The organism is Bradyrhizobium sp. GW821-FHT12B03, assembly GCF_058807535.1.
Window position 1 is genome coordinate 1 of record NZ_JBXAQU010000028.1, and the last position, 55,655, is coordinate 55,655.

The window sequence follows — 55,655 nt, forward strand, 5'->3', positions numbered from 1 at the left end:
TGGAACCCCTTACCCTCGACCCGAGTCAATCCGTCGCACCAGATATGTGCATGCCCTAGGGCGAAGGCCGGGACCCAACCACACGATTTTGTGGTTGGGACGAGCTGCCACTCCGAGTCTTCGCCAAACTCAATTTTGTGGCTATGGGTCCCGGCCTTCGCCGGGACGACGGCGGAGATTGGCGCCTTCCCCTCACGGCTACCGTTGGTGGGGCCACCCTTGACGCCGTCCCCGCGCCATGGTGAGTATCCGCCCATGAGCATCGCCGTCCGCCCAGCCCGTCTTTGGTGGCGCACCTCCTAAGAGGTGGCCGGTGCGATTTCTTTTCCATAAATCGTCGAAGGTCGCCAACGCAGTGCGGCGGCCTGATCGTTTGTCCTGTGTGGCGTTCCCTCGGCAAGTTTCGTAAGAGGACGACATGAACAGGACAGTCTTTGCCCTCCCGGCCAGAAGCGATTATGTGACCCGCGCGGGTCTCGCGATCACGCGCGTGGCGGAGCAGTTTACCGGCGGCGCCAACCGGCTCGACGATCTCGTCAGCCTGCTCGACCGTCGCCGCGGCGTGGTGCTGTCCTCGGGCACGACCGTGCCCGGCCGCTACGAGAGTTTCGACCTCGGTTTCTCCGATCCGCCGCTCAAGCTCGAGACCGTTGGCGTCAATTTCAAGCTGGAAGCGTTGAACGAACGCGGCCTGGTGCTGATCGCATTCCTCGCTGACGTTCTGCGTGAGCCCTGCGTGGTCATCTCCGAGAAGACGCCATCGCGCCTTGCCGGCCACATCCTTCGCGGCGATGCGCCGATCGAGGAAGACCAGCGCACGCGGCGTGCCAGCGTGATGTCGCTGGTGCGCGACCTCGTCGCCGCCTTCTCGGCCAATGACGACGGGCTGCTCGGCCTGTTCGGCGCCTTCGCCTACGATCTCGTGTTCCAGATCGAGGACCTCGTGCAGAAGCGTCCGCGCGAGGCCGACCAGCGCGACATCGTGCTCTACGTTCCCGATCGCCTGCTGGCCTATGACCGCGCCACCGGCCGCGGCGTGGTGCTCTCCTATGACTTCACGTGGAAGGGCAAATCGACGGAAGGCCTGCCGCGCGAGACCGCCGACAGCCCGTACCTGAAGACGCCGCGCCAGGGCTTTGCCGATCACGCGCCCGGCGAATATCAGGCCACCGTCGAGACCGCGCGCGCGGCCTTCGCCCGCGGCGATCTGTTCGAGGCGGTGCCCGGCCAGCTGTTCGCCGAGCCCTGCGACCGCTCGCCGGCCGAAGTCTTCCAGCGGCTCTGCGTCATCAACCCGTCACCTTACGGCGCGCTGATGAATCTCGGCGAGGGCGAGTTTCTCGTCTCCGCCTCGCCCGAGATGTTCGTGCGCTCGGACGGGCGCCGCGTCGAGACCTGCCCGATCTCGGGCACGATCGCGCGTGGATCCGATGCGATCGGCGATGCCGAGCAGATCCGCCAGCTCCTGAACTCGGAGAAGGACGAGTTCGAGCTCAACATGTGCACCGACGTCGATCGCAACGACAAGGCGCGCGTCTGCGTCCCCGGCACCATCAAGGTGCTGGCGCGCCGGCAGATCGAGACCTATTCGAAGCTCTTCCATACCGTCGACCATGTCGAGGGCATGCTGCGCCCCGGCTTCGACGCGCTCGACGCCTTCCTCACCCACGCCTGGGCTGTCACCGTCACCGGCGCGCCAAAGCTCTGGGCGATGCAGTTCGTCGAGGATCACGAGCGTTCGCCGCGGCGCTGGTATGCCGGGGCGATCGGCGCGGTGAATTTCGACGGCAGCATCAACACCGGCCTCACCATCCGTACGATCCGCATGAAGGACGGCCTCGCCGAAGTGCGCGTCGGCGCCACCTGCCTGTTCGATTCCGATCCGGCCGCCGAAGACCGCGAGTGCCAGGTCAAGGCCGCCGCATTGTTCCAGGCGCTGCGCGGCGATCCGCCAAAACCGTTGTCGACCTTCGCGCCCGATGCGACCGGCTCGGGCAAGCGGGTGCTGCTGATCGACCATGACGACAGCTTCGTGCACATGCTGGCGGACTATTTCCGCCAGGTCGGGGCCGACGTCACCGTGGTCCGCTATGTGCATGCGCTCGACATGCTCAAGCAGAAGAGGTGGGATTTGCTGGTGCTGTCGCCCGGCCCGGGCCGGCCTGAGGATTTCGGGATCAAGAAGACGATCGCCGCGGCGCTGGAGAACGAGCTGCCGGTGTTCGGTGTCTGTCTCGGCGTGCAGGCGATCGGCGAATATTTTGGCGGCGAGCTCGGCCAGCTCACCCATCCCGCCCACGGCCGGCCTTCGCGGGTGCAGGTGCGCGGCGGGCGGCTGATGCGCAATCTGCCAAACGAGATCGTCATCGGCCGCTATCATTCGCTTTTTGTCGAGCGCGACAGCATGCCCGAGGTTTTGTCCGTCACCGCCAGCACCGAGGACGGCGTTGCCATGGCGATGGAGCACAAGACGCTGCCGGTTGCCGGCGTGCAATTCCATCCGGAATCGCTGATGTCGCTCGGCGGCGAGGTGGGTTTACGAATTGTCGAGAACGCATTCCGGCTGAATGCGGGCGTCGATTGAGAGGCACCAATGACATTTGACCACGACTTGAAGGCGAGCGTTCGCACCATCCCCGACTATCCCAAGCCGGGGATCATGTTCCGCGACATCACGACCTTGCTCGCGGATGCACGCGCGTTCCGCCGCGCGGTGGACGAACTCGTCAATCCCTGGGCGGGCAACAAGATCGACAAGGTCGCGGGCATGGAGGCGCGCGGCTTCATCATCGGCGGGGCGGTGGCGCACCAGCTCTCGGCCGGCTTCGTGCCGATCCGCAAGAAAGGCAAGCTGCCGCACACCACCGTGCGCATCGCTTACTCTCTTGAATACGGCATCGACGAGATGGAGATGCATGTCGACGCCATCCAGCCCGGCGAGCGCGTCATCCTGGTCGATGACCTCATCGCCACCGGCGGCACCGCGGAGGGCGCGGTGAAGCTGCTGCGCCAGATCGGCGCCAACGTGGTCGCGGCCTGCTTCATCATCGACCTGCCCGAGCTCGGCGGCGCCGCCAAGCTGCGCGCCATGGACGTGCCGGTGCGCACGCTGATGACGTTCGAGGGGCACTGAGGGTCAGATCGCCTCGGCCCTCAGCTCCGCCAGCCAATGCAGCATGCGCTCCTTCAGGAGCGCGTTCCTGACATAGCTGCTCTCCTCGTCCTCCAGACGCTCGCATTCGCCAAACGTCAGACCCGCCTCGCCATGCGAGTTCCACGCAGCCTGGAGGCTGCGGCAGGTGTGGCTGCCCTGGCGCAGCGAGAACCAGATGCGGTTCTGGATTGTCTCCAGGTTCGGCGCCTGGCCGACCCAAGCCTCGCCCGATGCCGCGCAGCGAACGACGAAGATGCCTGCGACGGTCTTCCGTTCCTTGTAGGCGGCGATGGCTGCTTTCCGGTCGATGCTCACGGGATAGAACCTTGTTGAGGGGCGCGCCCTCAATAAGTGCGGTCCGGCTCACAGTCAATATTATCCGGGTAAAATATTTGCCTTATGACCGTTGCAGGATCAGGCTGAGCTCAAGCTCCCGGAACGCCAGGTAATTCCGCCGGGTCCACTGGTGCAGCTCGGTCGAGGCGTCCTTCTCCTGGCGGAGGTAGCCGGTGAAGGAGAAGTTCAGCCGGTCGATATAGGTCTTCAGGAAGCCCGGCAGTGCCGGCAGGCGGAACACCCGTCCGGTGCTCATTGCGGCCGGCAATTCGCCGCGCACGATGTGCTCATTGTCCACGGTAATCAGGCTCATCCGCGGGATCTGCTCGCGCAGCATCTCGTGGGCGCGGGCCGAGACGCGGTCGGTGTCGGCGACGAACAGGATTTGTGGCGCGACATGGCGGCGGGCCGCCTCCTTCAGGAGGCCAATCTCGTCGGCCATCTTGAAGAACTCGTCGAAGGCGTGGAAGCCGAGGTCGATCACCTTGGCAAGTCCGTCATCGACGATGACGCGGTCCATCAGCTGCATCTTGCCGTAGGTGTCGATCACATCAGCGGTTTCCGTGACCTTCGGCAGATAGTCCAGCAGTGACGGCTCCTTCAGATTGACGTCGAAGGCCGCCACGTTGCCGTTCTTGAGCAGCAGGAACTCGCTCAATAGCCGCGCCAGCAGCGTCTTGCCGACCTGCGGGCGGGGCGAGCAGATGATGTAGAGGGGTGTCGCGGGCATCACGAACTATTATCTGAGCGAACTCACCGCCCAATCCAGCCGTATCAGCCCGGGCTCCGCAACTATTTTTCGCTGCTGCGGGCGCCGGGCTTCGAACCGACGATGTCGGTCAGGCGGATGCGGTCGAACTCGCTCCAGACATTGGCCAGCCAGTGCCGGACATAGCCGCGCAGCACGAAGGAGTAGTTGGCGGCCTCGTCGTTCATGCCCTTGTTGGCGACGAATTTCAGGAACGGGACGGAGGACACCTCGACCTGCTCATAGGCCATTTCGTTGAGCTTGGGGATGGTCAGCTCGGTCGCGTCCTTGATGCGGTGGAAGTAGGAATTGTAGGTCGCCTGGTCCCACTGGAAGAACTGGGTGTCGTTGATGAAGTTCTTCACCAGGAAATATTTCGCGCCGGTCATGAAATTCGCGGTCTCGGCGATTTCGTCCAGCGAGGCGATCGAGGGGCCCAGGATGTGGAACACCGCGAAGGTGATCTGCCCGGCCTTGGCGGCGTCGAGGAAACCGATGTCGCGCAGCGAGGCCAGCGCCGGCGAGAGCAGGCCGGCGCGGACGTCGATCACGGTGACCGACGGGCTGGTTGCATTGAGCGTATCGAAGATCTTCATCTGATCGGCCGTCGTCGTCATGTCGACGATTTCGGTGATGTCGGGATGGAAGCGCTTCAGCGTTCCGCGCGGAGATTCCGTGTCGAAGGCGCGGGTCGGCACGTTGTTGGCGGAAAAATAATCGAGCAAGGTGCGCGACACCGTGGTCTTGCCGACCCCGCCCTTGTCCGCGCCCACCACAACCACTGCCGGCTTTGCCATTGCTGTCCCCTAACGCGCGCCCCCGATCGCGAGGTCGCAATCGGCCGGGCCCCAAATCGATGTCCCGAGTCTGCTGTTGGGCGCGAACATGGCAGAAACAAGGGAGAATTCAATTCCGCAGGACCTGGTTGCGGCAATTCCCGAGGTTTTTCCAGATTGCCGTGAAACTGGCCGCGGGACGCGCTTAATGGCGGCCCCAGGGACCGATGGGATTACCCATGGGATTGCCGGCCGGGGTTCCGGAGGGGCTGGGCGCGGGCACGGGCGGCGGATTGGACGGGCTGCCTGCATCGCTCCATGGTCCCTGCGACAGCGGCGGCGGGGCGTCCTGCGGGTCGGCCGGCGCATCGGGCTGATCCGTTTCGTCCGTCGGGTCCGGCAGTGGACCTGGATCATGGCCGCCGGCGAATTTGACCAGCGCATCGACCCGGGACTGCACCGACGGGTGGGTCGCGAACAGATCGGCAAAGCCCTCGCGCGGATTGTCGACGCAGAGCTCCATCACCGCCGAAGTCGCGCCCGGCAGCTCGCCGCGGTTCTCGATCTTGCGCAGCGCCGAGATCATGGCATCGGGGTCTTTCGTCAGCTCGACCGAGCCGGCGTCGGCGAGATATTCGCGCGAGCGCGACAGCGCCAGCTTCACCACCTGCGACAACAGCCAGGCCACCACGATCAGCACGACCGCGATGATGATGACGATCACCGCGCCGCCGCCGGAGTTCTTGCTGTCGCTCGACGAGGAGGACGAGCGCGACGAGGACGAGGAGCCTGACGACCACGAGCCGCCGGAATTCCAGCTCAGATTGGTGAACAGGCGGAAGAACAATTCGCCGAAGAAGCCGACCACGCCGGCGATGATGACGGCGACGACCATGAGCTGCACGTCGCCGTTCTTGATGTGGGTCAGCTCGTGGCCCAGCACCGCCTCGATCTCCTTGTCATTGAGCGTATCGAGGAGACCGGTGGTGACCGTGATCGAATATTGCCGCGGGTTGAGGCCGGTCGCGAACGCGTTCAGCGCCGGGCTCTCCATGATCTTCAACTTCGGCATGGTGATGCCGCGCGAGATGCAGAGGTTTTCGAGCAGATTATAGAGCCGCGGCTCATCCTGCCTGTTAACGTCGTGGCCGCCGGTCACCGCGTCGATCATCGACTGGTGGAAGAAATAGGCGATCACGACCCAGACCGCCGCCACGACCGTCGCAACGGGGGCTGCGACCTTCAGATCCTGGAAGGCGTGGCTCAGGTAGAAGGCGACGGTCCGGTTGCTGTCGATCAGAACTTCGGCAATCAGCGCGCCGGCATAGACCAGCACATAGACCAGCGCGAACAGGCCGGCGAGCAGCAGCATCGAACGGAACTTGTTCGAGGCGATGTGCGTGTAGAGACCATACGCGGCCATGACGCGATGCCCTGCCGGCCTATCGGCTCAATTCAGAACTTCACCTGCGGCGCCGCCTCGACCTCGGTCCGGCTCGCGCCGAGATCGAAGAAGTCCTTCTTGGTGAAGCCGAACATGCCGGCGAACAGCGCTGCGGGCATCTGCTGGATGCCGGTGTTGTATTCCTGGACCGCATTGTTGAAGAAGCGGCGGCTCGCCGCGATCTTGTTCTCGAGGTCGGAGAGCTCGGATGCGAGCTGCTGGAAATTGGCGTTGGCCTTGAGGTCGGGATAGGCCTCCGACAGCGCGATCAGCCGACCGAGCGCGCCGGACAGCTGATTCTCGGCAGCGGACATCTGCGCAGGTCCTTGTGCCGAAATCGCCGAATTGCGCGCCTTGATGACGTCGTCGAGCGTGCCGCGCTCGTGCGAGGCGTAGCCCTTCACCGTCTCGACCAGGTTCGGGACCAGGTCGTGGCGCTGCTTGAGCTGCACGTCGATGTCGGCAAAGGCCTGGCCGACGCGCTGGCCCAGCGCCACCAGGCGGTTGTAGGCGCTGAACGCCAGGAACACGAGGACGACGATGACGCCGAGAACGATCCAGCCGGTCGACATGGAGAACTCCTGAAGGGGGACGAAGGCGGGCGCAGCCTAGACCAAATTGGCGCAGGGCGAGAGCCCCGGCGCGGAAGGGAGGTAGGATTTGGTCGGGGCGGGTGCCATCCGAGTTCAAGGGAAAACGGGGGAACGAGGTTAACTTTCGGCCATGATCGCATCGCCCCAGCGCCAACGCCTTGCGTCGGCATACGCGGCCTTGTCCCGCCGCGGGACCTTGGTGATCGCGACGCCGTCCTCCGTGCAGAGCTTCGCCGTGATCTCGGCCTTGCCGAGATCCGGCGGCGCCAGCACGCGCGCGGCACGCGTGGCGGGCGGCGTGCGGGTCAGGACGACGTAGATGAAGCGCTCGTCCTCGAACGGGACGTCGGCACCCTTGATCTGGCGGTGGGCTTGCGAGCGCGGCAGGCGCTGAGAGAAATGGCACCAGTCGGGCGCTGCGAGCGGGCAGGGCTTTTCGTGCGGGCAGGGCGCGGCGACGTACGCGCCTGCTGCGATCAATTGCTGGCGCAGCGCGAGGATGCGCGCGTAGCCGGCGGGCGTGCCGGGCTCGATCACGACCAGCGCGTGGCTCGCTTTCGTCCACATCGCCTCGGCGAGTTTACGTTGATCGCCCTCGCTGAGCTCGCCGATGATGTAGCTGGCAACGATGAGATCGGCTTGCGAGGCTTCGGCGAGGTTGCCGCCGGCATCGCCCGGCAGGTAGCGGCACTCCGCAAGTCGCGAGCTGTCGCGGGCCAGTTCAAGCGCGAGCCGGCTGAGCGTCGCGTTGGCATCGAGCAGTGTAAAATCTTGCAGCGACGGAAACGCCTCGGCCGCGGCCCAGCTCGCGGTGCCCGGACCTGCGCCGACGTCGAGCAGCGTTTCCGGGGCGAAGTCCGGCGCGATCGCGGTCAGCGCATTCAGGCTCGCAGCCACCGCCGCGTAGGTCGCCGGCATCCGCGCCAGCGCGTAGGCGAGCGCATCGGCTTCGGATTTGATCGTGCCCGAGCCGCCGCCGGCGCGATAGGTGGTCGAGATCTTCTGCGAGCGCTGTGCGGCATCAGTGCGGGAAAAGCCCTGAAGCTTACCGTCGAGGGCGGCTTTCAGTTCGGCGGGGAGGGTGGGCGAGATCATCTTCGCCCACCTTCATTTCTGAACCAGAGACGTCACGCCACGTTCTGGTCGAGAATGTCCACCGCCTCGGACAGGCTCACCGAGACGAGCTGGGAGACGCCGCGCTCGGCCATGGTGACGCCGAACAGGCGGTTCATCCGCGCCATCGTGATCGGATTGTGCGTGATGATGATGAAGCGCGTGTCGGTCGAGCCGGTCATCTCGTGCAGCAGGTTGCAGTACCGTTCGACGTTGTGGTCGTCGAGCGGTGCGTCGACTTCGTCCAGCACGCAGATCGGCGAGGGGTTGGTGAGGAACACCGCGAAGATCAGTGCCATCGCGGTCAGTGCCTGCTCGCCGCCCGAGAGCAGCGACAGCGTCTGCGGCTTCTTGCCCGGCGGCTTGGCGATGATTTCCAGACCAGCCTCCAGCGGGTCGTCGCTCTCGATCAGATGCAGCGCCGCTTCGCCGCCGCCGAACAGCTCGACGAACAGGCGCTTGAAGTGATTGTTGACGACTTCGAACGAGGTCAGCAGCCGCTCGCGGGCTTCCTTGTTGAGGCTCTGGATGCCCTGGCGCAGCCGCTTGATGGCCTCGACCAGGTCGTCGCGCTCGGTGACGAGGCCGGTGTGCTGGGTCTCGACCTCGCGCAGTTCCTCCTCGGCGCGCAGGTTGACGGCGCCGAGGCGCTCGCGGTCGCGGCGCATCTTTTCGAGGTCTTCCTCGATGTCGTGCAGCGGCGGCAGTTCCGCGCCGGGCTCGATCTCGGCAAGGCCGGCGACGGCCTGCGGCTCGACTTCGAGCATGTCGCGGATCTCGCGCTCGATGTCCTCGAGCCGGCGCCGCGCGCCCTCCATGCGCTCCTCGGCGCGGGCGGTGGCCTCGCGGGAGCTGGAGAGCGCCTCCAGCGTCAGCTTGGCGACGCGATCGGTTTCGGCCATCGCGGTCTCCGCGGTGGCAAGCGCGTCGGCGGCCATGCGGCGATCGTTTTCCGCATACTCGATCTCGGTGATCAGCGCGCTGCGCTTCTCGGCGAAGACGGCAGGTGCGTTTTCGAGATCGCTGCGTTCGATCGAGACTTCCGTGATGCGGGTCTGGATGGTGTCGATATGGGAGGCCGCGCTCTCCTTGCGGTTCTGCCACTCGGTGCGCTCGGCGAGGATCGCCTGGACGCGGCGGTCGGCGAGCTCGGCCTCGCGCGCCAGCGCCTGCGCCTCGGCACGGACCTGCGCGGCCATGCGGCGATGGGCTTCGATGTCGCTGCGGACGGCGGCGAGACGGGTCTCGGTGTCCTCGCTCGATGGCAGTTCGGAGATCCCGGCCTCGGCGTATTCATACGCGGCTTCGGCCTCGGCGCGGTCGGCGGCGAGACGGCTGTGCGCTTCCGACAGCGTCGCCTTGCGCGCGGCGTGGCGGCTGATCTCGCGTTCGGCGGTGGCATGGCGCTCACGCGCGGTGTTGAGCTCGCGCTGCGCGGCGCGCCAGGCTTCCCGGCTGGCGCCTTCGGTGCTGGCAGCCATCTGCAGCTCGGACTCGGCATTCTCCAGCGCCTGACGCTTGATCTGCGCGTCGATGCGGGCCTGCTCCAGCTCGTTCTCGATATCGACCAGGCGGGCGCGTTCGGCGAGACGCCGTGCGGCGCCGGTCGGGGCGTGAGCGGCTGCGACAAAGCCGTCCCAGCGCCAGACGTCGCCCTCGGGCGAGACCAGCCGCTGGCCGGTCTTGAGCTGCGAGACCAGCTCGGCACCGCGCTCGCGCGGCACCACGCCGATCTGCGCGAGGCGGCGAGCCAGCTCGGCCGGAGCCTGCACGTGGCTCGCGAGCGGCACGACGCCTTCGGGCAGCTCGGGATCACCGTCGGTCTCGCCGACATTGGTCCAGCGCATCGGCGCCGACGGGTCGATCGGCGCATCGAGGTCGTCGCCGAGGGCTGCGCCGATCGCCTTTTCAAAACCCTTGTCGACGGTGATGCCGTCGATGATCGGCGGCCACAGATTCTTGGTCTCGCCGTTGACGATCTTGGAGATCGTGCGGGCTTCGGTCTCGAGCCGCTGCACGCGCTTGTCGGCTTCGTTCAGCGGCGAGCGCGAGGATTCCAGCGTCTGGCGCGCGGCGACGTGTGCGGCCTCGCTCGCCTGGGCCGCGGCCTCCGAGGCCGCCAGCGTCTGCTCAGCGTTCTCGACCGTCGCGGTCAGCTCGTCGAGATCGCCGAAGCCGCCGGTCTCCGCAGCGAGCTTCTGCTCTTCCGCGGCGACGTTCGAGATCTCCTGGTCGAGCCGGGCGAGCTTGTCGCGGTGGGTACGAACGTTGGCTTCGAGCTGGTTGCGCTTGGCGGTGAGGTCGGCGAGCGCGGTGGTGAGCTCGGCGAATTGCTGCTCGGTTTCGGTCAGCACCGCCTCGGCTTCCGCCACGCGCTCGTCGACGCCGGAGCGCTTCTCGACGCGCGACTTGATCTCTTCCTTCAGCTCGGCGTCTTCGGCGTCGAGCCGCTGGAGCGCGACGTCGGCGTCCATGGTCTGCTGCTGGGCGCGCGAGATATCGCCCTCGAACTGGGCGAGGCGGCGCTCGAGCTCGGCGACGCGCTCCTTGGCGCGCTCTTCCTCGCGGTCGAGCAGCTCGCGGGCATTGGTCAGGCGCTGGAGCCCGGCCGCGGCGCGCGCTTCGGCATCGCGCAGCGCCGGCATCTCGGCGGCGCGGATCGCCTGGATGCGGGCCGCTTCGGCCTGGTGCTGGGTGCGCTCGGCCATCTCGCGGACCGCGAGATCGTGGGTCTGGCCGGATTCGTTGACGTCGGCGTGGGCGCCGACCCAGCGAAGATGGAACAGCGTGGCTTCGGCCTTGCGGACCTTGGCCGCGACCTCGCGATAGCGCACGGCCTGGCGGGCCTGCTTCTTCAGGCCTTCCATTTGCCCGGCGAGCTGGCCGATCACGTCCTCGACGCGGGTAAGGTTGGTTTCGGCGGCCTTGAGCCGCAGCTCGGCCTCGTGGCGACGGGCATGAAGACCTGCAACACCGGCAGCGTCTTCCAGCACGCGGCGCCGCTGTTCGGGCTTGGCCTGAATGATCTCGCCGATCTTGCCCTGGTGGACGAGGGCCGGCGAGCGCGCGCCGGTGGCGGCGTCCGCGAACAGGATCTGCACGTCGCGGGCGCGCACGTCGCGGCCGTTGATGCGGTAGACCGAGCCGGCCTCGCGCTCGATGCGGCGGGAGATTTCCAGAAGCTGGCTGTCGTTCATCGCCGCCGGCGCGGTGCGATCGGCATTGTCGATCGTCATCGTCACTTCGGCGTGGTTGCGCGCCGGACGGTTGCCGGAGCCGGCGAAGATCACCGCGTCCATGTCGGCGGCGCGCAACGACTTGTATGAGGTCTCGCCCATCGCCCAGCGCAGCGCTTCGACGAGATTCGACTTGCCGCAGCCGTTGGGTCCGACCACGCCGGTCAGCCCGGGCTCGATGACGAAGTCCGTGGGCTCAACGAAGGACTTGAAGCCGTGTAGGCGCAGGCGGGTGATTTTCATAAGCACGCATCTCTGTTGGCAGGCACGAATCCCCCTGCCGGGACAATGCCATGGAAGGCAGTGTCACTCTCCGGGTGAGTCGCGCGAGGCGCCTCATGCGGCTGGACAATGGCCGCGGTGCGCCGCGAGGGCAACCGGCGAAAGCCGTTTTTCCCAAGGGATTTATGCCGGGAAAGATACGGCTTTCGAGATGCGAATCAGGATCTTGACGAGCGAATCAGCTCTTCAGGAGCGGATTGATCTTCTTGGCGAACTCCTCGAACGAGGTCTCGCCCTTGATCTTCTCGCCATTGATGAAGAAGGTCGGCGTGGAATCGACCTTGAGAATGTCGCTGGCGTATTTCTGGTCGGCGGCGATCTTGTCGAGCAGCGCCTGGTCCTTCAGGCAGGCCTCGACCTGCTGCTGGGTGAGGCCGGCCTGCTTGCCGATCCGCGTCAAGGTCTCGGTGGTGTTCTTCAACACCCAGTCGCTCTGCTGGCGGAACAGCATGTCGGTGACGGCGAAGTATTTCGGCGCGTCGTCCTTGGCGATGCAGCGCGACAGCATCGAGCCCGCGGCGGCTTTGATGTCGAGCGGGAACTCGCGGAAGATGTAACGCACCTTGCCGGTGTCGATGTATTCCGACTTGATCTTGGGGAACACCTGCTCGTTGAAGGCCGCGCAGTGCGGACAGGTCATCGAGGCATATTCGGTGATGGTGACGGCGGCGTCCTTCGGGCCGAGCGCCATGTCGGGCAGCGACACCGGCTTGGCGACGTCGCCGGCGGCCTGCGCCATAGCTTCGGGGATCATGGCCTCGGAGATGAACCGCAAGGGGGAGAACCCGGCGACCGCGGCAAGCCCGGTCAGCGACAGCATCGTGGTGAAGGCGCGGCGGGTGATGATCAAGGTCGGCTCCCGAATTGGCATGGTCTCGCCCGAGGTTCTTGTCGAAGTTCCCGTTTGGGCGGCCTGTCGCTAGCTTGAAACGTGGTTTGAGGCAATGGCGGGCCGCGGGAACGGGTCCAGATTGGCGGCCAAATGAGGCTCAATTTCGCTTGATGGCGGCCCCGAGCCGCGCCAGCGCCGTCTTCAACTCTTCATCCTGGATGTCGGCGAGGCTCTCCGCCTCCTTGGCCACCGATTTGGGGTCCGGCGGACCGGGCCGCTTCCGGGCCCGGGGTCGCGACAGGGGGGCCTGGCGGAAGGCCAGCTTGCCGACCGCACTCCAGCCGAAGAAGCGGTTGACCCGCTCCAGGATCACATCCGCGGAATGCTGGATTTCCAGCGCCATCGGCCCCTCGACCCGCAGTACCAGCGTCGCCGGCTCCTGCGGCTGGCCCTCCACCGGCCGCGGCCATTGCATCTTGAGCGGCTCGGCATGGGCCGCGATCTCCGGCCCGGCGATCTGCGCCCACCGCGTCACCAGCTCGCGCGCGGCAAAGCCCTGCTTGGCATAGGCCTCGGCAAAGACGTCGTTGAGCAGGATCCCGAGCGGCTTGGCGCTGATGGGGCCGGGCTTGAAGATGGGAGGAGGCTTGGACATGGGCAGTGTCCGTTATGCCGCCGCGCGAGGTCGGATGGCCTTCAGATCGCGGTCGATCTCGCGCCGCCGCTGCATCAGATCGTAGTCCATCTGGAGCCCCAGGAAAAAGCCCTCCGACAGACCAAAATAGCGGGCCAGCCGCAGATCGGTGTCGGCGGTGATGTCGCGTTTGCCCAGGACGATCTCGTTGATCCGCCGCGGCGGCACGCGCACGGCGCGCGCCAGTGCGTTCTGGCTGAGATCCATCGGCTTCAGGAACTCCTCCAGCAGGATTTCGCCGGGATGTGGATTGCGGAGGAGCCCGCTCCTAGCCGTGGTAGTCGACGATTTCGACATCTCTCGGTCCTCCGTCGTCAACAGATACGCCATTGATCGTTGATCCGGATCGAATGCTGGCCTTGGCGGTCGGCCTTGAGAGCTTCGAGCCGATTGCCCGGAGGTACCCTTAGATCAGTCAGCACCCGGGCTTGATTCAACAGACGCAGCTTTCGCAAGGCCACATTCTGAATGTCGGACGGCAATTTTCGACTTCGCCGCCCGGACCAGATCAACTCTGTCTCGGAGTTGGCGGAGCTCTGGATCATGCTTGTGTATAACGCAAGGCGTTATAGCGCGCAACGACCCGGTCGTGCTGGCCACAGGCGTAATCCTGCTCTAGTAAAGGCACATGCCCACCACGACCGCGCTCAAGAAGGAACGGAGCTCGGCGGCAAGCACCTCATCGGCTCGCCCGACACTGCTGCTCGCCTGGTACGACCGCCATCGCCGCCGCCTGCCATGGCGGGCGGCTCCCGGCGAGACGTCGGATCCCTATCGCGTCTGGCTGTCGGAGATCATGCTCCAGCAGACCACGGTGAAGGCGGTCGGGCCCTATTTCGAAAAATTCGTCGCGCGCTGGCCTGACGTCACGGCGCTGGGGCGGGCCTCGCAGGATGACGTGCTGCGGATGTGGGCTGGGCTCGGCTATTATTCGCGTGCGCGCAATCTCTACGCCTGCGCCGTCGCGGTGACGCGCGACCATGGTGGCACCTTTCCCGATACCGAAGAAGGCCTGCGCGCGCTGCCGGGCATCGGCCCCTACACGGCGGCGGCGATCGCCGCGATCGCGTTCGATCGCCGCACCATGCCGGTCGACGGCAATATCGAGCGGGTGGTGTCGCGCCTGTTCGCGGTCGAGGAGGAATTGCCGCAGGCCAAGCCGGTGATCCAGCAACTGGCGGCGACGCTGCTGGCCGATTCCCGTGCCGGTGACAGCGCGCAGGCGTTGATGGATCTGGGCGCCTCGATCTGCACCCCGAAGAAGCCGGCCTGCTCACTGTGCCCGCTGAACGAGGATTGCACCGCGCGTGCGCAAGGCACCCAGGAAACGTTTCCGCGCAAGGCGCCGAAGAAGAGCGGAACGTTGCGCCGCGGCGCTGCCTTCATCATCACACGCGGCAACGAACTTCTCGTGCGCAGCCGGCCTGAAAAGGGCCTGCTCGGCGGCATGACCGAGGTGCCGGGCTCGGACTGGCTCGCCGGACAAGAAGACGCGACCGCGAAACGGCAGGCGCCGGACTTGAAGGGGCTGTCGCGCTGGCAGCGCAAGGTGGGAGTCGTCACCCACGTTTTCACGCATTTTCCGCTGGAGCTGGTGGTCTATACGGCGAAGGCGGAGGCGCGCACACGCGCGCCCGCGGGCATGCGCTGGGTGCCGATCGCGACACTGGCCGGGGAAGCGCTGCCGAATGTCATGCGCAAGGTGATCGCGCACGGATTGGATCTCTAGGACCCGTCCTGCTGACACTATGCTGTCAGCAGCCCTGGGCTATTCACACGGGGCAACAGAGGCTGCCCAATGGTCAAGACCGCGCTCGACAATTTTCAAAGGCCGCCTTGCGCCGAACTGCTGGGCTGGCGCCTGCTCGATGCCCGTCCGGAGGAGGGCTGGATCAAGCTCGGCTTCGAGGGCAAGCCCGAGTTCTGCAATCCGGCGGGCTTCATCCAGGGCGGCATGCTGTCAGCCATGCTCGACGACACCATGGGCCCGGCCGTGCTGGTGATGAGCGAGGGCCGGCTCTACACCACCACCATCAGCATGACCGTGAATTTCCTCAGCCCCGCCAGGCCCGGCCCGATCATCGGCGAAGCCAGGGTGACGCAGCTCGGCAAGACGATTGCCTTCGTCGAGGCCAAGCTGATGACCGAGGACGGCACCGTGCTGGCAACGGCCACCGCGAGCGAGCGGTTGTTGGAGGCGGCGCGGGTGGTGGGGAAATAAGCCAGCCGCGGTTGCTTCTTCCCTTCTCCCCTTGTGGGAGAAGGTGGCGCGAAGCGCCGGATGAGGGGTTGTCTCAGCGAATTCAAATGCGAGTTGGACTCGCGGAGAGACACCCCTCACCCAAGTGAGCCCCGCATCTACAAGCGTCGCTGCCCTCTCCCACAAGGGGCGAGGGCGCATTCATGCGCATCTCGCTTTGGGCGACAGCTCACACCTTCGCCCGCGCATCCCCGCTCACGATCGGCGGCTTGGCATTCAGCGCCTCGACCTGGAACCCCGCGACGCGCTTGTAGTTGGCGGCGACGTCTTCCAGCTCTTTCTGCGACAGCACGTCGGTGACGACCTCATAGCCGTCGGGCGCGCGCTCCTCGACGAGCTGCATGACCTGCTCGGGGCCGTTCTTGCGGTTGAGCAGGACGAGGTCGGTGGTCGCGGGCCGGCGCTCGGCCTCGTAGGCGAGCAGCGCGGCCGTAGTCGGGCCGTGTGCCAGGATCTCGCGTGTGATGGTGCGGGCGTCGAGGATCGCCTGCGAGGCGCCGTTCGAGCCGATCGGGTACATCGGGTGCGCGGCGTCGCCCATCAGCGTGACCTTGCCGAAGGTCCATTGTGACACCGGATCACGGTCGACCAGCGGATATTCATAGGCATGCGGGCAGTTCCGGATCAGGCCGGGCACGTCGAGCCAGTCGAACTGCCAGCTCTCGAACCAGGGCAGAAATTCGTCGAGCCGCGCGGTGCGGTTATAGTCCTCGCGCCGCCACTGATAGGTCGGCGGCATGTGGCGCTCGGCGACCCAGTTGATCAGATGGTTGCCCGCCGCGTCGGGCGCCTTGCTGATCGGATAGCAGACGAATTTCAGGATCTCGTGGCCGGCCATGATCATGGTGCGTCCGGTGAGGAACGCCTTCGATGGCGTGACGCCCCGCCAGAGGATGCGGCCGTTCCAGATCGGCGGGCCTTCGTTCGGATAGAGCTTTTCTCGCGCCGCGGAATGAATGCCGTCGGCGGCGATCAGGATTGCGCCTTCATAGGTGCCGGCGGCCTTGCCGGTCGCCTTGTCGATGAAGTCGGCGCGCACGCCGTTCGCCGTCTCGGTCCAGCCGGTCAGATGATGGCTGGTCAGGATGTTGTCGCGGCCGAGCCGTTCGATCGCGGTATCGAGCAGGAGCTGCTGGAGGGTGCCGCGATGGATCGAGAATTGCGGCCATTTGTAGCCGGCCTCCAGCCCGCGCGGCTCGCTCCAGATCGGCTTGCCGTGCTTGGAGAAATAGGCGAGCTCGCGCGTGCGCACGCCGCTGGCATCGAGCTTGTCCATCAACCCGAGCTCGATCAGCTCGCGCACCGCATGCGGCAGCACGTTGATGCCGACGCCGAGCGGCTTCAGTTCCGCGACGCTTTCGAACACTTTTACGGGAACGCCGATTGCGTGCAGGCTGAGCGCAAGCGTCAGCCCGCCGATGCCGCCACCGGCGATGAGTACCGTCATGACAAACCCCTCCGACTACGGGCGTCTTGGCACAGCCGGGCGGATGTGGGCAACTGCGAAGAGAATGTCGTGCTATAGACCTTAGGGACGACAGCCGTTAGTTTCCAATTTTCCCATGAGGTCCGACATGCTCAAGCTCTACTACGCCACCGGCACCTGCGCGCTCGCCACCTACATCACCCTGGAAGAGGCCGGCGCCGACTACACGGCCGAGCGGCTGAGCTTCAAGGACAACCAGCAGACCAGCCCGGACTATCTCGCCATCAACCCGAAGGGCCGCGTGCCGGCGCTGGTGACCGATCGTGGCGTCCTCACCGAGACGCCGGCGATGCTGGCCTACATCGCCCAAACCTTCCCCAAGGCGAAGCTCGCGCCGCTCGACGATCCCTTCGATTTCGCCCAGGTGCAGTCGTTCAATTCCTATCTCTGCTCGACCGTGCACATCAACCATGCGCACAAGATGCGCGGCGCGCGCTGGGCGACGCAGGAGAGCTCGTTCGCCGACATGAAGGCGATGGTCCCGAAGACCATGGGCGCCTGCTTCTCCCTGATCGAACAGAAGATGTTCAGGGGACCCTGGGTGATGGGCGATCAGTTCACGATCTGCGATCCTTATCTTTACACCCTGTCGACCTGGCTCGAAGGCGACAGCGTCGACATCAACGCCACGCCGAAGATCGCCGATCATTTCAAGCGGATGTCCGATCGCCCCGCCGTGCGCAAGGTGATGGACGCGCAGAAGGCGTGAGAGCGTAGCCACATATTCCCCTGTCGTCCCGGGCAAGCGTCAGCGCAGACCCGGGACCCATACCCACAGGAAGAAGTTGTGGCGCAAGCTGACAACCACGAGTCTTCGCCAAACCAGGCCCTGTGGGTATGGGTCCCGGATCAGCGCTGCGCTTGTCCGGGACGACACCGAGTTTGGTGAAGCCGCCTCCTACGAAGCTTTCTTCTCCAATTCCCGCCCCGTCTCCAGCATCAGCCGCCTGAGCCAGATCGAGCCCGGGTCCATCTGCGCGCGGGTCGGATGGAACATGAACTGCTCGTCGATCCCGGGGTCGAGCGGCGGGGTCACCGTGACGAGGCCGAGCTGTTTCGCCAGCGCCGCGATCAGCCGGCGCGGCACGAAGGCGACGAGGTCGGTGCGGGCGGCCACGTGCAGCGCCTCGAGATAACCTGACACGACGAGGGCAATGTGCCGCTCGATGCCTTTGGTCCGCAACCAGGTGTCGATCAGATCCTCATTGCTCCCGCGGATGATCACGCCGACATGGCGTGCGGCCAGGAAGGTCTCGCGCCGCTTCAATTTCGCAGCCATGGGATGGCCGCGCCGCACCGCCAGCGCGTCGCTGTCGGTATAGAGCAATTGCCGGTGAAACCCCTTGAAGGCGTTGCCGATCGAGATCACGAGATCGATGGTGCGGGCGAACTCGGCATGGAAGATCGCGGACCCCCGCCACGGCACGACGTCGATGCGGACATTGGGCGCGGCCCGCGTCACCTTCTCCATCAGGGGCGGCATCAACAGCTCGACCGCGAGATCCGGCATCATCAAGCGAAATTGCCGCTCGCTGCGCGCAGCGTCGAAATCGTCGGGTATGAACAGCCCGCGCACCTGGTCGAGCGCCTGTGCCAGCGGCGCGCGCAGGGCTTGTGCCCGCGGCGTCAGCTCCATGCGCGCGCCGGTCCGCACCAGCAGCGGATCGCCCAGGATGTCGCGCAGGCGCTGGAGCGCGTGGCTCGCGGCCGGTTGCGACAGGCCGATCCTCAAGGCGGCGCGGCTGACGCTGGCCTCGCGCAGCAGCGCGTCGAGGGCGGTCAGCAGATTGAGGTCAAGCGAACTCAAATTCATGAAGTGAATAGATATCATATTCTCTATCGATTTGAAGAATGTTGATCGGCAGGCGATGATCTCCGTGTTGCCACCACACGGAGATGCCGCCATGAGCGCGAGCGCCAACAAGAAACTGATGCAGGATATTTTCGCCGCCGCCGCCAACCCGGACCCGGCCGTGCGCGACCGCGCGCTGTTCGCCGCAAGCCTTGCCGACGATGCCAGATGGGTCGTGACCGGCCAGTATTCCTGGTCGCGCACGTTCATGGGCAAGGAAGCGATCCTTGGCGATCTGCACGGCTATGTGCGCACCCGCCTGCGCGACCGCACGCGCACCGTCGCCCACCGCTTCATCGCCGACGGCGACATCGTCGTGGTCGAAGCCAAGGGCGACAACGTCACGCCGGAGGGCGTGCGCTACGACAACGACTATTGCCTGGTGTTTCGCCTGGAGGACGACAAGATCAAGGAGATCCGGGAATATTGCGACTCGATCCTGACCGAGAAGGCGCTGGGTGCTTTTCCGCAAACACCCGCGAGCTGATCGGGTTGAACGATGTCGCGTCCACCGACCGACCCCGTCGGTCAAAGTCGTCGATTGTCGCGCAGGCGTGGCGGACGCTGGTGAGGATCATCCGTGTCAGGCGGGAGCGATCCCGGGCGCGATATCATCTCGCTGCCATGACCGAACGGGAGCTTCAGGACTGCGGGATCACCCGGTCGGAGATTGCGTACGAGCTTTATAAGCCTCGCCGGCGAAAATAGAGAACGGAGGGGGCGGGCACATTGCCTCGCCTCCGCTGAACGTGGTCGAGAGCGCGCTTGGCAAAATGACGCAGGCGAGCGCCTGACGAGCGTCCACCGGGACGGCCCATGCAGTGATCTGCATACGCCTGCGGGCGTCGCGCCAAAACCTTGCGCAACTGCCGATAAAATCAGCAGCTCCCGCGCGATCCTTCGCGCGCACGCGCGAAGAATTTGAAGGTTCAATTAACGAGTGTCCCGCATTGTGCCGCAGTGCAGCGGGAGTCGCCGAGAGACGACTCGCGGCTGCCAGGGTGGCCGATGACGATCGCCGGACGTTCGGCCGCTCGAATTCACATGCATCTGGGTGGACAGTGGGAATGCCGAAGTTTCGTTTGCGGATCAGGGGGCGCCTGTACGCAGGCTTCATGGCCCTGGTGGCGGTTGGTCTCGTGATGGCGGTGGTCGCCGTCTGGAATTTACGGACCGTGCAGGATCAGGTCGCAAAGGCCTCGGCGTTTTCCGACAGCACGGCGCGGGTGCTGGAGATCTCGACCCATCTCCAGGCGATCCAGCGGGCCAATCTGCGCTACATCTACGACGCCAGCGAACCCGCTATGAAGGAGGCTTCGGAGCGGGAGACTGCTGCGACCGAGCTGTTGAAGGTCGGCGCGAATGGCACGGCCTCGGAGGAGCGAAAAAAGCTCTATAACGATCTCATCGCCGACATCGCCAAGATGAAAAGCCTGCGTGACAATCTCGGCGACGCCGTCAACGAGGCGAGAACGGGCAAGGCGACGCTGCTGCCGAGTGGCGACGAGCTGACCGTCAAGATGGGCAAGCTGGTCGACGTGGCGCGCGCAGCCGTCGATGAAGATACCGCATCCCTCGTCGCGGACCTCGAATCCCGGCTGCTTCTCGTTCAAATCGCAAATTGGCGCTTCCTGGCCCTGCGCGACGTCAAGGGTCCTGCCAACTTCAGGACGAATGTCGACAGGGCCATGCAGCGGCTCACGGCGCTGGAAAAGAGTCCGCAGGCGACGGAACTTCGAGCCACCCTTGCGCCGGTGAAGTCCTCGCTCGGGATCTACAAGTCCGCGTTCGAGACGACGTCGGCCGCGATGCTCCAGGCCGACGAGATCTACCACAAGAACCTCGCGCCGCTGATCGTCGAGAGCATCGGCAAGCTCAAGGTCGCGGAAACCACCCTGAAGAAGGATTACAAGGATTCGCGCAGCACCGCCGAAGCCGTGATCGAGGGCACGACGTCCGTGCAGGCGATCGCGGGCGGCCTCGCCGTCCTGTTCGGATTGATCGTTGCCTTCCTGATCGCCCGCAGCATCGTGGGACCTTTGAACTCGATGACGCGCGCGATGGGGCTGCTCGCCGGCGGCAATCTCGAAGTCGAGATTCCCGGCCGCGGCAAGACCGACGAGATTGGCGACATGGCCAAGGCGATCGAGGTGTTCAAGGACAACATGATCGACACCGAGCGCCTGCGCGCGGAGCAGGCGGAGGTCGAGGCGCGGCAGGCCGAGACCCGCAAGAAAGACATGGTCCGGCTCGCCGATCAGTTCGAGCAGGCGGTCGGCGAGATCGTCGACACCGTGTCGTCGGCATCGGGTGAGCTCGAAGCGTCCGCCGGCACGCTGACGGCGACCGCCACGCGCGCCCAGGATCTGTCGACCGAAGTGGCGTCCGCCTCGCAGGAAGCCACGGCGAACGTGCAGGCCGTTGCCTCCGCGACCGAGGAACTGTCCTCCTCGGTCAGCGAGATCGCCCGCCAGGTGCAGGAATCCGCCCGCATCGCCAGCGAGGCCGTCGGTCAGGCGAGCAGGACCAACGACCGGGTCGGCGAGCTCTCCAAGGCCGCTGCCCGCATCGGCGATGTGGTCGAGCTGATCAGCACCATCGCCGGCCAGACCAATCTGCTGGCGTTGAACGCCACCATCGAGGCGGCGCGCGCGGGCGAGGCCGGCCGCGGCTTTGCCGTGGTCGCCTCCGAGGTCAAGGCGCTGGCCGAACAGACCGCAAAAGCCACGGGCGAGATCGCGCAGCAGGTTTCCGGCATTCAGGCCGCGACGGAGGAGTCGGTCGGCTCGATCAGGGAAATCAGCACCACCATCGAGCGGCTGTCCGAGATTTCCTCGACGGTCGCGGCGGCGGTGGAGCAGCAGGGTGCGGCGACGCAGGAGATTTCCCGCAACGTCCAGCAGGCGGCCCACGGCACGCAGCGCGTCTCGACCAATATCGGCGACGTGCAGCGCGGCGCTTCCGAGACCGGCTCGGCGTCCTCGCAGGTGCTCTCGGCGGCGCGCTCGCTGTCGTCGGACAGCAACCGGTTGAAGCAGGAAGTCGCCAAATTCCTGAGCTCGGTCCACGCCGCCTGATCGGCCAGACATTTCAAAAGCGAACGTCTCAAACGCAAAGGTCCACGCGTATGCGCGTGGACCTGCGATGGCAGCGCGGGCCGGACAAGTTCGATTGCCGCATTCCTGTTCAGATGACTGCAGAATGAGCGCTGCAGGCCGTGCTCACGGCATGTTTGACGCGACCCTCCGTAGTCGGCGCGAGGCAATTGCAGCATTGAATTAAGAAGTATTCTTCATGGTGTCGCGGTGCAGCGCGAATCTCCGAAAGGCGATTGCGGCTGGGCGGGTGGCCGCTGCGACCTCGGCGAGGCGTTCGGTTGCTCCATCTCTCTTGCTATGGATGGACGGTGAAGATGCCGAGCTTGCGTTTGAGAATCCGAGGGCGTCTTTACGCTGGATTTTCGCTTCTTGTGGTCGTTGGTTTGATCATGGCCGGGGTCGCGATCTGGAATTTGTGGGCAGTCCAGGGCCAGATGGCGCGGCTGTCCGCACTCTCGGACAACACGGCCCGCGTTCAGGAAATCTCGATCAACCTCCAGGCGTTACGGCGCGCCAATCTCCGCTACATCTATGACGCCAACGAGCCGGCCTTCAAGGAGGCCGCGGAGCGCGAGGCGGCGACGGTGGAGCTGTTGAAGGCCGCGGCCAGGTCGACGATCTCGGACGAGCGGCTCAAGATCTACAACGGCCTGCTCGCCGACCTCGAGAAGATGAAGTCCCTGCGCGAACGCATGGGCGTTGCCGTTGGCGAGACGACCAAGGGCAAATCCGTTCTGCTCGCCGGCGGCGACGAGCTCACCGCCAACACCGGCAAGCTGGTCGAGGCCGCGCGTGCAACCGAAGATACCAGCGTGACCGCCCCCGTCGCCGATCTCGAATCCAGGATCCTGCTGGTTCGCGTCGCAAACTGGCGCTTCCTCGCGGTGCGGGACGCAAAGGGGCCGGCGGCCTTCAGGGCCAATGTCGATCGGGCGCAGCAAGCGCTGAAGTCACTGGAGGGGGCCGGTCTGCCGGACGAGGTCAAGGCCGCGTTCGGGCCGATCAAGAGCTCGCTTGCGACCTACAAGGGGGCCTTCGAGACGACCTCCGCCGCAATCCTCCAGGCCGATGAAATCTATCGCAACGATATCGCCCCCCTGATCGGCGAAAGCGTCGACAAGCTCAAGGTGGCGGAGACCGGATTGAAGGCCGACTATCAGAAATCGCGCGCGGCCGCCGATGGCGTCATTGCCAGCACGACCTGGATTCAGGAAGTCGCCGGCGGCGTTGCGGTCCTGTTCGGTGTCCTCGTCGCCTTCCTGATCGGCCGCAGCATTGCCGGACCGCTGACCACGATGACCCGCGCGATGGGAGCCCTCGCGGGCGGCGATCTCAAGGTCGAGATTCCCGGCCGCGGCAATCGCGACGAGATCGGCGACATGGCCAAGGCGATCCAGGTGTTCAAGGAGAGCATGGTCGAGACCGAGCGCCTGCGCGCGGAGCAGGCGGAGGTCGAGGCGCGGCAGGCCGAGACCCGCAAGAAAGACATGGTCCGGCTCGCGGATCAGTTCGAGCAGGCGGTCGGCGAGATCGTGGACACCGTGTCGTCGGCATCGGGTGAGCTCGAAGCGTCTGCCGGCACGCTGACGGCGACCGCCACGCGCGCCCAGGATCTGTCGACCGAAGTGGCCTCCGCATCCCAGGAGGCCTCGTCCAACGTGCAGGCCGTTGCCTCCGCGACGGAGGAGCTGTCGTCCTCGGTCAGCGAGATCGCGCGCCAGGTGCAGGAATCGGCCCGCATCGCCAGCGAGGCCGTGGGTCAGGCGAGCAGGACCAACGACCGGGTCGGCGAGCTCTCCAAGGCGGCTGCCCGCATCGGCGACGTGGTCGAGCTGATCAGCACCATCGCCGGCCAGACCAATCTGCTGGCGTTGAACGCCACCATCGAGGCGGCGCGCGCGGGCGAGGCCGGCCGCGGCTTTGCCGTGGTCGCCTCCGAGGTCAAGGCGCTCGCCGAGCAGACCGCGAAAGCCACCGGCGAGATCGCCCAGCAGGTCTCCGGCATCCAGGCCGCGACGGAGGAGTCGGTCGGCTCGATCAGGGAGATCAGCGGCACCATCGAGCGGCTGTCCGAGATTTCCTCGACGGTCGCGGCGGCGGTGGAGCAGCAGGGTGCGGCGACGCAGGAGATTTCCCGCAACGTCCAGCAGGCGGCCCACGGCACGCAGCGCGTCTCGACCAATATCGGCGACGTGCAGCGCGGCGCTTCCGAGACCGGCTCGGCGTCCTCGCAGGTGCTCTCGGCGGCGCGCTCGCTGTCGTCGGACAGCAACCGGTTGAAGCAGGAAGTCGCCAAATTCCTGAGCTCGGTCCACGCCGCCTAAAAGCAAAAGGCCACGCGTATGCGCGTGGCCTTTAATCGCGTCGAGATGTGATCAGGCGACCTTGGTCGTCATGTGCTTGAACATGTTGGCGCGCGCCTCGTCGTCCATCTCGGCCTTGAAGGTGAACTTGTCCTTCAGCGCGATCGCGCGCGCGGCCGCAGGGCGCGCCGAAATCTCGTCCACCAGCCGTTTCACGTTCGGGTAGCGCGCAAAGGCATCGTCGCCGAGCTTGAACGGCACCATCCGCGCCCAGCCCCACAGTGCCATGTCGACGATTGAATAGCTGTCGCCGACCATATAACGGCGGCCGGCGAGGTGGCCGTTCAGAATCTGGTAGTGGCGATCGGTCTCGTACTGGTAGCGGTTATGGGCGTAGTCGTGGTTCTGGTCTTTCGGCGCAAAATGCTTGAAGTGCACGGCTTGGCCCGAATACGGGCCGACGCCTGTGGCGATGAACATCAGCCATGACAGCGTCTCGCCGCGCAACGAGGCGGCGGGCAGGAACTTGCCGGTCTTCTCCGCGAGATAGAGCAGGATGGCGTTCGAGTCGAACACGATCGTGCCGTCATCGTCGATCGCCGGCACTTTGGCGTTCGGATTGATCTTGAGGAATTCCGGCGTGAACTGCTCGCCCTTGCGGGTGTCGATCTTCACCGGCTCGAAGGGCAGGGCGGACTCTTCGAGATAAAGCGCGACCTTGGTCGGATTCGGCGAACCGTTGAAATAGAATTTGAGCATCGGTCTGTCTCCCCAATTCCTCTTGCCAGTTCTCTTGTCGAGAGCGAGCGCAGCGTCATTGCTGCCAGGGCTTTGTCTTGCCCGAACTCCGGCTGGAAGCGCAAGCCGGGAAAGCGCAAGTGATGTGTTCGTAAAGCGCATTCCGGCAGCGTTCGCGGCCGGCCGTCGGCGGTCGCTTCATCTCGACAGGCGACTTTCGCGCTGCGGCGCGGATCAACCGTGCGGTCGGTCCCCCCGGCGCTCGATCCTGGTCGGCGATACATCGATTTCAGAAGCCCGGTCGATAAGTCCATGCGGATTCAGCCATCTAATCGCATGGTCTGCCGCCGCCTATAATGAACCGAGTTGAGGGCGGGGATGCCCAAGACCTTGGATGTCCGAGACCTTGGACGCCCAAGACGAAGTGGATACCCAGGACGAAGCTGCGGCGCACGGAGATGCTTCATGAAACGGCAAGCTGCGGTCATCGTATTGCTTTCGCTGATGGCCATGCCATCGGCCCGCACGGAGGAGACTACCGCCATGACTGGATCGAAGCCCGCGCTAACGGATGGGGACGTTCGGAAGGTCTCGCCGGCGCTGGAGGCCTACACGCAGAACCGTCTCCTCGGCGACGTCTGGAAACGGCCCGGCCTTGCGCCGCGCGACCGCAGCATCGTGACATTGGCAGCGCTTATCGCGCGCAATCAGACGATCGAGATGCCGTATCATTTCAATCTTGCGCTCGACAACGGTGTCAAGCCGCGGGAGATTTCGGAGATCATCACGCATCTCGCCTTCTACGCCGGCTGGGCCAATGCGATGTCGGCCGTTGCTGTCGCCAAGGACGTTTTTGGTGCCCGTAACATCGGCGCCGAGCAGCTTCCGGCCGTCTCGGTGACGCTGTTGCCGCTCGACGAGGCCGCCGAGGCGCAGCGTGCCACGTTCGTCCAGGACCAGTTCGGCGCGTCCTTTCCGGGCGTCGTGCAGTACACCACCGACGTGCTGTTTCGTGACCTGTGGCTGCGTCCGGACCTTGCGCCCAGGGATCGCAGTCTCGTCACCGTCAGCGCGCTGATTGCCAACGGGCAGATAGCGCAGCTCACGCCGCACCTCAACAGGGCGATGGATAACGGCCTGACCCAGACGGAAGCGTCGGAAGCGATCACGCAACTGGCGTTCTATGTCGGCTGGCCCAACGTGTTTTCGGCGATGCCCGTCGCCAAGGATGTGTTCGCAAAGCGGCCACGTTAGCCGCGTTCGCGCGGCCATTCACGAGGAGGCTGACTTGAATATCTCGCAACTTCTTCTGATCGGCGCGTCCGTGCTGCCAGCAGCCATTTCCGGAGCCGCTGCGGGCGCCGATCTGCGGCCGCTCTACGTGCAGGAAGCGGAGATCGAGGTCGACCCAGCGGAGCTTGAGTCCTACAAGGCCGCGGTGGCCGAACACATCGAGACTGCCACGCGCGTTGAGCCCGGTGTCATCGCGCTCTATGCCGTCTCAGAAAACGACAATCCCGCACGGGTCAGGGTGTTCGAGATCTACCGGGATCAGGATGCCTACCGGTCTCACCTGGAGACCACCCACTTCAAGACATACAAGGCGACCGTGGAGAAGATGGTCCGGTCGCTCAAGCTGATCCGGACCACGCCCATCGCCTTTGGCGCTTTGCCGAAGTGACGGCTCAGTCCCGGTGGCGGAGCGCCTCGACAAGGAGTGCAAAGGCCGCGGAGGGCTGCCGCCGGCTTGGGTAGTAGAGGTGGTAGCCGGGATAGGGAGGGCACCAGTCCTCGAGCACCCGCTTGAGGCGGCCCTTGTTGATGTGGGGTTGCACCAGGCCCTCCGGCAGATAAGCCAGCCCGAGGCCTGCAAGCGCGGCCTGGAGCATCTGGGTCGTGGTGTTGAAGAACAATTGGCCGTCGACCCGAACCTTGAGCTCCCGCGAGCCCTTTTCGAATTCCCAGGAGTACAATCCGCCATGGGTCGGCAGGCGCAGATTGATGCAATTGTGCTCGACCAGTTGCGACGGCTTCTTCGGCTCTGACCGGCTGCGGAAATAAGAGGGAGCGCCGACGACGGCCATACGCGCGTCGGGGCCGATCCGCACCGCAATCATGTCCTTCGCGACCTGCTCGCCATCCCGCACGCCGGCATCGAAACGCTGCGCGACGATGTCCGTCAGTCCGTAGTCGCTGACGATCTCGAGCTTGATGTCGGGATATTCGCGCAACAGCTTCGCAAGCTTCGGCAGAAGCACGGCGTCGGTGGCATATTCGGTTGCGGTGATGCGGATGGTGCCGGAGGGCTTTTCCCGAAGCTCGGTCAAGGCGGCGAGTTCGGTCTCGATCTCCGAGATCCGTGGACCCACGTTGCGCAACAGACGCTCGCCCGCGGCCGTCGGCGACACGCTGCGGGTGGTGCGCGTCAGCAGACGCAGCTTCAGCCGGGCTTCGAGCTCCTTGATGGTGTAGCTGAGCGCGGATTGTGAAATGCCGAGCTTCGCCGCGGCTCTGGTAAAACTGCCTTCGCGGGCGACGATCAGGAAGGCCGAGAGGTCGTCGAGATTTCCGCGTTGCATTTATCGATCCTGTTTATAAGCCCATGCCGATTATAGTGGCTAGTCCGCATAGCCGCACGCATTAGATTTGCCGCAGTCCCGCGAGGCAAGGCGAGCTCGGCATATGGATCGATCGGACGTTCGCTTCCGGCAATGCCGGGGCAGCGGTGTGGATGCCCAGAGCGTGCTGACGCGACGGCGCATGCTTTCAAGCGCTGCCGGATTGGCCATGCTGGCATCGTCGCCTGCGGGCTTCGCGAGCGCTTCGCAACACACTGGCCCGACAACAGCAAGGCATGGAACGATGGACATCAAACGCAACGGCTCACGCCCCTCTGGCAAGGGCCCCGAAGCATGGTTCTCCGGCACGGTCCGTGTCGATCCACTCTTTCAGGTCGGTGACCCCGCGCACCTGAGCGGCGGTCAAGTGACTTTCGAACCCGGTGCCCGGACCATGTGGCACACCCATCCGCTCGGCCAGACCCTGATCGTCACGTCGGGTCTCGGCTGGGTGCAAAGCGAGGGTGGACCGATCGAGGAAGTCCGCCCCGGCGATGTCGTCTGGTTTCCGCCCGGCGAGAAGCACTGGCACGGAGCCACCGCGACGACCGCGATGACGCATATCGCCATTACGGAATCGCTCCACGGCAAGAATGTCGACTGGATGGAAAAGGTCAGCGACGCACAGTACCGCAAGTGATGTCGCGCCCTGGCGTGGTGAAACGACCGGGAGATTGAACATGCAGATGCGCAAGCTTGGCGACAGCGGCCTCGCGGTCTCGGCGATCGGCCTCGGCTGCATGGGCCTGAACTATCATCGTGGCCCGGCGCCGGAGCGGCACGAGATGATCGCGCTGGTTCGCGCTGCGGTGGAGCGGGGTGTTACCTTCTTCGACACCGCCGAGGTCTACGGTCCGTTCACCAACGAGGAGTTGGTGGGCGAGGCCCTGGAGCCGTTCCGGAAAGACGTCGTCATCGCCACCAAGTTCGGCCACGATCTCGGGCCGGCCGACGCGCGGCGTTCCGGCGGGCTCGACAGCCGCCCCGAACGCATCCGGCAGGCGGCCGAAGGCTCGTTGAAGCGGTTGCGGGTCGAGACGATCGACCTGTTCTACCAGCACCGCGTCGATCCTGACGTTCCGATCGAGGAGGTCGCCGGCGCGGTAAAGGATCTGATCGTCGCGGGCAAGGTCAGGCATTTCGGTCTCAGCGAGGCTGGCGCTTCCACCATCCGCCGTGCCCATGCGGTCCAGCCGGTCACGGCGATCCAGAGCGAATATTCGCTCTGGTGGCGTCAACCCGAGACGGAGGTGTTACCGGCTTGCGAGGAGCTGGGGATCGGCTTCGTCCCCTTCAGTCCCCTCGGCAGGGGCTTCCTTACCGGCAAGATCGACGAGACCACCAGCTTCGGCGGCAATGACAACCGCGCCGGCCTGCCGCGCTTTACGCCCGAGGCGCGCAAGGCGAACCGGCCGGTCGTGGACCTGCTGGCTCGGATCGGCGCCGAGAAGCGTGCCACGCCGGCGCAGATCGCATTGGCCTGGCTGCTGGCGCAGAAGCGGTGGATCGTCCCGATCCCCGGCACGACCAAGCTCGGCCGCCTCGACGAAAACATCGCTGCGGCCGCGGTCGCGCTGACACCCGACGAACTCAGGCACATCGACGCGTTGGCCTCGCAGATCACCATCACAGGCGACCGCTACCCGCAAGCGGAAGCCGCGCGTACGCAGCGCTGACGGCGCGGACGACCACCCGACACATCGACAGGAGAGATACCCATGAACATTTCATTCGAGGGACAGGTCGCGCTGGTGACCGGCGCGGCCTCGGGGCTCGGCCTTGCCACGGCAAAGGCTTTCGCGGAATCCGGGGCGTCCGTCGCGCTGGCGGACTGGAACGAGGACGCGGTGCGGGCCGCGGCAGGCGAACTGACCGCCCGAGGTCACAAGGCCGTCGCCATCCGCTGCGACGTCTCCAACGACGCGCAGGTCGAGGCGATGGTCACGAAGACGGTCGCCGCCTTCGGCAGGCTCGATGTCGCCTATAACAACGCGGGCGTCCAGAATGTTCTCGCAGAGACCGCCGACACGACCCGCGAGGATTACGATCGCGTCATGGGCATCAATCTCCGCGGCGAGTGGAGCTGCATGAAATTCGAACTGCAACACATGCGCAGCCAGGGACGCGGAGCAATCGTCAATTGCTCGTCTCTCGGGGGACTTGTGGGAGGCGCCGAGCGCGGCATCTATCACGCCGCCAAGCACGGCGTCCTTGGCTTCACCAAGAGTGCGGCGCTCGAATATGCGGCGCGCGGCATCCGCATCAATGCGATATGTCCCGGGCTCATCTGGACGCCGATGGCAGACCAGATGGTTGCCGGCGGCCAGGGCGATGCGCTCAAGGCCATGGAGAAGAGCGTGCCCATGGGACGCGTCGGCCGCCCCGAGGAGATCGCGAGTGCGGTACTCTGGCTCTGTAGCGACGCAGCCAGCTATGTGACCGGCCAATCCATCTCGGTGGACGGCGGCTTCATCATGCGCTGAGCGCCGGCGCGACCCGGGCCTGCAGGGCCCGGCTCGTCTCATGGCGTCTCCCGATCAGCCGAATTGGAGAAAGCCGAGGATGGAGACGATGATCATCGCCGCGCCGACGGCCTCCAGCCGCAGCCCGAGCCGCGCAGCGAGATGCATGTCGGAGGCCCGCGCTGCGCGCTCCGATCCCCGCGAATAGCCATGAACGATGACGTCGTGATTGAAATTGTCATGCGCCTCGTTGCTGCTGGCGAGCCCGACACAGACCACGAGCACGCCGAACAGAGCGAGGCCGAAAAATCCGAGCAGCGCGATCAGGAACATCGGGAACATGCCGACCAGGAAGATCGGCAGCAGCGGCACCAGCAGCAAGGTCTCGGACTGTCGTCGCATGGAAGCCAACCGGTCAGGACGGGGCTGATCGGATCAATGTAGTCCTGGCTGTTGCGGCGTTCAAGGCGCCGCGGGGTCGGCAAAGGCGAGAAGCGCCGTGCCCACCGGCGCGGCTTCGATCCGGATCGACGGGGATGGTGGGCACGCTGCGCTCTGCCCACCCTTGAGATCGCGGGACGTAGCTACTCCGCCGCCATGCCCGCGCGGATCTCGGCGCGGAGCTCGTCAATCAGCTTGAGACCTTTCTTGGTCTCGACGTGCCAGAAGGTCCAGCCGTTGCAGGCCTGCGCGCCCTGTGCCACCGCGCCGATGCGGTGGATCGAGCCGACCTTGTCACCGAACATGATGGCGCCGTCGGCGCGGACCAGCGCGCCAAGCTTCTTCTTGGCATCGAACAGTTTCGTGCCGGGCATGATCATGCCGCGCTCGATCAGTTCGGAGAACGCGACGCGCGGTGCTTCGCGCGCGGTCATGAACGGGGCAAGGCTTACTTCCGGCAGCGGCTCGACCGCGGCAATGCGCGCTTCCGCCGCCTTGGCATAGGTCTTGTCGCGCTCGAAGCCGATATAGGAGCGGCCGAGGCGTTTTGCGACGGCGCCGGTGGTGCCGGTGCCATTGAAGGGATCGATCACGAGATCGCCGGGCTTGGACGACGACAGCAGCACGCGCGCGAGCAGGCCTTCCGGCTTCTGCGTCGGATGCACTTTCTTGCCGTCGGCGCCCTTGAGGCGTTCTTCGCCGGTGCAGAGCGGGATCAGCCAGTCGGACCGTGCCTGCACATCCTCGTTGGCGGCCTTCAGCGCTTCGTAGTTGAAGGTGTAGCCCTTGGCCTTCTCGTCGCGCGCGGCCCAGATCATGGTCTCGTGCGCGTTGGTGAAGCGGCGGCCGCGGAAGTTCGGCATCGGGTTGGTCTTGCGCCAGACGATGTCGTTCAGGAGCCAGAAGCCGAGGTCCTGCATGATCGCGCCGACGCGGAAGATGTTGTGGTAGGAGCCGATCACCCAGATCGTCGCCGACGGCTTCATCGCGCGGCGGGCGGCAAGCAGCCAGGCGCGGGTGAAATCGTCATAGGCGGAGAATGAATCGAACTTGTCCCAGTCGTCGTTGACGGCATCGACATGGGATTCGTCGGGGCGCTTGAGATCGCCCTTGAGCTGGAGGTTGTAGGGCGGATCTGCGAACACCAGATCGACGCTACCGGCCTGAAGCTTCGACATCTCGGCGACGCAATCACCGAGAATGATACGATGCGACGAAGACTCAAAATTTGTGCGGGGCGCCCTTGCAGACGCCCCGCGACGCGACTCTACCATGACTCAAGAACTCTGACTCAGGCGACGCTGTCGGCGACGCGGGACCAAACAACCGACTGACCGTTACATTGAAGCGGCAAAGTAAAAATCGACTTAACCCGCCGCTTTCCTGTGCAGGCCTCGCAGCGCGCGTTGCGTGTGGTTCGCTATTCGCATTCGCCGAGTTTTACAGCGTATTTCGCGTTTCTTCGCGTTGCGGGAGCGGCTGGCGCCGCAAAACGACTCCAAATTTCTCTCGGAAAAAATTGCACGACCCCGGAAAAAATTGCTGGCATCGGCATGCTGTCGCACTAGGCAATTTTTGCCGGGCACGATATTGATAAAGGCAACGGAAATTTTACGTATGTGGCGCGTTGAGCTTTTGCGCATCTGCGTGCTCAGTTGACGCCATCAAGGACTCGAAGGAAGCCCGCCATGCGCTACGATGATTTCCGCCGCAGCGACGACATCGAGGATCGTCGCGACGAGGGCGGCGGCGGGTTTGGCGGCGGCGGAGGCGGCGGGTTCGGCCTGCCCATGGGCGGCGGCGGGCTCGGCATCGGCACCATCATCGTGCTCGGCCTGATCGGCTATGCCTTCGGCATCGATCCGCGCATCCTGATCGGCGGCGCCGAGATCCTCACCGGCGGCGGCCAGGCGCCGAGCTATCAGAGCGATCGCCAGTCGTCACAGGCCAAGCGCGGCGCGCCGACCGACGAGATGGGCAGCATGATCTCCGGCATCCTCGGCGAGATCGACGATCGCTGGACCGAGATCTTCCAGGCCAGCGGCCAGTCCTACACCGGTCCGAAGATCGTGCTGTTCCGCAACGCCACCAATGGCGGCCGCTGCGGCATGGCGCAGTCGGCGATGGGCCCGTTCTATTGTCCGCCCGACAGGACCATCTTCCTCGACACCGGCTTCTTCCGCGAGGTCGAGACGCGCTTCCGCGGCTGCTCCGGCAAGTCCGCGTGTGACTTCACCACCGCCTACATCATCGCGCATGAAGCCGGCCATCACATCCAGAACCTGCTCGGCATCATTCCGCGCGTGACCCGGCTGCAGCAGCAGGCCGGCAGCAAGGCCGAGGCCAATGCGCTCCAGGTGAAGGTGGAGTTGCAGGCCGATTGCCTGTCCGGCGTCTGGGTCAACCGCGAGGCGAAGAAGCGTCCGAATTTCCTGGAAGCAGGCGACATCGACGCCGCACTGACCACGGCGAGCGCGATCGGCGACGACACGCTGCAACGCCAGGCCACCGGACGCGTCGTCCCCGATTCCTTTACCCACGGCTCGGCCGCGCAGCGCAAGCAATGGTTCATGACCGGCTACCAGCAGGGCACGGTCCAGGCCTGCAACACGTTCGGCGGCGGGTCGTAGTAACGACGATCTCGTGCCCCGGACGCAGCGCAGCGCTTCTCTAGCGGTGCGCTGCAGAGCCGGGGCCCACAATGCCGGTCTCCCAAGCCTCTGGCATGGGTCCCGGCTCTGCGGCGCGGCGCACATGCGCCGCACCGCGTCCGGGACACGAGAGGAAAGAGCCGTGGCCTCCATCGACGAAACAAAACAGTTCATCCCGCTCAACATCGCGGTGCTCACCGTCTCCGACACGCGTGCGCTCGCGGACGACAAGTCCGGCCAGACGCTGGCCGACCGCCTCCTTGCTGCCGGCCATCATCTCGCCGCGCGCGAGATCGTCACCGACGACGTCGAGGCGATCCGCGCCGTCATCCGCCGCTGGATTGCGGATAGCAGCATCGACGTCGTCATCACCACCGGCGGTACCGGCTTCACCGGGCGCGACGTCACGCCGGAGGCGATCGAGCCGCTGTTCGAGAAGCGCATGGACGGTTTCTCGATCGCATTCCATATGCTCAGCCACGCCAAGATCGGCACCTCCACGATCCAGAGCCGCGCCACCGCGGGCGTCGCCGGGGCGACCTACATCTTCTGCCTGCCCGGTTCGCCCGGCGCCTGCCGCGACGGCTGGGATGGCATTTTGGCGGCCCAGCTCGACTACCGCACGCGCCCCTGCAATTTCGTCGAGATCATGCCGCGGCTCGATGAGCATCTGCGCCGGCCGAAGGCGCAGGGCGCGACGGTGTGATGACTCGCGCGGATGATGTCTAGCTGATCGAGGCACGGACCACCCTCCCCTGGAGGGGGAGGGTCGATCGCGCGCAGCGCGAGCGGGGGGATCTCTCCACACGGGCACTGTTGGATGTGGTGAGACCGTCACCCCACCCCGTCTCACATTACGCTGCGCTCCATGTGCGCCGACCCTCCCCCTCCAGGGGAGGGTATGGTCACGGCGCGCGTTTCTAAATTAGGACAGTCAGAGATCCCGCTCCCATGTCTCGCCGAGCAGATCGTGCCCGAAGCTGTGGTGCGGCTTCGTCGCGACCAGCTTGAAGCCTGCATTTTGATAAATGCCGCGTGCGGCGATCAGGATGCTCTGCGTCCACAGCGTCATCTTGCTGTAGCCCCGCTCGCGTGCGCCCTGGATGCATTGCTCGACCAGCGCGCGGCCGACACCGAGCCCGCGTGCTCGCTTCTCCACCTGCAACAGGCGGAGCTTTGCGATCTCGTTCGTGGCCTTGACCAGAAAGATCGAGCCGATCGGCTCGCCACCGGCCTCCGCGATCCAGCAGTGCTCGCGCGCGGCGTCATAGCTCTTGATGAACTGCGCGCAGATCTCGGCGACCAGCGCCTCGTAGCTGATGTCCCAGTTGTAGTCCGCGGCATAGGCGGCCGCTTGCTTGGAGATGACCCAGCCCATGTCGCCGACGCGATGGCTGCGCAGCATGAAAGCCGCAGGCTGGCTTCGACGTTGATCCAGCACGGCCTCGATGGTCGCCATGGCCTGCGTGAGCCGCGTGGCATCGCTGGCCGAAAGCTCAGCCAGCATCGCGGCGACCTCATTCTGCGAGCTCAGGTTCAGCTTGGCGAAGGCCTGACGGCCTTTGGCGGTGAGGCTGAGCTGGTATTGCCTGCGATCTGCGGGCAGGGGCCTTCGCGTGATCAGCCCCTTTTCGTCGAAGCTTTGGACGATGCGGCTGAGATAGCCGGGATCGAGACCAAGCTCGATTCCGATCTCTTTTGCCGCGAGATCGTCGCGGTGCGCGAGTTCATAGAGCACCCGGGCCTCGCTGAGCGAAAACGGGCTTTTTCCAAGGTGCTGGTCGAGCACACCAAGCTTGCGGGTATAGAAGCGGTTGAAGGCGCGGACCGCCGCGATGTGGTCGTCTGTACCGTCAAATGGCATGGGTCACCTCGATACTTGCCATTGTCAAACAATTGTTTGACCCTGGCAAATATTGGGCGCCTTAGCCGACCATGACGATCCGGCTGCGCAACAGGGTCCGGGACGAGCGGCCGAGCCGCCGCAGCAGCCGCGCCTCGGAGCGGCGGGCCTGGGGCGGGTAGCCGCCGATCCGGTCGTAGTGGTCACGCGCGATCAGAAGTCCCTGGTCGCCCAGTGGGCCGACCAGCTTCCGCGCCACGGCGCGGAGCAGGTCGCGGAATCCGGTATCGGCGTAAGGCGTGCGTGCGTAGCGGAACACCGCCGCACGATCCCTTCCGCTGGTCGCAACGGCCTGGATGAACTGGGTGGTCTCCTCGATCCACCCGGTTTCCAGCACGGCGCCGGCGGGGAGGAACATCAGCCAGGGCGAACGGGCCTGAAGCGCGCCGGCGGCGAGCGCGGCTCCTTGCGACGACCCCTCGAAACCGATGAAACGGCAGCCGGCGACGTCGGCGACGTGCTCGATGACGCCGTTGCGGGTGCCGTCGACCAGCAGCACTTCCTTGATGATGCCCGCGGCGGCACCGGGCACCAGCGCGGCCAGAGTCGCGACTGCCGTCTGCTCGACGCCTTCGGTTGGAATGATGACGCTCAGCATGATTGAGGCTTCGGTGTCTGCACTTCGGGAGAAGCGTAATTCGTCATGATGTTGTCATAAACACGTGGCGGTGCCGAGAGCAACTTTTCGGCTAGGCTTCGATGTTCGATGGTAAACTGCCAAAGCCATCGCATCCGAATATGTCCCGCGCGGGGTTACAATATTGCCGAATATTTCGGCGCGACTTCGCCGTGCCGGTATTAATCCGGGGTTCGTCCCGATATTGCGCGCCGCGCAGGCGGATCGCAATCCTGCAAGTGGAGGATGCGAGCGGAACGAAGCCCGGAAACGGGAAAAGCATGCAATCCACGATGCTCACGAAAGCTTCGCATGAACGCCGATCAACTTGCTGTTAGTTCGCCGTCAACATCGGCGAAGCCGGATACCAGGCCGGACGCCGCGCCGACCTTGCGGATCCGCGCGCTGATGCTGGGCGACCGCATCAACGCCTCGGGCCTGGAGCTCGGCGCGCTGGTGTCGTCGACGCCGGCCGCATTCCGCGTCCATGCCGGCCTTGCCGTGATCTTCCGCTACGGCGTTGTGGTGCTGATCGGCCTGCTTCCCTCGGAGGAGAAGGTGCTGATCGACAGCCTGAAGCCGCGCGTGATCGGCGAGCTCAGCCCCTATGAGGAGGAGATCGCGCAGGCGCAGCTTTGCAAGGACGAAAGCTCCGAGGCGATCCAGCCGGGCGGGCCGATCTGCCTCGCCAAATTCTCCGACGACCGGCTGCTGCTGGTCGCCGACGCGCTTGCCAAGAGCACGTCGCTGGCCCGCGACGAGCGGCGCGTCGCCGCCGTGTTCGACGTCATCGAGCCCTTCGCGCGCGAGCTCGCCGAGCACGGCCGCACCCCGCGCCGGCGCAAGGGCATCCTGCGCCTGATCGGCAATGCGCTTCTGGTCCAGCAACGCGTCGCCGGCCGCGTTGCGGTGGCCGAGAAACCCGACGTGCTCTGGGAGAAGCCCGAGCTCGACCGGCTCTATGGCCGCCTCGAAGACGAGTACGAATTGAAGGAACGTCTCGACACGCTCGAGCGCAAGCTCACCGCCGTGTCGGAGACCGCCAATGCGCTGACCGACATCATCGATACCCAGCGCTCGCTCCGTCTCGAGATTGCGGTGGTGGTGCTGATCGTGATCGAGGTCGCGATCGGCTGTTTCCAGATTTGGTCGGGCATTCACTAGCTCGGTCGGTCGCGTCCCCAGGCGAGCCGCGCGTTACTGTGCCCTCTCCCCTTGCGGGAGAGGGCTGCACCGCTAGAAGACGCAAACTCACTTGGGTGAGGGGTATTTTTCCGCGTACTCATTTGCTTATGTGAACGCTGATAGAACCCCTCATCCGGCGCTTCGCGCCACCTTCTCCCGCAAGGGGAGAAGGGAAGTGGGGGCTGTCGATAGTACTTCAATTCATCAGCACTGCCTTACAATGCCGCGCGATCGTCAGTTCCTCATTCGTCGGGATGACGAACACTTCGATAGCACCGTCGCCGCCGCTGATCCGCTCGCGCGTCTCACCATTCGCGGTCGCATCAATGCGCACACCGAGCCACCACAGCCGCTCGCCGATCGCGCTGCGGATCTCCCCGGCATGCTCGCCGATGCCGCCGGTGAAGACGAGACAGTCGAGCCCGCCAAGCGTGGTCGCCATCACCGCGATCTGCTGCGCCGCGCGGAAGACGAACAGGTCCACGGCCTCCCGCGCCGCTGGCTCGGGGCTCGCGAGCAGCGTCCGCATGTCCGCGGAGATACCGGAGACGCCGAGCAGGCCCGATTGGTGATAGAGCAGGTGCTGCACCTCCTCCACCGACATCCCCTCATGCTGTTGCAGATAGAGCAGCAAGCCGGGATCGATGGTGCCGCTGCGCGTGCCCATCACGAGGCCGTCGAGCGGGGTGAGCCCCATCGTGGTGTCCACGCTGCGGCCGTCGCGCAGCGCGCACAGGCTCGCGCCATTGCCGAGATGGGCGATGACAGTGCGTTTCGCTGCGAACTCCGGCGCGATCGCGGCAAGGCGCCCTGCGACATATTCGAAGGAGAGGCCGTGAAAGCCGTAGCGCCGGATGCCGCGCTCCTCAAAGCGCCGTGGAATGGCGAAGCGGCTCGCAGGCGGCGCGAGGCCGTGATGGAAGGCCGTGTCGAAGCAGGCGATCTGCGCGAGCTCCGGCCGGATCGCGGAGATGGTACGGACCGGCGCCAGGCAGCGCGGCTGGTGCAGTGGCGCCAGCGGCGTCAACGCCTCCAGCTTCGCGGTGACGTCATCAGTCAACCCGACCGGACCTGAATAATCCGGGCCACCATGAACGATGCGATGGCCGACCGCGCGCAGGCAGCCTTGGCCGAACCGGTCGTCGATGAAGGCGAGCATGGCGGCGAACAGATGACCGCCACCGGCATCCGTTTCGTCCCGCCGCTGCTCGAACAGGTCTGCGCCCGCGAGGTCCTTCACGACGAGCCGGGGCTTGGCCTCGTGCTCGTCGAGCAGGCCTTTGCAGAGCAGCACAGGCTCGGCCGCCGAGATATCGAACAGGCCGAACTTGATGCTCGACGAGCCCGCGTTGAGGACGAGAACCGCCTCTGGCGCCGGCATGGCGCTAACCCGGCTTGCCGGGCCAGACCCAGTCGCGGATCTCAGGCATGTCCTCGCCATGCTCGCGCACATAACGAGAGTGTTCGAGCAGCTTGTCGCGGAATTGCTGTTTCGCCTGCGCGGCCTTGGTGGCGAGACCCGGTACGCGTTCGATCGCCTCGATCGCGAGGTGATAGCGGTCGAGCTCGTTGAGCACGACCATATCGAACGGCGTGGTCGTGGTGCCTTCTTCGATGAAGCCGCGGACGTGCAGGCCGGCATGGTTGGTGCGGTTATAGGTCAGCCGGTGGATCAGATGAGGATAGCCGTGATAGGCGAAGATCACGGGCTTGTCTGATGTGAACAGGCTGTCGAAGTCGCGATCGGACAGGCCGTGCGGGTGCTGGTCCTGCGGCTGCAGCGTCATCAGGTCGACGACGTTGACGACGCGGATCTTCAGGTCCGGCAGCGCCTTGCGCAGCAGGTCCACGGCGGCGAGCGTCTCCAGCGTCGGCACGTCGCCGGCGCAGGCCATCACCAAATCGGGCTCGCTGTTCGCGTCCTCTGTGCCGGCCCAGGTCCAGATGCCGATGCCGGCATCGCAATGCGTGGCGGCGTCTTGCATCGACAGCCATTGCGGCGCCGGCTGCTTGCCGGCGACGATCACGTTGACGCGGTTGTACGTCCGCAGGCAGTGATCGGCGATCCACAGCAGCGTGTTGGCGTCCGGCGGGAAGTAGATGCGGACGATATCGGCCTTCTTGTTGGCGACGAAGTCGACGAAACCGGGATCCTGGTGGCTGAAGCCGTTATGGTCCTGGCGCCAGACATGCGAGGTCAGGAGATAATTGAGCGAGGCGATCGGGCGCCGCCAGGGCAGGTGCCGCGTCACCTTCAGCCATTTGGCGTGCTGGTTGAACATGGAATCCACGATGTGGATGAAGGCCTCGTAGCAGGAGAAGAAGCCGTGGCGCCCGGTGAGCAGGTAGCCCTCTAACCAGCCCTGGCAGAGATGCTCGCTCAGCACCTCCATGACGCGGCCGTCCTGGGCGAGATGCACGTCGTAAGGCTCGATCGGCTCCATCCAGACCCGCTCGGTCTCCTCGAATACGGCGTCGAGCCGGTTTGACGCCGTCTCGTCCGGCCCCATGATGCGGAAATTGCGCTCTTGCGCGTTGAGGCGAATGACGTCGCGCAAGAATTTGCCGAGTTCGCGCGTCGCTTCTCCCGTGACAGCGCCGGGCTGCGGCACCTCGACGGAAAAGCTGCGAAAGTCGGGGAGCTTCAGCTCCTTCTTCAGGAGACCCCCATTGGCGTGCGGATTGGCGCCCATGCGCCTGTTACCTGCTGGCGCCAGCGCCTGAAGCTCGGGAATGAGTGCGCCGCTGGCGTCGAACAGTTTGTCCGGCTCGTAGCTGCGCATCCAGTCCTCGAGCACCTTCAGATGCGCTGGATTTTCGCGGCAGCCTGCGACCGGCACCTGATGCGCGCGCCAAAACCCTTCGACCCTCTTGCCGTCGACTTCCTTCGGACCGGTCCAGCCCTTGGGGCTGCGCAGCACGATCATCGGCCAGCGTGGCCGCTCGACCGCCTTGCGCCCGTCGCGGGCGTGCTGCTGGATCGAGCGGATGCTGGCGAACGCGACGTCGAGCGCGTCCGCCATGATCCGGTGCATCAATTGGGGATCGTCGCCCTCGACGAACAGCGGCTCGTGGCCGAAGCCGCGGAACAGGTCGCGGATCTCGCTGTCAGGCATCCGCCCGAGCACGGTCGGGCCCGCGATCTTGTAGCCATTGAGATGCAGGATCGGCAGTACCGCGCCGTCATGGGCGGGGTTCAGGAACTTGTTGGAGTGCCAGGACGCCGCGAGCGGGCCGGTCTCGGCCTCGCCGTCGCCGACGACGCAGGCGACGATCAAATCGGGATTGTCGAACGCTGCGCCATAGGCGTGCACCAGCGCGTAACCGAGCTCGCCGCCCTCGTGGATCGAGCCCGGTGTCTCCGGCGCCGCGTGGCTCGGAATGCCGCCGGGGAACGAGAACTGCCGGAACAGCTTGCGCAATCCGTCCTTGTCGCGCGCGATATCAGGATAGATCTCGCTGTAGCTGCCCTCCAGATAGGTATTGGCGACCATGCCCGGGCCGCCATGGCCGGGGCCGCAGACATAGAGCACGCTGAGATCCTGCGCGCGGATCACGCGGTTGAGATGGGCATAGACGAAGTTCAAACCGGGCGTCGTGCCCCAATGTCCCAGCAAACGCGGCTTGACGTGCTCGGGCCGCAACGGCTCGCGCAGCAGCGGATTGTCGAGCAGGTAGATCTGCCCGACGGAAAGGTAGTTGGCGGCGCGCCAGTAGCGATCGAGGAGATCGAGCTCGCTGCTCGCGGCGGCCGATTTTTGTTGATTTGTCATGTTCCTGCCGACCTTCACCTGGGATCGTCACCAACGGAGTTCCGACACGATCGATCCTTGGCGGCATCAAACGAGATCGTGGTGACAGCGGTGTTGCGTGAGGTCAAAGGCGGGCGCGCGAAGTTTGGGCAGCTCTACTGTGCATGGGGTTGTTTTCATGTTTTTTGTTTGTGTTCTTGATTTGTTCCTGCGGCGTGCTATCTTGGCTTCATGAGTCCAGCATCCTCTCATGCTCTCAAGCACCCGCCGGTCACGGCGCCCTCCGAGCCGGCGGGTGCGCCTTCTGATTTCCCCGAGCTCGCTGTCGCCATCGACAAGCAGCGCAGGCGTGGGCGGGGCGCCCAATCCAACGCCAGCGGCCGCTATGAGGCCGAGGCGCGCGTCGCGTTCGACGACGGCTGGCAGAGCCTGGAAGAGCTGCCGCCATTCAAGACCACGGTCGCGGTCGACACCTCGCGCAAGGTGATCACCCGCAACGATTCCCCCGACATCGGCTTCGACCGCTCGATCAATCCCTATCGCGGCTGCGAGCACGGCTGCGTCTATTGCTTCGCACGGCCGACCCACGCCTATCTCGGCCTGTCACCGGGGCTCGACTTCGAGTCGAAACTGTTCGCAAAGCCCGAGGCCCCTTCGCTGCTCGAGAAGGAGCTGGCTGCGCCCGGCTACGAGCCGCGCATGATCGCGATCGGCACCAACACCGATCCCTATCAGCCGATCGAGCGCGAGCGCAAAATCATGCGCGGCATTCTGGAGGTGCTGGAGCGCGCCGGTCATCCCGTCGGCATCGTCACCAAATCGGCGCTGGTCACCCGCGATATCGACATTCTCGCGCGGATGGCCAAGCGCAACCTCGCCAAGGTCGGGATCTCCGTCACCTCGCTCGATCCGAAGCTGGCGCGCACCATGGAGCCGCGCGCCTCCACGCCGCCGAAGCGGCTGGAAGCGCTGAAGCTGCTCTCGGAGGCCGGCATTCCGACCACCGTGATGGTCGCGCCCGTCATCCCCGCGCTGAACGATTCGGAGATCGAGCGCATCCTCGACGCGGCTGCCCATGCCGGCGTCAAGGAAGCCTCCTACGTGCTGCTTCGTCTGCCGCTGGAGGTCCGCGATCTCTTTCGCGAATGGCTGATGGCGAACTATCCGGACCGCTATCGCCACGTCTTCACGCTGATCCGCGACATGCGCGGCGGGCGCGACTACGACGCCAAATGGGGCGAACGGATGAAAGGCACGGGACCGATGGCCTGGACCATCGGCCGCCGCTTCGAAATCGCCTGCGACAGGCTCGGGCTCAACAGGCGGCGCTCCAAGCTGACGACGGATCACTTTGCGCGGCCGAAGCGGAACGGCGATCAGCTCAGCCTGTTCTGATCGAGGAAGCGGAGGAGGCGTAGCATGAGTAAGGAACTAGCACCCCCGGTGCCGCGGCTCACCGTCATCACGCTGGGCGTCAGCGACATTCGTGCCAGCATCGCGTTCTATGATGCGCTCGGCTTTTCGCGCCGGCTCAAGGCGACCGGCGAGGCCGTCGCGTTCTACGAGACCGGCGGTCCCGTGCTTGCCCTGTTTCACTGGGATCAGCTCGCGGCCGACGCGACCTTGCCGGATCAACCGAGACCGACCACCTTCCGCGGCATCACGCTCGCCTGGAATTGCGCCACGCGCGAGGAGGTCGATGCGGTGCTGGCGTTCGCGCTCGGCAAGGGCGCAAAGCTGCTGAAGGCCGCGCACGAGACCGACTATGGCGGCTATTCCGGTTATTTCGCCGATCCCGACGGCCATCCCTGGGAGGTCGTCGTCGCCCCCGGCATCGAGGTCGGCGAGGACCGGCGGGTGCATCTGGCGGAGTAAGGCAGGGCCGCCTGAATAACGGGAATTGCGATTGGTTCCCGGTTGCGCAGACGAGGCCGCTTGCGCACGATCCCGGCCATGATTCGGGACAAGTCCGCCAAGAAGCCGGCCAAAGACGCGCGCAAGCAGGTCGATGCGAAGAAGATCGCGCCCGCGAAGGCCAGCTTTCGCCGCGAGCGCGCGCTGATCAAGCGTGGCATCTGGCCGATCGCAGGCTGCGACGAGGCCGGCCGCGGGCCGCTCGCGGGTCCCGTGGTGGCGGCCGCGGTGATTCTCGATCCGGACCGCATCCCGCGCGGCATCGACGATTCCAAGCGCCTGACCGCCGAGGAGCGCGAAAAACTGTTCGACAGGATCTGCGCCACCGCGCAGGTCTCGGTCGCCGTCGCATCGCCCGCGCGGATCGACCGCGACAACATCCTGCGGGCGTCGCTGTGGGCCTTGAAGCGCGCCGTGGTGGCACTGCCCGAGCAGCCCCGCCACGTCTTCGTCGATGGCCGCGACCGGCTCGACACGGCATGCGACTGCGAGGCCGTGATCGGCGGTGACGGCATCGTGCTGTCGATCGCCGCAGCCTCGATCGTCGCCAAGGTGACGCGCGACCGGCTGATGTGCGCGCTGGCGCAGGACTGCCCCGGCTACGGTTTCGAGCAGCACAAGGGCTACGGCGTCCCCGAGCATCTCGACGCGCTGAACCGCCTCGGCCCCACTATTCATCACCGCAGCTTCTTCGCCCCGGTCGCGGCGGCGCGCGCCAAGCACATGCCCTGGACCGTCGAGCCGGTGCGGGACCTGTTCGAGGTCAGCGAGGTCGAGGTGCAGGTGGAAGCGGCCGTCGAAATCGATGCTTCCGCGAACCTCTAGGGCAGACGGTCGTTGCCACGACGCGCGACGCCCTTTATCAAAATACGTGTGAGCGTATAGGGCCGGCTGGACGGGTTGGCTGCATCTTTCGGGCGTTGTATGCGGTTTACCTCCCTGGTCATCGAGCTCATTCGCGCCCGGCCGCGGCTGATCGTGTGGATCGCCGTGCTGCTTCAGGCCGCGATGTGGCTGTTCGTGGCGCTGGTGTTCTATCGCAGCCCGCCCGGCACCCTTGCGACCCTGCTGGCCTTCGGCAGGGAATACCAGGTCGGCACCGATCTCGGCCCACCGCTGCCGGTGTGGCTCGCCGACATCGCCTATCGCGCCGCGGGCGGCCACATGTTCGGCGTCTATGTGCTGGCCGAGCTCTGCGAGATCGCGACCTTCGTCACGCTCTATCATCTCTCCCGCGCCGTGGTCGGCTCGCAGCAGGCCGTGCTGGCCGTGCTGCTGACCATGACGGTGCTGGCCTTCTCCTCGCCCGCGCTCGATTTCGGACCGCTGGTGCTGGCGCGGCCGCTCTGGGCGCTGCTGCTGCTGCATTCCTGGCAGATCATCGGCCAGCGGCGCGGCAACGCCTGGTTCGCCTGGTCGATCGAGGCGGGCCTCTTGCTGCTGACGACGCCCGCGGCAATCTTTCTTCTGCTGCTGATCGTCGTCTTCGCGGTCGCGACCGCCGGCGGCCGCCGCACGCTGCGCGCGCTCGATCCGCTGTTCGCGCTGATCGTCGTCGCCGTGCTGGCGCTGCCCTATGCGGTCTGGCTGATGCGCGCCGAGACGCTGGTCCTGCCGGCCTTGCCTGAGGTCGCGGAGCTGAACGCCCGCGCGATCCACGCGGCCTGGCTGCTCGGCGGGCTCGTGCTCGGGGCTGCCGCGATCCCGGCGCTGACCTTCCTCAACACCGGCCTGTTCGTCGCCAAGGGCGAGGACGCGCCGATCATCTACCGCCCGCCGGTTGCGCCGCTGGCGCGCAACTTCGTCTATTTCTTCGCGCTCGCCCCGGCGCTCGGCGCGGTGCTGATCTCAGGCCTGTTCGGACTCGAGTCCGTCGTCGGCGGCGCCGGCGTCGTTCTGGTGATGTCCGGCCTTGCCGTGGTGGTGGCCGCCGGCGATCTCATCGCGATGCGCCGCGCGCGGATGCTGCGGATGGTGTGGGCCGCCGCCGTCGTGGCGCCCGCCGCTGGCGTCGTGCTCGCCGTCCTGGTCCTGCCCTGGACCGGCGCCAACGAGATCGCGACCTCGATGCCGGCGCGTGCGATCTCGGACTTCTTCGACGAGAGCTTTGCCCGCCGCACCAACCATCGCCTGCGCGCGGTGGCCGGCGAGACCCAGCTTGCGAGCCTGATCGCGCTGCATTCCGGCCGCCCGCATCTGTTCATCGATGCCGAGCCCGCGCGCACGCCGTGGATCAATCAGGCCAAATTCAGCGAGACCGGCGGCGTCGTGGTCTGGCGCGCCTCCGATACCGCCGGCACGCCACCGCCTGAAATCCTCAAACGCTTTCCCGGCATCGTGCCGGAAGTGCCGCGCGCCTTCGAATGGCTGGTGACCGGACGCCAGCAACTGCTGCGCATCGGCTGGGCCATCGTGCGGCCGAAGGGGATGTGAGGTTCTCGCGCGCGCTCTCCGTTCGTCATTGCGAGCGCAGCGAAGCAATCCAGACTGTCACCGCGGAGAGACTCTGGATTGCTTCGCTGCGCTCGCAATGACGGGGATAGAGCGTTCTGCCCCTCACGCGCCCGCCAGCGCCTTCGCGATCGCCCGCAGATCCTGCCAGGCCAGCCGCTTGTACGACGGCGAGCGCAGCAGATACGCCGGGTGGAATGTCGGCAACGCACGGATCGTGCGTCCACCCGTCTCGTAGTCGAACCAGCGCCCGCGGGTGCGCATGATGCCTTCGCGCGTTCCGAGCAGCGTCTGCGTCGAGGGATTGCCGAGCGTCACCAGCACGTCGGGATTCACCAGTTCGATCTGGCGCTGAATGAAGGGCAGGCAGATTTGCGTCTCCTGCGGCGTCGGCGTGCGGTTGCCGGGCGGCCGCCACGGAATCACGTTGGCGATGTAGGCGGTGCTGCGGTTGAGGCCGATGGCTCCGATCATCAGGTCGAGCAGCTTGCCGCTGCGCCCGACGAAGGGCAGGCCCTCGATGTCCTCGTCGCGGCCCGGCGCCTCGCCGACGAACATGATGCGCGCCTGCGGATTGCCGTCGGCAAACACCAGCCTTGTTGCGGTGTGCTTCAGCGCGCAGCCCTCGAAGTTCTGCATCAGCTCGCGCAGCGCCTCCAGCGTCGGCGCGGTGCGCGCAGCCTCGCGTGCCGAGGCGATCGCGACGTCGGGCGCGGGTGCGGCCTCGCCGCGGATGACCGCCGGCGCGGCGGCTGGTCGCGGCGCCTCGACCGGCGCTGTAGCGCGCGGGACCGGAGGCGGGGCGTCCAATTCCGCCAGGCGGTCGATCGGTTCCTCCGCAAGCGCGCAGTCGACTCCGGCCTCCAGATAGAAGGCGAGAAGCTCTCGGACGGTGGGTGCGGGCTCGGGGATCATTTGGAAAGTCAGACTTTTATATCACTTTGGACGGCCTTGCATCCCACCGGAACGCATTTCCATGGTTGTCCTACCCGGAAAAATCGGAAACAAGAGGGCGCAATCGACCAAGGACCGTCTCAAGGGCTGAGATCAGATGAGCACCGAAGAACTTCCCCCGCGCGAATCCATGGAATTCGACGTCGTCATCGTCGGCGCCGGCCCGTCGGGCCTGTCGGCCGCGATCCGGCTGAAGCAGCTCAACGCCGATCTCAATGTCGTCGTGGTGGAGAAGGGCTCCGAAGTAGGCGCGCACATTCTCTCCGGCGCCGTGATCGACCCGGCCGGGCTCGACAAGCTCATTCCGGACTGGCGCGAGGATTCCGATTGCCCGCTGAAGACGCAGGTGAAGGACGACCGCTTCTACTGGATGACGGCCGGCGGCGCGATCAAGCTGCCGGGCTTCATGATGCCGCCGCTGATGGACAATCATCACTGCTACATCGGTTCGCTCGGCAACGTCTGCCGCTGGCTGGCGCGCAAGGCCGAGGCGCTCGGCGTCGAGATCTATCCGGGCTTTGCCGCTGCCGAGGTGCTCTATGACGAGCAGGGCGCGGTGAAGGGTATCGCCACCGGCGACATGGGCATCGGCCGCGACGGCAAGCCGAAGGACTCCTTCACCCGCGGCATGGAATTGCTCGGCAAGTACACGCTGTTCGCCGAAGGCGCACGCGGCAGCCTGACCAAGCAGTTGATTGCGAAGTTCGCGCTGGATTCCAAGAGCGAGCCGGCGAAGTTCGGCATCGGCCTGAAGGAAGTCTGGCAGATCGATCCCGCCAAGCACCAGAAGGGCATGATCCAGCATTCGTTCGGCTGGCCGCTCGACCTGAAGACCGGCGGCGGCTCGTTCCTCTATCACTACGACGACAATCTCGTCGCCGTCGGCTTCGTCGTGCATCTGAACTACGACGATCCGTATCTGTCGCCGTTCGACGAATTCCAGCGTTTCAAGACCCATCCCTCGATCCGTGGCACCTTCGAAGGGGCCAAGCGGCTCGCCTATGGTGCGCGCGCCATCACCGAGGGCGGCTATCAGTCGGTGCCGAAGCTGACCTTCCCCGGCGGCGCGCTGGTCGGCTGCGCGGCCGGGTTCGTCAACGTTCCGCGCATCAAGGGCGTGCACAATGCGATGGGCACGGGGATGCTCGCGGCCGAGCATGTTGTTGCCGCGCTCGCCGCCGATCGGGCCAATGACGAGATCGTCGAGTACGAGAACGCCTGGCGCTCCTCGTCGGTCGGCAAGGACCTGTTCCTGGTCCGCAACGTCAAGCCGCTGTGGTCGAAGTTCGGCACCGTGCTCGGCGTCGCGCTCGGCGGTTTCGATATGTGGTGCAACACGCTGTTCGGCGGCTCGCTGTTCGGTACCCAGTCGCATGCCAAGCCCGACCGTTCGACGCTCGATCCGGCCAAGAGCCACGCGCCGAAGAATTACCCCAAGCCGGACGGCAAGATCTCGTTCGACAAGCTGTCGTCGGTATTCCTGTCCAACACCAATCATGAGGAGGACCAGCCGGTCCATCTCAAGGTTGCCGACATGAACCTGCAGAAGACCTCCGAGCACGACGTGTTCGCTGGTCCCTCGAATCGGTATTGCCCGGCCGGCGTCTATGAGTGGGTCGAGGAGGGCGCGAGCCCGCGCTTCCAGATCAACGCCCAGAACTGCGTCCACTGCAAAACCTGCGACGTGAAGGACCCCAACGGCAACATCACCTGGGTTCCCCCGGAGGGGGGCGGCGGCCCGAACTACGAGGCGATGTAGGAGCAGGTAAGAGCGACCAAGTCAGCGCGACCCGGTCACAAAGCGTGATCTGACGCACGTTCGCGTGAGAACCGGGGCGCGGCCACCTGTCGCGGCCACGATAAGGCCATAGTGGCGGCGTCTTGGGGCGCTCTTGTCCGATTTGGGGCGTTCGGAGGCGATCGCCCGGTCCGAATCCTTGCGGTAAACCGCCAAAAGCGGCATTGTTCGGCCCTGACGGTTCCGGGTCCCGATGTCGCCGGCCGCGTTCGCATGCGATACGGCCTTCTGCAAACCCAGGCACTACCAACTCAAGGCGAGCCCTGATGTTTTCAAATCGTTTCAACCGCTGGACTGTTGCCGCCATCGCCCTCATGGGCACAGCGATCGCGACGGTCCCCGGCAGGGTCCTGGCGCAGACGCCGGATCATCCGTCCGATACGGCGGCGCAGTTTCCGACCCGGAACGATCTGAAGTCGCTCACGACCTCCGGCAGCTATCTCGCCGCCCGCCATGCCAGCGTCGAGCGCGATGCCTCCTCGGCCGCCGCCTTCTACCGCTCGGCGCTCCGGACCGATCCGAAGAACAACGAGCTGCTCGACCGCGCCTTCATCTCGTCGGTCGCCGACGGCGACATCGACGAGGCGGTCAAGCTCGCCGAGCGCATCCTCACCATCGACAAGACCAACCGCGTCGCGCGTCTCGTCGTCGGCGTGCATGACCTCAAGATGAAGAAGTATGCGACGGCGCAGACCAACATCAACCAGTCGATCCGCGGTCCGATCACCGATCTCGTTGCGACGCTGCTGTCGGGCTGGGCCGCCTATGGCGCCGGCGATGCCAAGGGTGGTGTCGCCACCATCGACAAGCTGGCAGGCCCTGAATGGTATCCGCTGTTCAAGGATCTCCACGCCGGCATGATCCTCGAGCTCGCCGGCAAGGAGAAGGACGCCGGCACCCGCTTCGAGCGCGCCTACAAGCTCGACGATTCCATGCTGCGCGTGACCGAGGCCTATGCGCGCTGGCTGTCGCGCAACAAGGATGCGGCCGCGGCGACCACCGTCTACCAGGCCTTCGACAAAAAGCTTGCCCGCCATCCGCTGATCGTGGAAGGCCTGCGCGATACCAAGGCCGGCAAGAAGATGCCGCCGCTGGTCGATTCCGCGCAGGCTGGTGCTGCCGAAGCCCTCTACGGCATCGGCGCCACGCTGACCCGCCGCGGCGGCGAGGATCTGGCGCTGGTCTACCTCCAGCTCTCGCTCTACCTCCAGCCGACCCATCCGCTGGCGCTGCTCTCGCTCGCCGATCTCTATGAATCGGTGAAGCGGCCGCAAATGGCGATCAAGGTCTATGAGCGCGTGCCTGCGACGTCGCCGCTGAAGCGCAATGCGCAGATCCAGCTCGCCATTGATCTCGACTCCGCCGACCGCACTGAAGACGCGATCAAGATCCTCAAGGGTGTCACCACGGACGATGCCAAGGATCTCGAAGCCATCATGGCGCTCGGCAATATCGAGCGTGGCCGCAAGAAGTTCGGCGATTGCGGCGCGACCTATTCGCGGGGTATCGATGTGCTGCCGGCCGGCAACGACAAGGCCAACAGCGTCTGGTACTATTATCGCGGTATCTGCGAGGAACGCTCCAAGGAGTGGAGCAAGGCCGAAGCGGACATGAAGAAGGCGCTCGAGCTGCAGCCCGACCAGCCGCATGTCCTCAACTATCTCGGCTATTCCTGGATCGACCAGGGCGTGAATCTCGATGAAGGCATGAAGATGATCAAGCGTGCCGTCGAGCAGCGTCCCGACGACGGCTACATCGTCGACTCCCTCGGCTGGGCCTACTACCGCATCGGCAACTACGAAGAGGCGGTGAAGAACCTCGAGCGCGCGATCGACCTCAAGCCTGAGGATCCCACCATCAACGATCACCTCGGCGATGCCTATTGGCGCGTCGGCCGCACGCTGGAAGCCAAATTCCAGTGGGCACACGCCCGCGATCTCAAGCCAGAGCCGGATGACCTTCCGAAGATCGAGGCCAAGATCGCCAACGGTATGGCGGACGATTCGAACTCTTCGGCCGCGCAGGCGGACAAGAAGAAGGATGACGGCAAGGGCGGTTGATCTGAGCAAGTTCTGGGGGCTGATCGCCAATGCCGGCGTTGATTGAAGAAGGACGGGCGAAGGTCAATTTGAGCCTTCGCGTCGTCGGCCGTCGTACTGACGGCTATCATGATCTCCAAAGCGTGGTCGCGTTTGCCGACTGCGCCGATCGGCTCACGCTGGAGCCCGGCGGCGAGCTGAAGCTCACCGCGACAGGTCCTCTCGCTGCGGCGTGCGGCGATACCGCAGACAACCTCGTGTTCAAGGCGGCCAAGCTGTTGGCCGAAGCCGTGCCGAACCTGAAGCTGGGGGCTTTCGCTCTCGACAAGGTGCTCCCGGTTGCCGCCGGCATCGGCGGCGGCTCGGCCGATGCCGCGGCGGCGCTGCGGCTGCTGGCGCGCCTCAACAATCTCTCGCTCGACGATCCCCGCCTGCAGAAGGTCGCGCTCGCGACCGGCGCCGACGTGCCGGTGTGCCTGTTGTCGCGCGCCTGCGACATGACCGGCGTCGGCGAGATGTTGCTGCCGCTGGCGCTGCCGAGCATGCCCTGCGTGATGGTCAATCCGCGCGTGCCTGTCGCGACCAAGGACGTGTTCCAGGCGCTGGGCCTGCGCAATGGCGAACTGCTGGTCGGCGCCGCCGACGTGCTCGAAGCGCCGGCCTGGCCGGAAGAGGACGGGTCGGTTGCCGATTGGGTCGACGTTCTCGAAACCGTTGCCAACGACCTCGAAGCCCCCGCAATGCGCATCGAGCCTGTCATCGGCGAGGTGCTGGAGGCCTTGCGCGACTCCGCCGGCGTCAAGCTCGCCCGCATGTCCGGCTCGGGTGCGACCTGCTTTGCGATCTACGGCGCGCCGACCGAGGCCCATGCCGCCGCCGAAAAGATCCGGCGCGATCACCCCGGATGGTGGGTGCATGCGGGGACGCTGAGCTAGGTATTTCCGCGGCGACGGTCCTGTAGGGTGGGCAAAGCGAAGCGTGCCCACCAACTTATTCGTGCAATCGGATGCATGGTGGGCACGGCGCTATCGCGCCTTTGCCCACCTTACGGCAGTGAAGCTAGCCGCTGCCGTCCTCAGCAAGCCCGAGAAACCGCCGGATCTCACCGAGCACCTCTTGCGGCTTGTCATGCTGCAGCCAGTGCCCCGCGCCGGCGATGGTTTCGACGCGCGCCTGCGGGAAGTAGCGCTCCAGGCCTGCCGCCCTGGACCCGCCGAGAAAGCTTTCGCCGGCATTGAGCAGCAGCGTCGGACAGGCGATGCGCGACCAGAGTGCGACATGATCGTCCGGCCAGAGCCGGTGCGGCGCAGAGGCGCGTTGGTAGGGATCGAACTTCCAGCTATAGGTGCCGTCCTCGTTCTGCCGCGCGCCGTGCGTTGCCAGATGCAGCGCGAGCTCGCGGGACAGCCGCTTGTTGTGAAGCACCATCTGCGCCGCCGCGTCCGCGAGGGTCGAATAGCGGCGCGGCGTGCGGTCGTGCAGCTTATCGAGCTGGCCGACCCATTTGCTGATGCGCTCATGCGCCGGCGGCTTGGGCGTGTCCGGCAGCATGGTCACGCCGTCCAGCACGACCAGCTTCGTGACCTGTTCGGGGAATGACCCCGAAAAGATCAGGCTCACCATGCCGCCCATGGAATGGCCGATGAGAGTCACTTGAGGCGCTGCGACGCTGCGGACGAGCTGGGCGAGATCGTAAACATATTCCGTCAGCGCGTAGCTGCCGCCCTTGGTCCAGTCGGAATCGCCGTGACCGCGCAGGTCGGGCGCGATCACGTGGAAGTGCGGTTGCAGCGATCTGGCGATGACGTCCCAGCTGCGGCAATGATCGCGGCCGCCATGGACCAGGAGGAGGGGCGGTGCGCCCGCGTTGCCCCAATCGGCATAATGCAGCCGCAGGCCGTGCGATTCATAGAAGCGGCTTTGCGGGGCGCTAGCCATTGGCCGGCCGCCGTGCCAGCGCGAGCGAGAGACCGAGGCCCGCGATGAAGACGCCGGAGCCCTGGGTGAGACGCCGCATCAGATGCGGCCGCCCGATCAGTTGCGTGCGCGTCGCGGAGGCCATCAGCACCATGACGACATCGGCGAGCGTGTTCAGCGTCACCGAGATCGCGCCGAGCATGATGAATTGCAGCGTCGGGTTCGATCCCGCGGAATCGAGGAATTGCGGAATGAAGGCGAGGAAAAACGCGGCGGTCTTCGGGTTCAGCGCCTCGACCAGCACGCCGTCGTGGAATGCCCGCTTGTCGCCGATCGGCTCGCTTTCCAGCGACAGCGTCCGGCTGGCGCTACGGAAGGTCTTGATGCCGAGCCAGACCAGATAGAGCGCGCCGACGAATTTGACGGCGGCAAACAGCTCGGCGCTGGCGAGAATGATGGCGGAGATACCGAGACTGCCCGCCACCACATGAACCAGCCCACCCAGCGCGGTGCCCGCGGTCGAGGCAAAGCCGCTGCCGCGTCCCTCGGACAAGGTCCGCGCCGCGACGTAGAAGATGCCGGGCCCGGGAATGGCGGCAATGAGACATGCCGCGGCAAGGAACAGCCAGAAATTCGTGTCGGTCATCCTGCTTTGGTAGCGATGCCCGGCGCGATTGCAAGGCCTGTCGTTTAGTCCATCCGGCGGAAGATCACGCTGGCATTCACCCCGCCGAAGCCAAATCCGTTGGAGATGGCGTGCCGCATCTGCATCGGCCGCGCGCGGCCCGAGACGAGGTCGATGCCGTCCGCGCCGGGATCAGGGTTTTCGAGATTGAGCGTCGGCGGCGCGACCTGGTCGCGCAAAGCGAGGATGGTGAAGATCGCCTCCAGCCCGCCGGCGGCGCCGAGCAGATGGCCGGTGGCCGACTTTGTCGCGCTGACCGCGATGCCGTGGTTGCGGCCGAACAGCGCGCCGATGGCGCCAAGCTCGCTCTCGTCACCGGCCGGTGTCGAGGTCGCATGCGCGTTCAGGTGCTGCAAATCCGCCGGCGCGAGGTTGGCCTGCCGTAGCGCGATCTCCATGGCACGGCGCGCACCATCGCCATCGGGCGGGCCTGATGTCATGTGGTAGGCATCCGCCGTCGTGCCGTATCCGACGATCTCCGCGATCGGCGCAGCGCCGCGTGCCAGTGCATGCTCGAGCTCTTCGATCACCAGAATACCCGCGCCTTCGCCCATGACGAAACCGTCGCGGTCGCGATCGAACGGGCGCGAGGCGCGCCTCGGCTCATCGTTGAATCCGCTCGACAGCGCGCGTGCCGCCGCAAAGCCGCCGAGGCTGACGATGTCGATGCAGGCCTCCGCACCGCCGCAGATCGCAACCTCGGCTTCGCCGGCGCGGATCATGCGCGCCGCATCGCCGATCGCTTGGACGCTGGCGGCGCAGGCGGTGACCGGCGTTCCCAGCGGCCCCTTGTAGCCGTGCTGGATCGAGACGTGGCCGGCGGCGAGATTGGCGAGGAAGGAGGGGATCGTGAACGGCGAGAGCCGGCGCACGCCGCGTTGCGCGGTGATGCGCACCGCCTCTGCCATCGCCGGAAAGCCGCCGACGCCGGAGGCGATGATCGTCGCGGTCCGTTCCAGCGCGCTCGCGTCCTGCGGTGTCCATCTGGCCTGCGCGACCGCCTCTGCGGTGGCGAGCAGCGCGAACAGGATGAAGCGGTCCATCTTACGCTGGTCCTTTGGCGCGGCGGCCTGCGCAGGGTCGAAGCCGCCGTCTGCATCATCGGCCTTGTCGGGCACGAGGCCGGCAATGCGCGCGGGAAGCGCCTGTGCCCATTCGGGCAGGGGACGCAGCCCGCTTTGGCCGGCGAGCAGCCGGCGCCAGGACAGTTCGACACCGCAGGCGAGCGGCGATACCGCGCCCATTCCCGTCACGACGATACGACGCATGTCAGTCTCCAGCCGGCGCAACGGCCGGGTTCATGGCCTTGAGCGAAGCGATGCGCCGGCGCATTCCGCGGCTCGCGCGCGGCCCGGCAATTGCGACCGTATTGGCGAGCGTGATGGGCTGCTTGCTGGTGGCGTCGACGACCACGGGATCGAGCGGCCGGACGCCGTCGCGGCTCGCCAGCAGAATGGCTTCGCCCTTCGGCGCGAGATGCTTGTTGCCCCAGGCCAGCAGCGTCGCGATCACGGGGAAGAAATCCCGCGCCTTCTGGGTCAACACATATTCGTAACGCGGCGGCCGCTCGCTGTAGCGCCGGCGCACGAACATGCCCGACGCGGTGAGATGGGCGAGCCGCCGCGACAGGATGTTCGGCGCGATCCCGAGACTTTGCGAGAACTCGTCGAAGCGCGTCGCGCCCTGAAACGCATCCCGCAGGATCAAGATGCTCCACCATTCGCCGACCGTCTCCACGGCGCGGCCGACCGGGCATTCGAGGATGGAGGGGGATTTGGGCTGCATGGCGGGAAGGTAGGAGAGTAACTTGCAAAATGCAAGTCACTGGGCGAGCTGCTCCAGGACGTGGCTGGTGGCGTGCTACGTGATGGCGAGAATCGTGACTACGGGCCTGAATGCGAGTTGGAGGACGGCACTCGCGCACCTTGCTCAGTCATTGCGAGCCCAGCGGAACAATCCAGGTTGTTTCCGCGGAGGGATTCTGGATTGCTTCGCTGCGCTCGCAATGACGATGTGATGCAGCGAGCACCTATCCATCGCCTCAGGCGACAACGGCTTCGCCGTTGCGTGGGGATGACGGGGCCAACAGTGGTGCGGAAGCGACAGGAGCGTCGGATCGCAGCGCCTAATGCGACCGTGCCAGGCAGAACGCGACGACCTGCTCCAGCGCGCTCTTCATCGGCGAGGACGGGAACAGCGCCAGCGCGTCGACGGCCATGGCGCCGTAGTGGTGGGCGCGGCTGATCGTGTCCTCGAGCGCACGGTGCTTGTTCATCAGGCCGATGGCGTGGTCGAGATCGGTGTCGCCGATCTCGCCGCGCTCCAGCGCCCGGATCCAGAAGGCGCGTTCGGTGTCGTTGCCGCGGCGGAAGGCGAGCACGACGGGAAGGGTGATCTTGCCCTCGCGGAAATCGTCGCCGGTGTTCTTGCCGAGCTTTGCGCTCTTGCCGCCGTAGTCGAGCACGTCGTCGACGAGCTGGAAGGCGATGCCGAGATTCATGCCGACCGAGCGGCAGGCGGTCTGCTCCGCCTTCGGGCGGTTGGCGATCACGGGGCCGACCTCGCAGGCGGCGGCGAACAATTCGGCGGTCTTGCCGCGGATCACGGCGAGGTATTCGTCCTCGGTGGTCGCGGTGTTCTTGGCGGCGGCGAGCTGCATCACCTCGCCCTCGGCGATGGTGGCGGCGGCTGCGGAGAGGATGTCCAGTGCGCGGAGCGAGCCGACCTCGACCATCATGCGGAACGCCTGTCCGAGCAGGAAGTCACCGACCAGCACGCTCGCCTCGTTGCCCCAGAGCATGCGCGCCGACAGCTTGCCGCGGCGCATCTCGCTCTCGTCCACGACGTCGTCATGGAGCAGGGTGGCGGTGTGCATGAACTCGACGGAGGCGGCGAGCTTGATGTGGCCGTCGCCGGTGTAGCCGGCAAGGTTCGCCATGGCGAGCGTCAGCATCGGCCGCAGGCGCTTGCCCCCGGAGGAGATCAGGTGGTTGGCGACCTCCGGGATCATGGTCACGTCAGAACCGGTCCGCGACAGGATCGTGGCATTGACGCGCTCCATGTCGCCAGCGACAAGGGCAACCAGCTCTTCGATCGACGCGCCCGGAGTTTCGAAAGGTACGATGACGGCCACGCCGGTCTCCAATATTTGCCCCGGAAGGGCTATTCTGATGGAAATACAATAGAAACTGGAGGCGGATGCGGCAAGGGCCGCGGAACCATTGACATTTGCCGCTTTAGCCCCTTCAGGCAGGAGACCTGCGTTTTGCGTGAACTGGTTCGGACCAACGATATGGTGCTGGTGTCGGCAATCGGCGCGCTGCT

At 65.6% G+C, this 55,655-nt stretch carries 51 protein-coding genes and 1 pseudogene (1 of these 52 running past the window's edge); 25 read left to right on the forward strand and 27 right to left on the reverse strand.

The window, feature by feature from the left end:
- The first annotated feature begins 418 nt into the window (after positions 1–418).
- Together AC1RUR_RS35350 and AC1RUR_RS35355 are read left to right on the forward strand one after the other, a co-directional pair.
- Complete coding sequence (locus AC1RUR_RS35350) at positions 419–2,584, forward strand: anthranilate synthase component I (RefSeq protein ID WP_492852742.1); 2,166 nt, start codon at positions 419–421, stop codon at positions 2,582–2,584.
- A 9-nt stretch (positions 2,585–2,593) separates the two neighbouring features.
- Positions 2,594–3,133: an adenine phosphoribosyltransferase gene (locus tag AC1RUR_RS35355; protein WP_011085277.1), complete on the forward strand. Its 540-nt coding sequence runs from the start codon at positions 2,594–2,596 to the stop codon at positions 3,131–3,133.
- 3 nt (positions 3,134–3,136) lie between these two features.
- Here the strand turns inward: AC1RUR_RS35355 and AC1RUR_RS35360 are convergent, their stop codons facing one another.
- The 11 genes and pseudogenes from AC1RUR_RS35360 to AC1RUR_RS35410 form a co-directional block, all read right to left on the reverse strand.
- Complete coding sequence (locus AC1RUR_RS35360) at positions 3,137–3,469, reverse strand: GIY-YIG nuclease family protein (RefSeq protein ID WP_492852745.1); 333 nt, start codon at positions 3,467–3,469, stop codon at positions 3,137–3,139.
- A gap of 82 nt (positions 3,470–3,551) precedes the next feature.
- Positions 3,552–4,220 (reverse strand): hypothetical protein, encoded by a 669-nt coding sequence (locus AC1RUR_RS35365; RefSeq protein WP_492852747.1) that lies wholly within the window; start codon positions 4,218–4,220, stop codon positions 3,552–3,554.
- Positions 4,221–4,282: 62 nt separating this feature from the next.
- Positions 4,283–5,035, reverse strand: a complete 753-nt coding sequence (locus tag AC1RUR_RS35370; RefSeq protein ID WP_492852749.1) for a P-loop NTPase family protein — start codon at positions 5,033–5,035, stop codon at positions 4,283–4,285.
- A 184-nt stretch (positions 5,036–5,219) separates the two neighbouring features.
- The gene (locus AC1RUR_RS35375) at positions 5,220–6,437 is read right to left on the reverse strand and encodes a M48 family metallopeptidase (protein WP_492852751.1); all 1,218 of its coding nucleotides are present in this window, start codon (positions 6,435–6,437) and stop codon (positions 5,220–5,222) included.
- Between the two features lie 32 nt (positions 6,438–6,469).
- Entirely contained in the window at positions 6,470–7,030 is a 561-nt protein-coding gene (locus AC1RUR_RS35380; RefSeq protein ID WP_145667834.1) for a LemA family protein, read from the reverse strand.
- A 138-nt stretch (positions 7,031–7,168) separates the two neighbouring features.
- Entirely contained in the window at positions 7,169–8,146 is a 978-nt protein-coding gene (locus AC1RUR_RS35385; protein ID WP_492852753.1) for a small ribosomal subunit Rsm22 family protein, read from the reverse strand.
- Positions 8,147–8,178: 32 nt separating this feature from the next.
- Entirely contained in the window at positions 8,179–11,643 is a 3,465-nt protein-coding gene (gene smc / locus AC1RUR_RS35390; protein WP_492852755.1) for a chromosome segregation protein SMC, read from the reverse strand.
- A gap of 217 nt (positions 11,644–11,860) precedes the next feature.
- The gene (locus AC1RUR_RS35395) at positions 11,861–12,532 is read right to left on the reverse strand and encodes a DsbA family protein (protein ID WP_492852757.1); all 672 of its coding nucleotides are present in this window, start codon (positions 12,530–12,532) and stop codon (positions 11,861–11,863) included.
- Between the two features lie 139 nt (positions 12,533–12,671).
- On the reverse strand, positions 12,672–13,169 hold the full coding sequence (locus AC1RUR_RS35400; RefSeq protein WP_492852759.1) for a DUF721 domain-containing protein: 498 nt from the start codon (positions 13,167–13,169) through the stop codon (positions 12,672–12,674).
- Positions 13,170–13,181: 12 nt separating this feature from the next.
- The gene (locus AC1RUR_RS35405; protein WP_492852761.1) at positions 13,182–13,505 is read right to left on the reverse strand and encodes a HigA family addiction module antitoxin; all 324 of its coding nucleotides are present in this window, start codon (positions 13,503–13,505) and stop codon (positions 13,182–13,184) included.
- Positions 13,477–13,753 (reverse strand): annotated as a pseudogene (locus AC1RUR_RS35410) (type II toxin-antitoxin system RelE/ParE family toxin). Before AC1RUR_RS35410 ends, AC1RUR_RS35405 begins: the two are co-directional and overlap by 29 nt.
- A gap of 83 nt (positions 13,754–13,836) precedes the next feature.
- Here AC1RUR_RS35410 and mutY point away from each other — a divergent pair.
- Together mutY and AC1RUR_RS35420 are read left to right on the forward strand one after the other, a co-directional pair.
- Positions 13,837–14,937: an A/G-specific adenine glycosylase gene (gene mutY / locus AC1RUR_RS35415; RefSeq protein WP_492852763.1), complete on the forward strand. Its 1,101-nt coding sequence runs from the start codon at positions 13,837–13,839 to the stop codon at positions 14,935–14,937.
- A gap of 69 nt (positions 14,938–15,006) precedes the next feature.
- Complete coding sequence (locus AC1RUR_RS35420; protein WP_492852765.1) at positions 15,007–15,429, forward strand: PaaI family thioesterase; 423 nt, start codon at positions 15,007–15,009, stop codon at positions 15,427–15,429.
- A gap of 208 nt (positions 15,430–15,637) precedes the next feature.
- Here AC1RUR_RS35420 and AC1RUR_RS35425 read toward each other — a convergent pair whose 3' ends face one another.
- Entirely contained in the window at positions 15,638–16,915 is a 1,278-nt protein-coding gene (locus AC1RUR_RS35425) for a flavin-dependent oxidoreductase (protein ID WP_492852767.1), read from the reverse strand.
- Between the two features lie 127 nt (positions 16,916–17,042).
- Between AC1RUR_RS35425 and AC1RUR_RS35430 the strand changes: the two genes are divergently transcribed.
- Complete coding sequence (locus AC1RUR_RS35430; RefSeq protein ID WP_492852769.1) at positions 17,043–17,663, forward strand: glutathione S-transferase family protein; 621 nt, start codon at positions 17,043–17,045, stop codon at positions 17,661–17,663.
- Between the two features lie 189 nt (positions 17,664–17,852).
- On the opposite strand, the gene AC1RUR_RS35435 is transcribed toward AC1RUR_RS35430, so the two are convergent.
- Positions 17,853–18,767, reverse strand: a complete 915-nt coding sequence (locus AC1RUR_RS35435; protein ID WP_492852819.1) for a LysR family transcriptional regulator — start codon at positions 18,765–18,767, stop codon at positions 17,853–17,855.
- A gap of 91 nt (positions 18,768–18,858) precedes the next feature.
- Here AC1RUR_RS35435 and AC1RUR_RS35440 point away from each other — a divergent pair, with 91 nt between their 5' ends.
- The 4 genes from AC1RUR_RS35440 (at position 18,859) to AC1RUR_RS35455 (ending at position 24,228) form a co-directional block, all read left to right on the forward strand.
- Positions 18,859–19,293: a nuclear transport factor 2 family protein gene (locus AC1RUR_RS35440; protein ID WP_492852771.1), complete on the forward strand. Its 435-nt coding sequence runs from the start codon at positions 18,859–18,861 to the stop codon at positions 19,291–19,293.
- Between the two features lie 80 nt (positions 19,294–19,373).
- Positions 19,374–19,514, forward strand: a complete 141-nt coding sequence (locus tag AC1RUR_RS35445; RefSeq protein ID WP_492852820.1) for a YjiS-like domain-containing protein — start codon at positions 19,374–19,376, stop codon at positions 19,512–19,514.
- A gap of 359 nt (positions 19,515–19,873) precedes the next feature.
- Complete coding sequence (locus tag AC1RUR_RS35450) at positions 19,874–21,883, forward strand: methyl-accepting chemotaxis protein (protein ID WP_492852773.1); 2,010 nt, start codon at positions 19,874–19,876, stop codon at positions 21,881–21,883.
- Positions 21,884–22,218: 335 nt separating this feature from the next.
- Positions 22,219–24,228 (forward strand): HAMP domain-containing methyl-accepting chemotaxis protein, encoded by a 2,010-nt coding sequence (locus AC1RUR_RS35455; protein WP_492852775.1) that lies wholly within the window; start codon positions 22,219–22,221, stop codon positions 24,226–24,228.
- A gap of 51 nt (positions 24,229–24,279) precedes the next feature.
- Here the strand turns inward: AC1RUR_RS35455 and AC1RUR_RS35460 are convergent, their stop codons facing one another.
- A complete protein-coding gene (locus AC1RUR_RS35460; protein ID WP_492852776.1) occupies positions 24,280–24,966 on the reverse strand; it encodes a glutathione S-transferase family protein in 687 nt (228 codons plus the stop codon).
- A gap of 444 nt (positions 24,967–25,410) precedes the next feature.
- On the opposite strand from AC1RUR_RS35460, the gene AC1RUR_RS35465 reads away from it, so the two are divergent.
- Both AC1RUR_RS35465 and AC1RUR_RS35470 read left to right on the forward strand, forming a co-directional pair.
- A complete protein-coding gene (locus AC1RUR_RS35465; RefSeq protein ID WP_492852777.1) occupies positions 25,411–26,199 on the forward strand; it encodes a carboxymuconolactone decarboxylase family protein in 789 nt (262 codons plus the stop codon).
- A 34-nt stretch (positions 26,200–26,233) separates the two neighbouring features.
- Positions 26,234–26,626 carry a putative quinol monooxygenase gene (locus tag AC1RUR_RS35470; RefSeq protein WP_492852778.1) on the forward strand — a complete coding sequence of 131 codons (393 nt, stop codon included), beginning with the start codon at positions 26,234–26,236 and terminating at the stop codon, positions 26,624–26,626.
- A gap of 4 nt (positions 26,627–26,630) precedes the next feature.
- Here AC1RUR_RS35470 and AC1RUR_RS35475 read toward each other — a convergent pair whose 3' ends face one another.
- Positions 26,631–27,524, reverse strand: coding sequence for a LysR family transcriptional regulator (locus AC1RUR_RS35475; protein WP_492823558.1), 894 nt, complete (start codon positions 27,522–27,524; stop codon positions 26,631–26,633).
- Positions 27,525–27,807: 283 nt separating this feature from the next.
- Here AC1RUR_RS35475 and AC1RUR_RS35480 point away from each other — a divergent pair, with 283 nt between their 5' ends.
- From AC1RUR_RS35480 to AC1RUR_RS35490, 3 genes are read left to right on the forward strand one after another with little or no spacing between them, the layout of a single operon-like run.
- A complete protein-coding gene (locus AC1RUR_RS35480) occupies positions 27,808–28,203 on the forward strand; it encodes a (R)-mandelonitrile lyase (RefSeq protein WP_492852779.1) in 396 nt (131 codons plus the stop codon).
- Between the two features lie 40 nt (positions 28,204–28,243).
- Entirely contained in the window at positions 28,244–29,239 is a 996-nt protein-coding gene (locus AC1RUR_RS35485) for an aldo/keto reductase (RefSeq protein ID WP_492852780.1), read from the forward strand.
- A 42-nt stretch (positions 29,240–29,281) separates the two neighbouring features.
- Positions 29,282–30,046, forward strand: coding sequence for an SDR family NAD(P)-dependent oxidoreductase (locus AC1RUR_RS35490; protein ID WP_492852781.1), 765 nt, complete (start codon positions 29,282–29,284; stop codon positions 30,044–30,046).
- 54 nt (positions 30,047–30,100) lie between these two features.
- Here AC1RUR_RS35490 and AC1RUR_RS35495 read toward each other — a convergent pair whose 3' ends face one another.
- Together AC1RUR_RS35495 and AC1RUR_RS35500 are read right to left on the reverse strand one after the other, a co-directional pair.
- The gene (locus tag AC1RUR_RS35495; RefSeq protein ID WP_492852782.1) at positions 30,101–30,427 is read right to left on the reverse strand and encodes a hypothetical protein; all 327 of its coding nucleotides are present in this window, start codon (positions 30,425–30,427) and stop codon (positions 30,101–30,103) included.
- 182 nt (positions 30,428–30,609) lie between these two features.
- Positions 30,610–31,740: a site-specific DNA-methyltransferase gene (locus tag AC1RUR_RS35500; protein WP_492852783.1), complete on the reverse strand. Its 1,131-nt coding sequence runs from the start codon at positions 31,738–31,740 to the stop codon at positions 30,610–30,612.
- Positions 31,741–32,154: 414 nt separating this feature from the next.
- Between AC1RUR_RS35500 and ypfJ the strand changes: the two genes are divergently transcribed.
- Complete coding sequence (ypfJ, locus tag AC1RUR_RS35505; RefSeq protein WP_492852784.1) at positions 32,155–33,096, forward strand: KPN_02809 family neutral zinc metallopeptidase; 942 nt, start codon at positions 32,155–32,157, stop codon at positions 33,094–33,096.
- A gap of 163 nt (positions 33,097–33,259) precedes the next feature.
- Positions 33,260–33,823: a molybdenum cofactor biosynthesis protein B gene (gene moaB, locus AC1RUR_RS35510; protein ID WP_492852785.1), complete on the forward strand. Its 564-nt coding sequence runs from the start codon at positions 33,260–33,262 to the stop codon at positions 33,821–33,823.
- A gap of 228 nt (positions 33,824–34,051) precedes the next feature.
- Here moaB and AC1RUR_RS35515 read toward each other — a convergent pair whose 3' ends face one another.
- The gene (locus AC1RUR_RS35515; RefSeq protein WP_492852786.1) at positions 34,052–34,981 is read right to left on the reverse strand and encodes a bifunctional helix-turn-helix transcriptional regulator/GNAT family N-acetyltransferase; all 930 of its coding nucleotides are present in this window, start codon (positions 34,979–34,981) and stop codon (positions 34,052–34,054) included.
- 61 nt (positions 34,982–35,042) lie between these two features.
- Positions 35,043–35,618, reverse strand: coding sequence for a glycosyltransferase family protein (locus AC1RUR_RS35520; RefSeq protein WP_492852787.1), 576 nt, complete (start codon positions 35,616–35,618; stop codon positions 35,043–35,045).
- Between the two features lie 330 nt (positions 35,619–35,948).
- Here AC1RUR_RS35520 and AC1RUR_RS35525 point away from each other — a divergent pair, with 330 nt between their 5' ends.
- A complete protein-coding gene (locus tag AC1RUR_RS35525) occupies positions 35,949–36,800 on the forward strand; it encodes an RMD1 family protein (RefSeq protein ID WP_492852788.1) in 852 nt (283 codons plus the stop codon).
- A 217-nt stretch (positions 36,801–37,017) separates the two neighbouring features.
- Here the strand turns inward: AC1RUR_RS35525 and AC1RUR_RS35530 are convergent, their stop codons facing one another.
- A complete protein-coding gene (locus AC1RUR_RS35530; RefSeq protein ID WP_492852789.1) occupies positions 37,018–38,202 on the reverse strand; it encodes an acetate/propionate family kinase in 1,185 nt (394 codons plus the stop codon).
- Between the two features lie 4 nt (positions 38,203–38,206).
- A complete protein-coding gene (locus tag AC1RUR_RS35535; RefSeq protein WP_492852790.1) occupies positions 38,207–40,594 on the reverse strand; it encodes a phosphoketolase family protein in 2,388 nt (795 codons plus the stop codon).
- A gap of 210 nt (positions 40,595–40,804) precedes the next feature.
- On the opposite strand from AC1RUR_RS35535, the gene AC1RUR_RS35540 reads away from it, so the two are divergent.
- From AC1RUR_RS35540 to AC1RUR_RS35555, 4 genes are all read left to right on the forward strand, one after another.
- Positions 40,805–41,968, forward strand: a complete 1,164-nt coding sequence (locus AC1RUR_RS35540) for a PA0069 family radical SAM protein (RefSeq protein WP_492852791.1) — start codon at positions 40,805–40,807, stop codon at positions 41,966–41,968.
- Between the two features lie 24 nt (positions 41,969–41,992).
- Positions 41,993–42,448, forward strand: a complete 456-nt coding sequence (locus AC1RUR_RS35545) for a VOC family protein (protein ID WP_492852792.1) — start codon at positions 41,993–41,995, stop codon at positions 42,446–42,448.
- Positions 42,449–42,526: 78 nt separating this feature from the next.
- Positions 42,527–43,312, forward strand: a complete 786-nt coding sequence (rnhB, locus tag AC1RUR_RS35550; protein WP_492852793.1) for a ribonuclease HII — start codon at positions 42,527–42,529, stop codon at positions 43,310–43,312.
- A gap of 99 nt (positions 43,313–43,411) precedes the next feature.
- Complete coding sequence (locus AC1RUR_RS35555) at positions 43,412–44,920, forward strand: glycosyltransferase family 39 protein (RefSeq protein WP_492852794.1); 1,509 nt, start codon at positions 43,412–43,414, stop codon at positions 44,918–44,920.
- A 123-nt stretch (positions 44,921–45,043) separates the two neighbouring features.
- On the opposite strand, the gene AC1RUR_RS35560 is transcribed toward AC1RUR_RS35555, so the two are convergent.
- Positions 45,044–45,853, reverse strand: a complete 810-nt coding sequence (locus AC1RUR_RS35560; RefSeq protein WP_492852795.1) for a uracil-DNA glycosylase — start codon at positions 45,851–45,853, stop codon at positions 45,044–45,046.
- Positions 45,854–45,989: 136 nt separating this feature from the next.
- On the opposite strand from AC1RUR_RS35560, the gene AC1RUR_RS35565 reads away from it, so the two are divergent.
- From AC1RUR_RS35565 to AC1RUR_RS35575, 3 genes are all read left to right on the forward strand, one after another.
- A complete protein-coding gene (locus AC1RUR_RS35565; protein WP_492852796.1) occupies positions 45,990–47,651 on the forward strand; it encodes an electron transfer flavoprotein-ubiquinone oxidoreductase in 1,662 nt (553 codons plus the stop codon).
- Between the two features lie 305 nt (positions 47,652–47,956).
- Complete coding sequence (locus tag AC1RUR_RS35570) at positions 47,957–49,750, forward strand: tetratricopeptide repeat protein (protein WP_492852797.1); 1,794 nt, start codon at positions 47,957–47,959, stop codon at positions 49,748–49,750.
- Positions 49,751–49,779: 29 nt separating this feature from the next.
- The gene (locus AC1RUR_RS35575; protein WP_492852798.1) at positions 49,780–50,664 is read left to right on the forward strand and encodes a 4-(cytidine 5'-diphospho)-2-C-methyl-D-erythritol kinase; all 885 of its coding nucleotides are present in this window, start codon (positions 49,780–49,782) and stop codon (positions 50,662–50,664) included.
- A gap of 124 nt (positions 50,665–50,788) precedes the next feature.
- Here AC1RUR_RS35575 and AC1RUR_RS35580 read toward each other — a convergent pair whose 3' ends face one another.
- The 5 genes from AC1RUR_RS35580 to AC1RUR_RS35600 form a co-directional block, all read right to left on the reverse strand.
- The gene (locus AC1RUR_RS35580; RefSeq protein ID WP_492852799.1) at positions 50,789–51,667 is read right to left on the reverse strand and encodes an alpha/beta fold hydrolase; all 879 of its coding nucleotides are present in this window, start codon (positions 51,665–51,667) and stop codon (positions 50,789–50,791) included.
- Positions 51,660–52,292: a LysE family translocator gene (locus AC1RUR_RS35585; protein ID WP_492852800.1), complete on the reverse strand. Its 633-nt coding sequence runs from the start codon at positions 52,290–52,292 to the stop codon at positions 51,660–51,662. The genes AC1RUR_RS35580 and AC1RUR_RS35585 overlap by 8 nt, the downstream gene beginning before the upstream one ends.
- 44 nt (positions 52,293–52,336) lie before the next feature.
- The gene (gene fabF / locus AC1RUR_RS35590; protein ID WP_492852801.1) at positions 52,337–53,599 is read right to left on the reverse strand and encodes a beta-ketoacyl-ACP synthase II; all 1,263 of its coding nucleotides are present in this window, start codon (positions 53,597–53,599) and stop codon (positions 52,337–52,339) included.
- A gap of 1 nt (position 53,600) precedes the next feature.
- Positions 53,601–54,116: a winged helix-turn-helix transcriptional regulator gene (locus AC1RUR_RS35595; RefSeq protein ID WP_492852802.1), complete on the reverse strand. Its 516-nt coding sequence runs from the start codon at positions 54,114–54,116 to the stop codon at positions 53,601–53,603.
- A 340-nt stretch (positions 54,117–54,456) separates the two neighbouring features.
- Positions 54,457–55,464 carry a polyprenyl synthetase family protein gene (locus tag AC1RUR_RS35600; RefSeq protein WP_211386775.1) on the reverse strand — a complete coding sequence of 336 codons (1,008 nt, stop codon included), beginning with the start codon at positions 55,462–55,464 and terminating at the stop codon, positions 54,457–54,459.
- Positions 55,465–55,596: 132 nt separating this feature from the next.
- Between AC1RUR_RS35600 and AC1RUR_RS35605 the strand changes: the two genes are divergently transcribed.
- Positions 55,597–55,655, forward strand: partial view of a putative signal transducing protein gene (locus AC1RUR_RS35605; RefSeq protein WP_011085319.1) — the 5' portion only. The gene runs 169 nt beyond the window's last position; the window shows 59 of its 228 coding nt (coding positions 1–59); it begins with the start codon at positions 55,597–55,599; its stop codon lies beyond the right edge, outside the window.

Excerpts from the sequence above, each read along its gene's own strand:
- AC1RUR_RS35530 (WP_492852789.1), bottom strand. The coding sequence starts at position 38,202 with ATGCCGGCGCCAGAGGCGGTTCTCGTCCTCAACGCGGGCTCGTCGAGC.
- ypfJ (WP_492852784.1), top strand. The coding sequence starts at position 32,155 with ATGCGCTACGATGATTTCCGCCGCAGCGACGACATCGAGGATCGTCGC.
- AC1RUR_RS35515 (WP_492852786.1), bottom strand. The coding sequence starts at position 34,981 with ATGCCATTTGACGGTACAGACGACCACATCGCGGCGGTCCGCGCCTTC.
- AC1RUR_RS35405 (WP_492852761.1), bottom strand. The coding sequence starts at position 13,505 with ATGTCGAAATCGTCGACTACCACGGCTAGGAGCGGGCTCCTCCGCAAT.
- AC1RUR_RS35435 (WP_492852819.1), bottom strand. The coding sequence starts at position 18,767 with ATGAATTTGAGTTCGCTTGACCTCAATCTGCTGACCGCCCTCGACGCG.
- AC1RUR_RS35480 (WP_492852779.1), top strand. The coding sequence starts at position 27,808 with ATGGACATCAAACGCAACGGCTCACGCCCCTCTGGCAAGGGCCCCGAA.
- AC1RUR_RS35585 (WP_492852800.1), bottom strand. The coding sequence starts at position 52,292 with ATGACCGACACGAATTTCTGGCTGTTCCTTGCCGCGGCATGTCTCATT.
- AC1RUR_RS35450 (WP_492852773.1), top strand. The coding sequence starts at position 19,874 with ATGCCGAAGTTTCGTTTGCGGATCAGGGGGCGCCTGTACGCAGGCTTC.
- AC1RUR_RS35400 (WP_492852759.1), bottom strand. The coding sequence starts at position 13,169 with ATGTCCAAGCCTCCTCCCATCTTCAAGCCCGGCCCCATCAGCGCCAAG.
- AC1RUR_RS35370 (WP_492852749.1), bottom strand. The coding sequence starts at position 5,035 with ATGGCAAAGCCGGCAGTGGTTGTGGTGGGCGCGGACAAGGGCGGGGTC.
- AC1RUR_RS35570 (WP_492852797.1), top strand. The coding sequence starts at position 47,957 with ATGTTTTCAAATCGTTTCAACCGCTGGACTGTTGCCGCCATCGCCCTC.
- fabF (WP_492852801.1), bottom strand. The coding sequence starts at position 53,599 with ATGCGTCGTATCGTCGTGACGGGAATGGGCGCGGTATCGCCGCTCGCC.
- mutY (WP_492852763.1), top strand. The coding sequence starts at position 13,837 with ATGCCCACCACGACCGCGCTCAAGAAGGAACGGAGCTCGGCGGCAAGC.
- AC1RUR_RS35380 (WP_145667834.1), bottom strand. The coding sequence starts at position 7,030 with ATGTCGACCGGCTGGATCGTTCTCGGCGTCATCGTCGTCCTCGTGTTC.
- AC1RUR_RS35525 (WP_492852788.1), top strand. The coding sequence starts at position 35,949 with ATGAACGCCGATCAACTTGCTGTTAGTTCGCCGTCAACATCGGCGAAG.
- AC1RUR_RS35535 (WP_492852790.1), bottom strand. The coding sequence starts at position 40,594 with ATGACAAATCAACAAAAATCGGCCGCCGCGAGCAGCGAGCTCGATCTC.
- AC1RUR_RS35540 (WP_492852791.1), top strand. The coding sequence starts at position 40,805 with ATGAGTCCAGCATCCTCTCATGCTCTCAAGCACCCGCCGGTCACGGCG.
- AC1RUR_RS35420 (WP_492852765.1), top strand. The coding sequence starts at position 15,007 with ATGGTCAAGACCGCGCTCGACAATTTTCAAAGGCCGCCTTGCGCCGAA.
- AC1RUR_RS35495 (WP_492852782.1), bottom strand. The coding sequence starts at position 30,427 with ATGCGACGACAGTCCGAGACCTTGCTGCTGGTGCCGCTGCTGCCGATC.
- AC1RUR_RS35580 (WP_492852799.1), bottom strand. The coding sequence starts at position 51,667 with ATGGCTAGCGCCCCGCAAAGCCGCTTCTATGAATCGCACGGCCTGCGG.
- AC1RUR_RS35500 (WP_492852783.1), bottom strand. The coding sequence starts at position 31,740 with ATGGTAGAGTCGCGTCGCGGGGCGTCTGCAAGGGCGCCCCGCACAAAT.
- smc (WP_492852755.1), bottom strand. The coding sequence starts at position 11,643 with ATGAAAATCACCCGCCTGCGCCTACACGGCTTCAAGTCCTTCGTTGAG.
- AC1RUR_RS35440 (WP_492852771.1), top strand. The coding sequence starts at position 18,859 with ATGAGCGCGAGCGCCAACAAGAAACTGATGCAGGATATTTTCGCCGCC.
- AC1RUR_RS35375 (WP_492852751.1), bottom strand. The coding sequence starts at position 6,437 with ATGGCCGCGTATGGTCTCTACACGCACATCGCCTCGAACAAGTTCCGT.
- AC1RUR_RS35565 (WP_492852796.1), top strand. The coding sequence starts at position 45,990 with ATGAGCACCGAAGAACTTCCCCCGCGCGAATCCATGGAATTCGACGTC.
- AC1RUR_RS35555 (WP_492852794.1), top strand. The coding sequence starts at position 43,412 with ATGCGGTTTACCTCCCTGGTCATCGAGCTCATTCGCGCCCGGCCGCGG.
- AC1RUR_RS35575 (WP_492852798.1), top strand. The coding sequence starts at position 49,780 with ATGCCGGCGTTGATTGAAGAAGGACGGGCGAAGGTCAATTTGAGCCTT.
- AC1RUR_RS35455 (WP_492852775.1), top strand. The coding sequence starts at position 22,219 with ATGCCGAGCTTGCGTTTGAGAATCCGAGGGCGTCTTTACGCTGGATTT.
- AC1RUR_RS35385 (WP_492852753.1), bottom strand. The coding sequence starts at position 8,146 with ATGATCTCGCCCACCCTCCCCGCCGAACTGAAAGCCGCCCTCGACGGT.
- AC1RUR_RS35560 (WP_492852795.1), bottom strand. The coding sequence starts at position 45,853 with ATGATCCCCGAGCCCGCACCCACCGTCCGAGAGCTTCTCGCCTTCTAT.
- AC1RUR_RS35490 (WP_492852781.1), top strand. The coding sequence starts at position 29,282 with ATGAACATTTCATTCGAGGGACAGGTCGCGCTGGTGACCGGCGCGGCC.
- AC1RUR_RS35355 (WP_011085277.1), top strand. The coding sequence starts at position 2,594 with ATGACATTTGACCACGACTTGAAGGCGAGCGTTCGCACCATCCCCGAC.
- AC1RUR_RS35460 (WP_492852776.1), bottom strand. The coding sequence starts at position 24,966 with ATGCTCAAATTCTATTTCAACGGTTCGCCGAATCCGACCAAGGTCGCG.
- AC1RUR_RS35595 (WP_492852802.1), bottom strand. The coding sequence starts at position 54,116 with ATGCAGCCCAAATCCCCCTCCATCCTCGAATGCCCGGTCGGCCGCGCC.
- rnhB (WP_492852793.1), top strand. The coding sequence starts at position 42,527 with ATGATTCGGGACAAGTCCGCCAAGAAGCCGGCCAAAGACGCGCGCAAG.
- AC1RUR_RS35545 (WP_492852792.1), top strand. The coding sequence starts at position 41,993 with ATGAGTAAGGAACTAGCACCCCCGGTGCCGCGGCTCACCGTCATCACG.
- AC1RUR_RS35465 (WP_492852777.1), top strand. The coding sequence starts at position 25,411 with ATGAAACGGCAAGCTGCGGTCATCGTATTGCTTTCGCTGATGGCCATG.
- AC1RUR_RS35475 (WP_492823558.1), bottom strand. The coding sequence starts at position 27,524 with ATGCAACGCGGAAATCTCGACGACCTCTCGGCCTTCCTGATCGTCGCC.
- AC1RUR_RS35425 (WP_492852767.1), bottom strand. The coding sequence starts at position 16,915 with ATGACGGTACTCATCGCCGGTGGCGGCATCGGCGGGCTGACGCTTGCG.
- AC1RUR_RS35430 (WP_492852769.1), top strand. The coding sequence starts at position 17,043 with ATGCTCAAGCTCTACTACGCCACCGGCACCTGCGCGCTCGCCACCTAC.
- AC1RUR_RS35485 (WP_492852780.1), top strand. The coding sequence starts at position 28,244 with ATGCAGATGCGCAAGCTTGGCGACAGCGGCCTCGCGGTCTCGGCGATC.
- AC1RUR_RS35520 (WP_492852787.1), bottom strand. The coding sequence starts at position 35,618 with ATGCTGAGCGTCATCATTCCAACCGAAGGCGTCGAGCAGACGGCAGTC.
- AC1RUR_RS35350 (WP_492852742.1), top strand. The coding sequence starts at position 419 with ATGAACAGGACAGTCTTTGCCCTCCCGGCCAGAAGCGATTATGTGACC.
- AC1RUR_RS35365 (WP_492852747.1), bottom strand. The coding sequence starts at position 4,220 with ATGCCCGCGACACCCCTCTACATCATCTGCTCGCCCCGCCCGCAGGTC.